Origin of the sequence: Streptomyces sp. NPDC049813 (assembly GCF_044465085.1) — a bacterium.
Taxonomy (GTDB): domain Bacteria; phylum Actinomycetota; class Actinomycetes; order Streptomycetales; family Streptomycetaceae; genus Streptomyces.
In genome coordinates, this window is record NZ_JBITLI010000008.1 from 57672 (window position 1) to 114914 (window position 57243).

Here is a 57243-nt window from a genome sequence, read left to right on the forward strand (position 1 = left end):
AAGCTTCCGGACATGGCGCGCTCGCTGGGCAAGTCCGCCCGCATCCTCAAGAGCGAGGCCAAGGCGATGAAGAACGAGGGCAAGGACTCTTCCGACGCCCCGGCCGACCCGCCCAAGCACGACGAGCAGCCCCCGGCCCAGCGCACCATCCAGGCCGCTCCCGGCGACGTGACCAGCTCGCGCCCCGTGACCGAGCAGACCAACCAGGCGTCCAAGAGCTGAACCGGCGCAGATCAGGGGCCGCCCCCGCCGAGGCGGCCTGTCGCACGAGATGAGGACGTGGGTTGCTCAAGCCTGCTCGCAAACAGGAGAGGGATCCCGAGGGTCGGATGCCCCTCGCGGAACACCTTCGCGAGCTGCGTAACCGGCTCGCGAAGGCGCTGCTGGCCATCGTCGCCGTCACGGTCGTCGCCGCCTTCTTCTACAACGACATCATCAACTTGATCACCCGGCCGATCCTCGACTCGATCGGCTGCGCCCACAGCTTCTCCGAGCTGGCGCAGGTCAAGGACGCGCACTGCGCGCAGATCACGGTCAACGGGCTGCTCACCCCCTTCACGCTGGCGCTGAAGGTGTCGCTGATGGCCGGTGTGGTACTGGCCTCGCCCGTCTGGCTCTACCAGCTGTGGGGCTTCGTCGCGCCCGGCCTGCACAAGCACGAGAAGAAGTACGCCTACGGGTTCGTGGGCACCGGCGTCCCGCTCTTCCTGTGCGGCGCCTACTTCGCCTACTCGGTGCTGCCCACCACGGCGAAGGTGCTCATCGGGTTCACCCCGGACAACACCTCGAACCTGCTCCCCCTAGACGACCTCCTCGACCTCGTCCTGCGCATGGTGCTGGTCTTCGGCCTCTCCTTCGAGCTGCCCCTGCTGCTCGTCTTCCTCAACCTCATCGGGGCGATCACCGGCAAGCGGATGCTCGGCTGGTGGCGCGGGATGATCATGGCGATCACGGTCTTCGCGGCCGTCGCGACGCCGAGCACCGACCCGCTGACCATGCTGGCCCTCGCCGCACCGATCTGGATCCTCTACTTCGGCGCCGTGGCCTTCTCCCTGCTCAACGACGCGCGCAGGCGCCGCCGCGACGCGCTCGCCCCCGCCGACGACGAGGCCTCCGAACTCGACCTGACGCCCGAGGAGCTCGACGAGGTGGAGCCGGTCTCCGCCAGCCGCGCGCTGCCCGAGCAGTCCACCGGCGAGAAGGACCGGATCAACGGTTACGACGATGTGACCTGAGGCAACCCCCGCCCGTGGCCGGACAGTTGTTAGGGTCCGGCCCGTGACCAGCGAGATCACCCTCTTCGTCAATCCCACCGCGGGACGCGGCCGGGGCGCGGGCGCCGCGCAGCCGGCCGCTTCCGCGTTGCGGGCAGCCGGCTTCTCCGTGCGGACCGTCATCGGGGAGGACGCCGCCGACGCCCTGGTACGCGCGCGTGCCGCCGTCCGGGACGGCACCGGCGCGCTGGTGGCCGTCGGCGGGGACGGGCTGGTCAACCTCGCCCTCCAGGCCGTCGCCGGCACCCGCACCCCGCTGGGCGTCGTCGCGGCCGGAACCGGCAACGACTTCGCGCGCTCCCTGGGGCTGCCGGTGCGCGAGCCGGCCGCGGCGGGCGCCCTCGTCGCCCGGGCGCTCAAGGGCGAGCTGGTCCGCGACGTCGACCTGGGGCGGATCGGCGACCACTGGTTCGGCACCGTGCTCGCCTCCGGCTTCGACTCCCGGGTCAACGACCGCGGCAACCGGATGCGGCTGCCGCTCGGCCGCTTCAAGTACGACGTGGCCATCGTGGCGGAGCTGGCCGCGTTCAAGCCCGTGCCCTTCCGCCTGACGCTCGACGACGGCTCCGTACGCGAACTCGCCGCGACCCTCGTCGCCGTCGGCAACGGCACGTCCTACGGGGGCGGCATGCGGATATGCGCCGACGCCGACATGAGCGACGGACTCTTCGACGTCACCGTGGTCGGGGAGTGCTCCCGCAGGACCTTGCTCAAGGTGTTCCCGCGCGTCTACAAGGGCACCCACCTCACCCACCCCGTGGTGAGCACCTACCGGGCCGCGCGGGTCGAGCTGGCCACGGAGGGTGCCGGGGGCGTCACCGGCTACGCGGACGGCGAACCGGTCGGGGCGCTGCCGCTGGTGGCCCGGTGCGTGCCGGGGGCGGTGCGCGTCCTCACCGGATAATGATCGTCCGTTGTCAGTGAGGGCCGGTAGGCTCGAAAGCACGATGACAGAGGACCTCTCACCGGCCGAGCGGTATGCGGCAGCCCGTCGACGGGCCGCAGAGCAGGCCACCGCGCTCGCGTCCTTCCGCGAGATGTACGACTTCGGCCTCGACCCCTTCCAGATCGAGGCCTGCCAGGCGCTCGAGGCGGGCAAGGGCGTCCTGGTCGCCGCGCCCACGGGTTCGGGCAAGACGATCGTCGGCGAGTTCGCCGTGCACCTCGCCCTCCAGCAGGGCAAGAAGTGCTTCTACACGACGCCGATCAAGGCGTTGTCCAACCAGAAGTACCAGGACCTCGCCAAGCGCTACGGCGCCGCCAAGGTCGGCCTGCTGACCGGCGACAACAGCGTGAACAGTGACGCGCCCGTGGTCGTGATGACCACCGAGGTGCTGCGGAACATGCTGTACGCGGGCTCGCAGGCGCTGCGCAACCTCGGTTACGTGGTCATGGACGAGGTCCACTACCTCTCCGACCGGTTCCGGGGCGCCGTCTGGGAAGAGGTGATCATCCACCTCCAGGAGTCCGTCACCCTGGTCTCCCTGTCGGCCACGGTGTCGAACGCGGAGGAGTTCGGCGACTGGCTGGACACCGTGCGCGGCGACACCGAGGTGATCGTCTCCGAGCACCGGCCCGTGCCGCTCTTCCAGCACGTGCTCGCCGGGCGCCGGATGTACGACCTCTTCGAGGAGGGCGAGGGCAGCAAGAAGGCGGTCAACCCGGACCTGACGCGGATGGCCCGCATGGAGGCGAGCCGGCCCTCGTACCAGGACCGGCGGCGCGGACGCGCCATGCGCGAGGCCGACCGCGAGCGGGAGCGCCGCCAGCGCTCCCGGATCTGGACGCCGGGCCGCCCCGAGGTCATCGAGCGGCTGGACGCCGCGGGCCTGCTGCCCGCCATCACCTTCATCTTCAGCCGCGCCGCGTGCGAGGCCGCGGTGCAGCAGTGCCTGTTCGCGGGGTTGCGGCTGAACAGCGAGGACGCGCGGGCCGAGGTCCGCGAGATCGTCGAGGCGCGCACCGCCTCCATCCCCGACGAGGACCTGCACGTCCTCGGCTACTACGAGTGGCTCGAAGGCCTGGAGCGCGGGATCGCCGCCCACCACGCGGGCATGCTGCCGACCTTCAAGGAGGTCGTGGAGGAGCTGTTCGTCCGCGGCCTGGTGAAGGCCGTCTTCGCCACCGAGACCCTGGCGCTCGGCATCAACATGCCCGCCCGCTCGGTGGTCCTGGAGAAGCTCGTCAAGTGGAACGGGGAGCAGCACGCCGACATCACCCCGGGCGAGTACACGCAGCTGACGGGCCGCGCGGGCCGCCGGGGCATCGACGTCGAGGGCCACGCCGTCGTGCTGTGGCAGCGCGGCTTCAGCCCCGAGCACCTCGCGGGCCTCGCGGGCACCCGCACGTATCCGCTCAGGTCCAGCTTCAGGCCCTCGTACAACATGGCGGTGAACCTGGTCGAGCAGTTCGGCCGGCACCGCTCGCGCGAACTGCTCGAGACCTCGTTCGCGCAGTTCCAGGCGGACAAGTCGGTGGTGGGCATCTCCCGGCAGGTCCAGAAGAACGAGGAGGGGCTCGAGGGCTACAAGGAGTCGATGACCTGCCACCTCGGGGACTTCGACGAGTACGCGCGGCTGCGCCGGGAGCTCAAGGACCGCGAGACGGAGCTGGCCAAGCAGGGCGCGTCCCAGCGCCGGGTGCAGGCGGCCGCGGCGCTGGAGAAGCTGAAGCCGGGGGACGTCATCCACGTGCCCACGGGCAAGTTCGCGGGGCTCGCGCTCGTGCTCGACCCCGGGCTCGCGGCCGGACGGACCAACGGGCACCGCGGGTTCGAGCACCACGACGGCCCCCGCCCGCTGGTGCTGACCGCGGAGCGGCAGGTCAAGCGGCTCGGTTCGATCGACTTCCCGGTGCCCGTGGAGGTGCTGGAGCGGATGCGCATCCCGAAGTCGTTCAACTCCCGCTCGCCGCAGTCCCGCCGCGATCTCGCGTCGGCGCTGCGCACCAAGGCCGGGCACATCGTGCCCGACCGGCACAAGAAGGGGCGGGCACCGGCCGCCGACGACCGGGAGATCGCCCGGCTCCGCGCCGAGCTGCGCGCCCACCCCTGCCACGGCTGCTCCGACCGCGAGGACCACGCCCGCTGGGCCGAGCGCTACCACCGGCTGCGCCGCGACACCGCGCAGCTGGAGCGCCGCATCGAGGGCCGCACCAACACCATCGCGCGCACCTTCGACCGCATCGTGAAGCTGCTCACCGAGATGGACTACCTGCGCGGCGACGAGGTCACCGAGCACGGCAAGCGGCTCGCGCGGCTCTACGGCGAGCTGGACCTGCTGGCGAGCGAGTGCCTGCGCGAGGGGGTCTGGGACGACCTGAACCCGGCCGAACTGGCCGCGTGCGTCTCGGCGTTGGTGTTCGAGGCGCGGGCCTCCGACGACGCGCTCGCGCCCAAGGTGCCCTCGGGCAAGGCGAAGGCCGCGCTCGGCGAGATGGTGCGGATCTGGGGCCGGCTCGACGCCCTGGAGGAGGAGTTCCGGATCAACCAGGCGGAGGGGGTCGGCCAGCGCGAGCCCGATCTCGGCTTCGCCTGGGCCGCGTACCAGTGGGCCTCCGGCAAGGGTCTGGACGAGGTGCTGCGGGAGGCGGAGATGCCGGCCGGTGACTTCGTCCGCTGGTGCAAGCAGGTCATCGACGTGCTGGGCCAGATCGCGGCGGCCGCACCGCGCGACGGGTCCTCGACGGTGCCGCGCACCGCGCGCAAGGCCGTGGACGAGCTGCTGCGTGGCGTCGTGGCGTACTCCTCGGTGGGGTGAGCCCCGATACAGCAGTCACACCGAAGGGCCCGGGACGCCACGTCCCGGGCCCTTCGCCCTTGCGGGGTACGGGAGTTCGGGCTCGCGGACGCCCTTACTCCATGTGTGCGATTCGCAGCTGAGCGTGTAAATGGGAGTGAGTGTATGCCTGCCCCCGGGGTGATTTCAGGGGCTTGCTGAATATGACTCGGCGATGATCCGGTCGGACTAAGCTCGCCCGCAGCGCACCGAGTTGAGATGTATTCGGGCGTTTGTTCCCCTGTGCGCTGATGATTCGCATTGATCCCCGGAGCGAAACGCGGCGAACCATCGCAAACCTTCCCCGACCCGACCGTTCAGAGGGCATACATGGTGAGTGTTCAATCGCCTCCCGGTGGCCGAGACATCCCCTACACACGCGTGCTGTTGCTGCCCGCCATGGTCATGGCCGCCGCCACCGGAGCGGCCGTCGCCCTGGTCACCCAGCCGGCTCGCCTCGCCGTCGCCCTGTGCGGCGCGCTCGGCACGCTCCTGGTGGTCGCCGTCGCCGCCGAGGCGGTCCGCCGCGGTCGCCTCGTCAAGGGGCTGCGCGCCCAGTACGCGCGGCACACCGCCGACCTGGAGGCGCGCATCGCCGCCCAGGAGCGCCGCACGATGCGCGTCGCCAAGGAAGTCCTGCCGCACGCCCTGTACCGGATGCGCACCGGCGACAGCCCCCGGGACGCCGTCCGCAACACCTGCGACTCCGACCCGGCCTTCCGCGACACCACCCAGGGCGAACGCGAACTGCTGCGCCTCGCCCTCAAGGAGATCGACCGCGAGGAGGCCATGCGCGACGCCGCGCAGCGCGCCTTCGTCTCCATCGCCCGCCGCGTCCAGGCCATCGTGCACAAACAGGCCCAGGAACTGCGCGAGATGGAGGAGGACCACGGGCGCAACCCCGAGGTCTTCGACGACCTCCTGCGCATCGACCACGGCACCGCCCTGATCGGCCGGCTCGCCGACTCCGTCACCGTCCTCGGCAACGCGCGCCCGGGCCGGCAGTGGCCCAAGCCGGTGCGGCTCTACAGCGTGCTGCGCGGCGCCATGTCCCGCATCCTCGAATACCCGCGCATCGACCTGCACGCGATCTGCGACGTGGCGATCAAGGGCGTCTCGGTGGAGCCGCTCATCCACGCCTGCGCCGAACTCCTCGACAACGCCACCCGCTACTCGCCGCCGCAGACCCGGGTGCACGTCACCGCCGTCGAGGTGCAGACCGGCATCGCCATCGAGATCGAGGACGGCGGCGTCAGCCTGGGCGAGGAACAGCGGGCCAAGGCCGAGCGGATGCTCGACAAGGCCAAGGCCGGCATCGACCTCAACGACCTCGGCGAGAACCCGCGCCTGGGCCTCGCCATCGTCGGTCGGCTCTGCTCGATGTACGACATGCAGATCTCCCTGCGCCAGTCCGCCTACGGCGGCGTGCGGGCCGTCCTCGTCGTGCCGCGCGACATGATGAGCACCGGGCCCGCGCCCGGCCTCGCCCACGGCATCGGCGCCTCCGCCGTCCCCCGCGTCGACCACAACGGCGTACCGATCAAGGAAGAGCCGCGGCTGAAGAAGACGCGCCGCCCCACCACGGGACCGCGCCCGTCCGTCCCGGTCGTCGCCGCGATGGAGGACGACGTCCCCGTGGTCACGGAATGGCGGGCCAACGGGCTGCCGCAGCGCCGCCGCAAGGTCGACACCAAGATCATCGACGACCAGATCATCGTGACCCCCCGCCACCCCGACGTGTCCGTGCCCGGGTCCGTGCCGGAAGCCGGGGCGGGCTCGGGTGCGGGGCCGGGTTCCGGCCCGGCCCACGGACCGGGTTCCGGGTGGGACCCCGCCGACCGCGCGCCCGGCGGCCCCGGCCCGGGCCCGTCCATCGAGCCGGAGCACGACCGGCCCGCGCAGCCCGAACCGGGCCTGTGGGTCGAGGCGTTCATGAACGGCCTCAAACCCGACGAGCCCGGCGCGGCGGCCGCCGCCGACGCGGACGCGGACAAGCCGCATGACGACGCGTACAACCAGCAGGTCGACGAGGGAGACCGCCAGTGATCCAGCAACGCGCCAACTTCGACTGGATGCTCAAGGAGCTCGCCGACGGCGTGCCCAATGTGCGCCAGGTCGTGGTGCTCTCCGCGGACGGTCTGCGCATCGCCCGGTTCGGGGGCCATCCCGACGGCGCCGACCGGATCGCCGCGGCCTGCGCCGGACTCCAGTCGCTCGCCTCCGCCGTCGCCTCCGAGATCCCGGAGAGCAACGGCAAGATGAACATGGTCATCATCGAGGTCGACGGCGGCTTCTTCTACCTGATGGCCGCGGGCAAGGGCGCCTACCTCGCCGTCCTCGCCGATCCGTACGTCGACGCCGGGCTCATCAGCCACCAGATGCGCGACCTCGTCATCCGCATCGGCGCCCACCTGACCAGCCCGCCCCGACGCAACGGGCAGACCGTATGACGCCACGCTCCCTGGAACCCCCGTTCCGTGACGAGGAACCGCCGCCCCAGCGCGAGCGCCGGTCGGTCCAGGGCCCGGGCGCCAAGGACCCCCGGGACCCCGAGCGGCTCTACGTCATCACCGGCGGCACCGAGGGCGCCGAGCGCGCCACCCTCGACCTGGTCACCCTCATCGTGGCCCGCGCCGACCCCCCGCCGGCCGCGCCGCCCGAACAGTCCGCCGTGCTGCGCATGTGCCGGACGCCCCTGTCCACGGCGGAGATCTCGGCCTACCTCAACCTGCCGTTCAGCGTGGTCACCGTGCTGCTCGGCGAACTCCTCGCGGCCGAGCTCGTCCAGTCGCGGGCGCCGGTGATCCGGGGTGCCGTCGCCGACCGTTCCCTCCTCGAAGCGGTGATGCATGGACTACAGAAGCTCTGACACCGCCGGCGCCACGGAGACGACGGCGGGCGGCCTCCGTTTCCCCGGCGACCCCGGCGGCTCCGGTGACTCCGGCAACAGCGGCGTCCCCGGCCCCCGCGCCGAGGACCGGATGCCCGAGACGGTCACCTCCGCCGTGAAGATCGTCATCGTCGGCGGGTTCGGCGTCGGCAAGACCACGATGGTCGGCTCCGTCAGCGAGATCCGCCCGCTCACCACCGAAGAGACCATGACCCAGGCGGGCATCGGCGTCGACGACGACTACGGCTCCGAGACCAAGACGGCCACCACCGTCGCCATGGACTTCGGGCGGATCAGCATCACCGACGAACTCGTCCTCTACCTGTTCGGCACGCCGGGCCAGGAGCGGTTCTGGTTCCTGTGGAACGGCCTGTTCGAGGGCGCGCTCGGCGCCGTCGTGCTCATCGACAGCCGCCGGCTCGAAGTGAGCTTCGACGTGATCGGGCGGCTGGAGGAGCGCGGCGTCCCGTTCGTCATCGCCAACAACGCCTTCCCGGACGGGCCGAGTTACCCCACGGAGGAGCTGCGCCGCGCCCTCGACCTCGACGCGCACGTCCCGATCATCGAGTGCGACGCGCGCCGCCGGGCCTCCAGCCGCGACGTCCTGCTGACCCTCATGCGCTACCTGCACGAGATGGCCGTGCACCGGGTCTGACCCGCCCTCGCCTCGCGGGCGGCGCGACCTCGTCGCCCCGCTGCCATCGATACCCCCGTTGTCCTCACGACCGGAGCGATCACCGTGACGCCTCCCTCCCGGCCCTCCCAGTCCTCCCAGTCGCCCGCCGGGCACGACCCCCTCGGCGACCCCTCGTTCGGCCCGCCGCCGGGCTGCCCCGCCCACGCCCTCGGCCCCGACGGGATCCGCCGGCTCTACGGGCCCGAGGCCGACGCGGACCTCGCGGGCGTCTACGAGAAACTCCGCGTCGAGCACGGGCCCGTCGCCCCCGTGCTCATCCACGACGACGTGCGCATGTGGGCGGTGCTCGGCCACAGCGAGAACCTCCACATGATCCGCTCGACCTCCCAGTTCAACCGCGACGCCCGCAACTGGACCGCGCTGAAGAACGGCACGGTCAAACCCACCCACCCGCTCGCGCCGGTCTTCAGCTGGCAGCCCATCTGCTCCATGACCGAGGGCGCCGAACAGCTGCGGCTGCGGGGCGCGGTCACCCACGCGCTGGAGATCATCGACCACCGCAGCCTGCGCCGGGCCATCAACAAGGCCTGCCAGGAGATCATCAACCGGTTCTCCGAACGCGGCTCGTGCGACGTCGTCAGCGAGTTCGCCGAGCATCTGCCGATGATGGTCATGCTCGACATCTTCGGCGCCTCCGAGGCCTACAGCGAACGCTTCGTGCAGGCGGCCCGCGACATGATCAAGGGCACCGAGACGGCGATCGCCAGCAACGAATACATCATGGGCATCCTGATGGAGCTCACCGCCCGCCGCCGGGCCGCCCCCGACGACGACTTCATCAGCCGGCTCATCGCGGCCCCGGCCGGCCTCACCGACGACGAGGTGGGCCAGCACCTGCGGCTCGTCCTGATCGCCGCCTACGAGGCCACGGCCAACCTCATCGCCAATGTGCTGCGCACCGTGCTGACCGACCCGCGCTTCCGTGCCCAGCTCAACGGCGGGCAGATGACCGTGCCGGAAGCGGTCGAGCAGTCGCTCTGGGACGAGCCGCCGTTCAGCGCGATGGTGGCCTACTTCGCCAAGGTCGACACCGAGCTGGGCGGGCAGCACATCCGGGCCGGCGACGGGCTGATCTTCGGCATCGCGCCGGGCAACGTCGACCCCGCTGTCCGCCCCGACCCCACCGAACACATGCAGGGCAACCGGTCTCACCTCGCCTTCGGCGGCGGCCCCCACGAGTGCCCCGGGCAGGACATCGGGCGCGCCATCGCGGACATCGGCGTCGACGCGTTCCTGATGCGGCTGCCCGACGCGGAACTCTCCGTCGACGAGGCGGAGTTGCGGTGGCGGTCGACCATCCTGTCCCAGCACCTCGTGGCGCTGCCCGTCTCCTTCACGCCCCGGGCCCAGCAGGACGTCATCACCAAGCCCAGCATGGTGCCGCCGCCGCGGGTCGACTGGCAGGTGTCGTCCGGCGGGCCGGTGCCCGCGGCCGCTGCGGCCGCTCCCTCGGACCTTGCGGAGCCGGGCACCGCGGCGGCCCCGCCCGCGGCCGGGGACGCGGCGCCGGAGGCGGCCCCGGTCTCCGCCTGGCAGCGGTTCCTGCGGTGGTGGCGGGGCTACTGAGCCCAGGCCTCGTACGACTCCCAGGCCGCGAGGCGCCGCCTGCTCACGAACGTGTGCTCCTGGCCCGTCACCGGGTCCCGGAACTCCAGCGTGCGGGCGAGCAGTTGCAGCGGCCTGCGGAAGTCGTCGGGGGCGGCCGGCGCGGCGATCCGCGGGTAGAGCGGGTCGCCGAGGATCGGCACGCCCAGGGAGTTCATGTGCACGCGCAGCTGGTGGGTGCGGCCGGTGCGCGGCGTCAGGTGGTACAGGCCCAGCGTGTCCCCGGCGGCCCGGAGCCGGATCTCGCTCTCCGCGTTCGGGACGCCGTCCGGGACCTCGTGCGCGGTCAGCACGCCCCGCTCCTTCTCGATCCTGCTGCGGACCGTGGCCGGCAGCGGCAGCGCGGGGTCGTGGCGGGCCACCGCCTCGTACTCCTTGCGGACCTGCCGGTCGCGGAAGAGCGTCTGGTACGCGCCGCGCTCCTCGGGGCGTACGACGAAGAGCACCAGGCCCGCGGTGAGCCGGTCCAGGCGGTGGGCGGGGCTCAGCGCCGGCGTCCCCGTGGCCTGGCGGAGCCGGGCCAGGGCCGTCTGCCTGACGTGGCTGCCCCGCGGGGTCGTGGCCAGGAAGTGGGGTTTGTCCGCGACCAGGATGTGCTCGTCGCGGTGGACGATGTCGATGCCGAAGGGGACGGGGGGCTCGGGCTCCGGGTCCCGGTGGAACCAGACGTGGCCGCCGGGGGCGTACGGGGTCGTCGCGGTGACGGGCGTGCCGTCCGGGCCGACGATCCGGCCCTCGGCGATCATCGCGTCGACCGTGCCCTCCGCCACGGCCAGCCGGTCCGTGAGGTGGGCCCGCACCGTCTCCCAGGTGTCGTCCGGCGGCATCCGGACGCGGACGGCGTCGATGCCGTCGCGCTGGGGGAGCGGGGAGGGCGGGGTGCGGTTCCTGCGGCGTCTCATCGCAGGTCAGGGTACGGGGTGCGGCCCGGGGCGGGTGGGTCCGTCGACGCCACCGGCGCCGGGGTGAGGGGCCCGGGGCGCCGCCCCGGACCCCGCTCCTCGAACGCCGGAGGGCCGGGAGACGACCACTGGCCGGGCCGGCAGGCGCGGGCCGAAGGCCGGACGAGTCAGATCGGACGGCTCAGGCCGGACGGGTCAGGTCGGACGGGTCGGACCGGACGGGTCAGACCGGACGGGACGGGCCGGGCGGGTCAGGCCGGGGCCGGGGCTTCCTGCTCCGCCTCCACCTGCGCGTTCCAGTCCCGCTTGGAGGCCTGCCAGCCGTCCTCGTTGTGGCCGAGCCGCCAGTAGCCGGAGATCGAGAGGTCCTCGCGCGGGATCCCCCGGTCCACGCGCAGGTGGCGGCGGAGCTCCTTCACGAACCCCGCCTCGCCGTGCACGAACACGTGCGGGCGGCCCGCGGGGAAGTCGAGGCCGGTGACCGCGGCGATCAGCGCCTGGCCCACCGGACGGCCCGCCCGGTGCAGCCACGTGATCTCGACGGGCGTGTCGATCTTCTGCTCCTCCTCGGGCCCCTCGACCTCCAGGAAGGCGTGGGCGCGCGCCCCCTGGGGCAGCGCCTCCAGGGCCGCGGCCACGGCGGGCAGCGCGCTCTCGTCGCCGGCGAGCAGGTGCCAGTCGGCGGACGCGTCGGGGGCGTAGGCGCCGCCCGGGCCCATGAAGTGGATCGTCGCCCCGGGCGCGACGCTCGCCGCCCAGGGGCCCGCCAGGCCCTCGTCGCCGTGGATGACGAAGTCGAGGACGAGCTCCCGCGCCGCCGGGTCCCAGGCACGCACCGTGTACGTCCGGGTCACCGGCCACTGCTCGCGCGGGAGCTCCTCCCGGATGCGCTCCACGTCGAACGGCTCGGCGTACGTCACGCCCGTCGGCGGGAAGAACAACTTCACGTAGTGGTCGGTGTGTTCGAGTTCGGGGAAGTCCGCGAGACCCTCCCCGCCGAGCACCACGCGCTGCATGTGCGCGGTGAGCCGCTCGGTGCGCACGACCTGCGCCGAGCGGGCCTTGCGGGGCTTGCGGGCGGGACGCTCGGCCATGTGCCGTCTCCTTGGTCGCTGCTGAGCTTAGGTAACCCTAAGCTAACACCTCAGGCCGAGAGGGTGGTGAGGAGGCGGTGGAGAGATCCGCCCAGACCCCAGCGGGCCGCCAGCTGATCGAGCAGCTCGGCGTCGTGCGGTGCCCGCGGCAGGGCGGTGGCCAGGTCCGGCAGGGCGACGTCCCGCGCCACCTGCACCACCCGGGGCGCCACCTCCAGGTAGGGCCGTGACGCGTCGAGCCGCTTGCGCTGGGTCGGTGTCAGCTTCGACGCCGGGTCGTCCACCGCGGCCATGATCCCGGCCAGGTCCCCGAATTGCGCGAGCAGCTTCGCGGCCGTCTTCTCGCCGATGCCGGGCACCCCGGGCAGCCCGTCGCTCGGGTCGCCCCGCAGCAGCGCCATGTCCGCGTAACCGGACCCGTCCACCCCGTACTTCTCGCGCAGCAGTGCCTCGTCCGTGATCTGGAGCGTGCCCACGCCCTTGAGCGGGTACAGGACGCGGCGCTCCTTCGCGTCGTCGACCAGCTGGAAGAGGTCCCGGTCGCCGGTGACGATGTCGACCGGGCCCGTCGCCCGCGCGGTGAACGTGCCGATGACGTCGTCCGCCTCGTACCCCGCCACGCCCACGCGCGCGATGCCCACCGCGTCCAGGACCGCCTCGATCACCGGCACCTGCGGGGCGAGGGTGTCGGGGACCTCCTCCTCGTCCGGGGTCCCGGCCGCCGTCTCCTCTGCGACCCGGTGCGCCTTGTAGGACGGGATGAGGTCGACGCGCCACTGAGGGCGCCAGTCCGCGTCCATGCACGCCACCAGATGGGTGGGGTGGTGGTCGTGGACGAGCCGGGTGATGAATTCGAGCAGCCCGCGTACCGCGTTCACCGGAGTGCCGTCGGGGGCCTTGACGGAGTCCGGGACCCCGAAGTAAGCCCGGAAGTACAGGGACGCGGTGTCGAGCAGCATCAGGCGCTGGTTCGTTTCCTGGGTCACGCTCCGCATCATGCCGCACACCACTGACAGTCACCGTTCGTCGCATAAGGCGTGGTGAGGGGTTAACGGAGTGTGAACTGGGCCACTCTTCTGTTTGGTTCGCATAAACCTGGGGAGGTGCCGCCTCGGAGCGGACCCGGTCGCACGTTCAACTATTGAAGGTACGGCCGGTTCAAGCGGGCAGACCCCGCACCGCACCACGGCCCGCCGGCGGGGGAGGCGGGCCGTCTTGGTTCGACCCGAGAGGTGTATGTGTCCAGGCTTGAAGCCGAAGACCTGTACAAGGTGTTCGGCAGACGACCCGATGAGGCGGTGGAGGCACTCCGCCGCGGAGCCGACCGTGAGGAACTGCGCGCCGACGGCACGACCGCCGCGGTGATCGACGCGTCCTTCACCGTCGAGCCCGGGCAGATCTTCGTCGTCATGGGTCTGTCGGGATCCGGCAAGTCCACTCTGCTGCGCATGCTCAACGGACTGCTGGAGCCGACGGCGGGACACGTCCGGTTCGACGGCGACGACCTGACGCAGCTGTCGCCCCGCGAGCTGCGCGAGGTCCGCTCCAAGAAGATCAGCATGGTCTTCCAGCACTTCGCCCTCTTCCCGCACCGCTCCGTCCTGGAGAACGCGGCGTACGGCCTGGAGGTCCAGGGCGTGCCCCGCGCCGAGCGCGAGGCACGGGCCACCGAGGCGCTGCGCCTGGCCGGCCTCGAAGGGTGGGAGAAGTCCTTCCCCGACGAGCTCTCCGGCGGCATGCAGCAGCGCGTGGGCCTGGCCCGCGCCCTGGCGACTGACGCCGACCTGCTCCTCATGGACGAGTCGTTCAGCGCGCTCGACCCGCTGATCCGCCGCGACATGCAGGACCAGCTGCTCGATCTGCAGAAGACCCTGAAGAAGACCATCGTCTTCATCACCCACGACCTGAACGAGGCCATGCGCCTGGGCGACCGCATCGCCGTCATGCGCGACGGCCGCATCGTCCAGATCGGCACCGCCGAGGACATCCTCGTCACCCCGGCCAACGAGTACGTCGCCTCCTTCACCCAGGACGTCGACCGCTCCCGCGTGCTGACCGCGGGCGCGATCATGGCCACGCCCGAGGCCGGGTACTCGGCGGCCGCCGCCCCGGCGACGGTCACCGAGTCCACCCCGATCATCGAGCTGTTCACGCCCTGCTCGACCAGCGACATACCCGTCGCCGTGACCGGTGAGGACGGCGGCGTCGTCGGCGTCGTCCCGCGGGAGCGGCTGCTGGCCGTCCTCGGGGAGCCGATGAAGTCCGTGGAGGGCGACGGCGCCGCCGCCCCCGCCCAGGAAGCGCCGAAGGACGCCGTCCCGACGCCGCGCGGCGAGGGCGACGGACCGGTGGAGAAGGTGAACGCCGGTGCCTAGGATCCCCTTCGGCGACTGGGTCAACGACGTGGTCGAGTGGCTGCTCAACCACATGTCGTGGCTCTTCGACTTCTTCAAGACCGTCTTCGACGGCCTCTACAACGGCATCGCCGACGTGCTGCAGGCCCCCGAGCCGCTGCTGCTCGCCGGCATCTTCGCCGTCATCGCCTTCTGGCTGCGCGGGACGACCGCGGGCGTCCTCGCCTTCGTCGGGTTCTGGTTCATCGACAACCTGGAACTGTGGGACGACGCGATGCTCACGCTGTCGCTCGTCCTCGTGTCGACGATCATCGCGCTCGTCATCTCGGTGCCGCTCGGCATCTGGGCGGCCCGGTCGAACCGGGTCAGCGGCCTGTTCCGGCCGGTCCTGGACCTGATGCAGACGCTGCCCGCGATGGTCTACCTGATCCCGGCCATCCTCTTCTTCGGCTCCGGTGCCCCCGCCGGCATCGTCGCCACGCTGATCTTCGCGCTGCCCCCGGGCGTGCGCATGACCGAGCTGGGCATCCGCCAGGTCGACCAGGAGCTGGTCGAGGCCGCCGACGCGTTCGGCACCAAGCCCGGCAACACCCTGATGCGCGTGCAGCTGCCGCTCGCCCTGCCGACGATCATGGCCGGTGTCAACCAGGTCATCATGCTGGGCCTGTCCATGGCCGCCATCGCGGGCATGGTCGGCACCGGCGGTCTCGGTGGCGCCGTCAACGAGGCCATCGGCCAGCTGAACGTGGGCCTCGGCGCCGAGGCCGGCATCTCCATCGTCATCCTGGCGATCTACCTCGACCGCATGACCAGCTCGCTGGGGCAGCAGGTCTCCCCGCTGGGCCGCCGCGCGCTCGCCAAGGTGCGCGCCGCGCAGGGCCTGAAGATCTGGTCCTACCGGCCCCGCCCGGCCGTCGCCATGGTCGGCGTCGTCGTCCTCGCGCTCGTCGCGGGCGGCATGGGCATGTTCGGCGGCTCCACGTCGTCGACCGCCTCCGGTGACACCGGCAACGTCGGCCAGGGCAAGAAGATCTCCATCGGCTACATCCCCTGGGACGAGGGCGTCGCCTCCACGTTCCTGTGGAAGGAGATCCTGGAGCAGCGCGGTTTCCAGGTCGAGGCCAAGCAGTTCGACGCCGGCCCGCTGTACACCTCGCTCGCCCAGGGCGCCGTCGACTTCGAGACGGACTCCTGGCTGCCGACCACGCACGCCCAGTACTGGAAGAAGTACGGCTCCAAACTGGAGGACCTGGGCTCCTGGTACGGCCCCACGTCGCTGGAGCTGACCGTGCCCTCGTACATGAAGGGCATCGACTCGCTCGCCGACCTCAAGGGCCAGGGCGGGAAGTTCGGCGGCAAGATCACCGGCATCGAGTCGAGCGCCGGCGAGACGGCCCTGCTGAAGAGCAAGATCCTCAAGGCGTACGGCCTCGACAAGGAGTACAAGGTCGTCGACAGCTCCACGCCGGCGATGCTGGCCGAGCTGAAGCGCGCCTACGCCAAGAAGAAGCCGATCGTCGTGCCGCTGTGGTCGCCGCACTGGGCGTACAACGACTACGACCTGAAGAAGCTCAAGGACCCGAAGGGCGCCTGGGGCAAGGGCGACGGCGTGCACTCGCTGGCGCGCAAGGGCTTCGGCTCCGACTTCCCCGAGGTCGACAAGTGGCTCAAGGACTTCAAGCTGAGCGAGAAGCAGCTCACCAGTCTTGAGGCGGAGATCAACAAGACCGGCAAGGGCAAGCAGCAGGACGCGGTGAAGACCTGGCTGAAGCAGAACCCGGGCGTCGTCGACAAGCTCGCCCCGGTGAAGAAGGCGAACGCGGCCGAGACCAAGCGGCCGGTGAACGTGGCCTGGTTCCCCTGGGACGAGGACGTCGCCGTCACCTACCTGTGGAAGAACGTCCTGGAGAAGCGCGGCTACAAGCTGAACCTCAAGCAGATGGACGTGGGCCCGGTCTACACCGGTCTCGGCAGCGGTGACCTCGACGTCAACTTCGACGCCTGGCTGCCGTACGCGCAGAGCAACTACTGGGACAAGAACAAGGCGAACCTGAAGGACCTGGGCAGCTGGTACAGCCCGACCTCGCTGGAGCTCGCCGTCCCGTCCTACGTGAAGGGCGTCAAGTCCCTCGCGGACCTGAAGGGCAAGTCGAAGACCTTCGACGGGAAGATCATCGGCATCGAGCCGGGCACCGGCGAGATGAACCTCCTGAAGAAGGAGGTGCTCCCCGGGTACGGCCTGGACAAGGAGTACGAGGTCGTCGACGGCTCCACGCCGGCGATGCTGGCCGAGCTGAAGCGCGCCTACGCCAAGAAGGAGCCGATCGCGGTCGTGCTCTGGTCGCCGCACTGGGCGTACAGCGAGTACAAGCTCACCAAGCTGGCCGATCCGAAGAAGACCTTCGGTGAGGGCAACACCATCCGGACGATCTCCCACAAGGACTTCCCGACCAAGTACCCGCAGCTCACGAAGTGGTTCAAGAACTTCAAGATGAGCGAGGACGAGTTGGGCAGCCTGGAGGCCGAGATCAAGGACCGTGGTCAGGGCCAGGAGGAGAAGGCCGTCTCCGCGTGGCTGGAGGAGCACCAGGACGTCGAGAAGCGGATGACCGCCTCCTGACGTCAGGCCCCGGGCGCCCCTGACGGCGCCCGTGGACCGGCCCACGCACGAGGGGTGGGTCCCGTCGCGGCGACAGCCGTGGGCGGGGCCCACCCCTCACGCGTGGGCGGGTGCGCGGCCCCGATCGTGACCCACTGCTTACCCCGCTCACATGAAACCGTCGGGCGAACATGCGTAGGGTGCATGGAAACGAGCCGGGCAATGCGGTGGGAGGGAGCGGATGTCATGGACGAGCACAAGGAGACACTGCGCGTGGGTGCGGCCGTCCGGCGCCGGCGCCGGACGCTCGAACTGACGCTCTCCGCCGTCGCCGAGCGCAGCGGCCTGTCCGTACCCTTCCTCAGCCAGGTCGAGAACGAGCGGGCCCGGCCCAGCCACCGCTCCCTGGAGAAGGTCGCCGACGCCCTCGGCACCACCGCGGTCGAGCTGCTCGCCGCCGCCGACCCGGCCCGCACGGTGGACCTGGTGCGGGCCGACGACTCCAGCGTCGAGGACGGCTCCGCGGAGGGCGACGGGGCCTTCGTCGTCCGCTCCCTCGTCCGCGGACACCACCAGATGAACGCGCAGGAGTTCGTCGGCGACCACGATCCGGGCCGCGAGTTCCAGCTGCGCAACGACGTCCTGATGCACGTCACCGAAGGCGCCGTCGAGGTGGAGGCGGAGGGCCGCGCCTACCGGCTGGTGCGCGGCGACACCCTGTACCTGACCGGTGGCGTACGGCACCGGTGGCGGGCGACGGTCGCCGAGGCACGGGTCCTCGTCGTGGCGGTCGCCGAGCACATCGACGCGGTCGACGAGCCCGGCCCGAAGTAGCCGCCGTGCGGGTCGTCTCCCTGGTCCCGTCGCTGACCGAGGCCGTCGCCGTGACCCTGCCCGGCGTCCTGGCCGGTGCGACCGACTGGTGCAGCCACCCCGTGGACCTCGACGTGACCCGGATCGGCGGCACCAAGAACCCCGACGTGCCCGCGATCATGGCGCTGCGCCCCGACCTCGTGATCGCCAACGAGGAGGAGAACCGGGCACCGGACCTCGCGGCCCTGCGCGCCGCCGGGATCGAGGTCCTGCTCACCGAGGTGCGCCGACTGCCGCAGGCGTGGACGGAGCTGGACCGGGTGCTCGCCGCGTGCGGAGCCGGGTCTCGGCCCCGCTGGCTGGACGAGGCAGAGGCCGCCTGGTCCGCGCCCGCCGCACCGGCCGCCTTGGGAGAGCGGCGGCTGCGGGCCGTCGTGCCCGTCTGGCGGCGTCCGTGGATGGTGCTCGGCCGCGCCACCTTCGCCGGGGACCTGCTGGCGCGGCTCGGCGTCGACAACGTGTACGCGGGGCACGCGGAGCGCTATCCGCGGATCGCGGTCGACGGACTCCGCGCCTGCGGGGCGGACCTAGTGGTGCTGCCGGACGAGCCGTACCGCTTCACCGCCGATGACGGGCCGGAGGCGTTCGAGGTTCCCGCGGCGCTGGTCAGCGGGCGCCATCTCACTTGGTACGGGCCGTCGCTGAAGGAGGCGCCGCAGGTGCTGGGGGCCGCGCTGCGGGCCGCCGGTCGTTAGCTCAGAGCGCCGGTGCCGGTTTCGGGGCCGCGAGCAGGCGTCCCGTGAGCAGGCCGTGGGCCGTGCGGGCCACGGCCACCGCCCAGGCCGCGACCAGGACCGCGTAGAGCCCGAGGGCCAGCGCGTCGAAGGCGGCCAGGCCCGTGTGCGCGCCCAGGCCCTCCGCGCCGGTGACACAGGTGCCGACGGGGAACGTGAACGCCCACCAGGTCATCGAGAAACGCATGCCGTCGCGGCGGGCCCGCACCACCAGGGCGGCCGCGAGCGCCAGCCACAGCAGGGCGAAGCCCATCACCGGGACGCCGAACAGGACCGCGAACGCCGGGAAGGCATGCGCGTAGGAAGCGGACAGCACCCCGACGGCCACGTCGGCGAACTTGTTCGCGGCGGTCGTCGACTGGCCCAGCGGGCCCAGCACGAGGAAGAGCGTGGGCGCCAGCGCCACCGGGAGCGGGCCCGCGGTGAGCAGACGGGCCAGGATCAGCGGGAGCAGCACGAGCGTCGCCAGCAGACTCAGGCCGAACATGGCGTAACAGGCGAGGAGCAGCGCCTGCTGCCCCTGGCCCGGCGGCAGGTGCGGGACGAGCAGCGGTCCGACGGCGGCCGACACCATGGGCGCCACCACCGGCAGCAGCCACACCGGCGCGGCCTGGCCCGGCTCGATCCGGTGCCGGACCACCATCAGGTACGGCACGGCGACCGCGGCGGCCAGCCCGGTCAGCGTCCCGGCGGCGAAGAGCACCGTGTCGACGGCGAGCGCCGCCGTGCCCCCGATCCACTCCCGGCCCAGCAGCAGCGCCCCGGCGCCCACGGAGAGCAGCGCCATCGACAGACAGCCGTAGAACGGGGCCACCGCCGGGTCCAGGAGGTGCGCCCGCGCCTGGTCGCGGTGGTGCGCCCAGTGCAGGGCCCGCGCGGCGAGCAGCGCCACCAGCGCCAGCGCCGACACCGCCCACACCGCGGTGCAGGCCGTGCGCAGCGCGGCGGAGGTCGCCGGCAGGGTCGCCCCCGCGTTCGCCACGATCGCGGTGCCCATGACGGCGGCGTACCAGTTCGGGCCGAGGTGGCGGACTGCGGGCGCGCGCCGCGGGGTGGCGCGGGGGGTGCGGAAGGCGGCGGTGGGCTGGGCGGCGGTGACCATGCTCCTACCGTGGCGGCTGCCCCGGGCCCCCACCAGGGACGTTGTCACTATGGGGGCATAAGCTGGGTTTATGAGCGAGGAGTCCAAAGAGGGGGCCGGGCGGGGGATCGGACGGGGGTCCGGCCGGGAGCGGCGGGAGCCGGGCGGAGCCGGTGGGCCCGGGGGAGTCGGTGTATCCGGTGTATCCGGTGGGTCCGGTGGGTCTGTGGGGTCCGGTGGGTCCGCGGGGCCGGGTGGGCCGGGGGAGACGCTGCCCGGGATGCTTGCGCACCGGGTGCCCGAACTCGGCGCGCTCGAACTGCTGCTCGCCGTGGCGCGCCTCGGCAGCCTCGGCGGGGCCGCGCGGGAGCTCGGCATCACCCAGCCCGCCGCGAGCAGCCGGATCCGCTCGATGGAGCGGCAGCTGGGGCTCGCCCTCGTCGACCGGTCGCCCCGCGGCTCCCGGCTCACCGACACGGGCGCCCTCGTCACCGACTGGGCGCGGCGGGTCGTGGAGGCGGCGGAGCAGTTCGACGCCGGGACGCAGGCGCTGCGCGACCGGCGGGACTCGCGGCTGCGGGTGGCGGCGAGCATGACGATCGCCGAGTACCTGCTGCCCCGCTGGCTCATCGCCCTGCGCGCGGAGCGGCCCGACACCGCGGTGTCGCTGCTCGCCGGGAACTCCGCCACGGTCGCCGAGCGGCTGCTCGGCGGCGAGGCGGACCTGGGGTTCGTGGAGGGGGTCGCGGTCCCCGCCGGTCTGGACGCCGCCGTCATCGCCCACGACCACCTGATCGTGGTGACGGCCCCGAGCCACCCGTGGGCCCGCAGGCGCCGGGCGCTCACGGCGACGGAGCTGGCCGACACGCCGCTCATCCTCCGGGAGGAGGGCTCCGGTACCCGGCAGGTGCTCGACGCGGCCCTCGGCGGCCTCGCCCGGCCGCTGATCGAGCTGTCCTCGACGACCGCGGTGAAGGCGGCGGCGGTGAGCGGGGCGGGGCCCTCGGTTCTCAGCGAGCTGGCGGTGGGGGAGGAACTCGCCGCGCGGCGGCTGGTCCGGATTCCGCTGGAAGGGGTGCGGTTGGCGCGGGATTTGCGGGCCGTGTGGCCGACGGGGCATCCGCCGGTCGGGCCCGCCCGGGATCTGCTGGGGTTGACGCGGTCGGCGTGAGAGGTGCGGGGTGCGGCCCTTTGTCCGGCGCGCCCGGTGCTCGTGCCGAGGTCACGGGGCTCCGCCCCGGACCCCGCTCCTCAAGCGCCGGAGGGGCTGGGTCTGGGTCTGGTCCCGGGCCCCGGTCTGGTCCCGGGCCCCGCCTCTTGCGCGGCGGGGGCAATGGCTGGTTCAGAAACCGTGTGGTGCCGCCGCCGCCCGGACCAGGCCCCCGGTGACGCGGGCGTCCTCGCCCATCTCGGGGTGCCACTGCACGCCCATGACCCAGGTCATGCCGGGCAGTTCGACGGCCTCTATGGTGCCGTCCGCCGCGTGGGCCGAGGCCACGAGACCCCGGCCGATCCGGTCGATGGCCTGGTGGTGGTAGGTCGGTACCTCCGTCACCTCCGGCACGAGGTCCCCGTACCGGGTGCCGGGCACCGACGTCACCGCGTGCCGCGCGAAGGAGCCGACCGCGTCCCGGTGGCCGTCCAGGTGCTGGGTGAGGGTCCCGCCGAGCGCGACGTTCAGCAGCTGCATGCCCCGGCAGACGCCGAGCAGCGGCGTACCGGACGTCATCGCGGCCCGGATCAGCGCCAGTTCCCAGGTGTCCCGTTCCGTCGCCGCCGGACCCGTCCGCGGGTCGCGCTCGGCGCCGTACCGGCCGGGGTCCACGTCCGGGCCGCCCGCGACGATCAGCCCGTCGAGCCGCGCCACCACCGAGGGCGCGTGCCGGGCGTCGTCCGGCGGCACCATCGCGGCGAGCCCGCCGGACGCCTGGACGAGCCGCGGGTAACCGGCCGGCAGGAGCGCGGCGGGCAGCTCCCACACGCCCCAGCGGGTCTGCTGCTCCCAATAGGTGCTGATCCCGATCAGCGGCCTGCTCACCATGGTGCCGTGCTCCCGAACCTCGGTCGTGTCCCTGCGGGCGGGCGTCGCCTGTGGCCGCCCCGGGGTGTCCACGGCGACGGCGACAGCAGAGCGTACGAGATCGTTCCCGGCGGGCACAGCGACGTTCAGCATGCGGGCACCGGACCCGGCCCCTGCCCGGCCGTCCCCCGCCACCGGCAATGGAACGGCAGCAAACCTTTAGGGAAAGCGTCGACGGAGCGTGAGTCGACGGGCCGCCGCCCCACACTCGCGCCACTCGCGCCACTCGCGCCACTCGCGCCATTCACGCCACTCGCGCCACTCGCGCGCCATTCACGCCACTCGCGACACTTGCGCGAGAACGGTTCAGGCCAGGAAGCCGCGCAACAGCGCGGCCGTCCCGCCGCAGTGCTCGCGCATCATCTCGCGCGCGCCGTCCGCGTCCCCGTCGAGCACCGCCTCCACCAGCGCGGCGTGCTGGCGCTGGGAGTGTTCGAGGTTGCGGACCAGGAGCGGAATGCAGTCCAGGAGGTCGTTCACCGTCGCCCGCACCGCCGCGTACTGGGCGGCGAGGGAGGGCGAGCCGGAGAGTCCGGCGAGCGTCAGGTGGAGCAGCGTGTCCTTGCGGCGGTAGTCGGCGAGGGGGGCGTCCCGGGTGGCGGCGAGGGCCGCGCGCAGGCGTCCGGCCCGCTCCGTGCCGAGTCCGTGCGCCGCGCACAGCCCGGCCGCCCCGACCTCGAGCACCTCCCGGAAGCGCAGCACGTCCTCGATGTCCACGCCCCTGATCCGCCGCCGCAGCTCGTCCTCGCCGGCCGCCCCCGGGCGCGGCAGCACGAACGTGCCGCCGTAGCGCCCGCGCCGCGACTCCACCAGGCCCTGGTCCTGGAGCACCTTCAGGACCTCCCGCAGGGTGACCCGGCTGATGCCGAGCCGGTCGGCCAACTCCCGCTCCGACGGCAGCCGTTCACCGCCGGGCACCAGGCCGAGCCGGACGACCTGGAGGATCTGCTCCAGCGCCTCCTCGAAACCGTTGCCCGCCCGCACCGGACGCAGTACCGTCCCGAGGCCCCGCTCGGCTCCCGTGTGGGACATCTGGCCCAACCCCCTTCCCAAGCAATGGTTCCCGGCAATACCTTATGGCTCCCGGCCGACCCGAGGGACCCTCCGGGCCCAAGGAGGTTTTCCCGTGGCAGACCGCACACCCCCGCTCTCGGTGGAGGCGCTGCACGCCCTCGTCGCGGGCGGCGAGGTCGACACCGTGGTCCTGGCCTTCCCGGACATGCAGGGGCGGCTCCAGGGGAAGCGGTTCGCCGCCCGCTTCTTCCTCGACGAGGTCCTGGAGCACGGCACGGAGGGCTGCAACTACCTCCTCGCCGTCGACGCCGAGATGAACACCGTCGACGGCTACGCGATGTCTTCCTGGGACCGCGGCTACGGCGACTTCGCGATGCGGCCCGACCCGGCCACCCTGCGCCGCGTCCCCTGGCACGAGGGCACGGCCCTGCTCCTCGCCGACCTCGCCTGGGAGGACGGCTCGCCGGTGGCCGCCGCGCCCCGGCAGATCCTCCGCCGCCAGCTGGAGCGGCTCGCCGAGCGCGGCCTGAGCGCCCAGGTCGGCACCGAGCTGGAGTTCATCGTCTTCAAGGACACCTACGAGCAGGCCTGGGACGCGAACTACCGGGGCCTGACCCCGGCCAACCAGTACAACATCGACTACTCCGTCCTCGGCACCGGCCGCGTCGAGCCCCTGCTGCGCCGCATCCGCAACGACATGGCGGGCGCGGGCCTGAACGTCGAGTCGGCCAAGGGCGAGTGCAACCCCGGCCAGCACGAGATCGTCTTCCGCTACGACGAGGCCCTCGTCACCTGCGACCAGCACGCGCTGTACAAGACGGGCGCCAAGGAGATCGCCGCGCAGGAAGGCGTCTCGCTGACCTTCATGGCGAAGTACGACGCCCGCGAGGGCAACTCCTGCCACATCCACCTCTCGCTGACCGACGCGGACGGCGCGAACGCGATGGCTTCGTCGACCGGCCCCGACGGGATGTCCGCGCTCATGCGCCACTTCCTCGCCGGACAGCTCGCCGCGCTGCGCGACTTCTCCCTCCTGTACGCCCCGCACATCAACTCCTACAAGCGTTTCCAGCGCGGCTCCTTCGCCCCGACCGCCGTCGCCTGGGGCCACGACAACCGCACCTGCGCCCTGCGCGTCGTCGGCCACGGCCGCTCGCTGCGCTTCGAGAACCGCCTCCCCGGCGGCGACGTCAATCCGCACCTGGCCGTCGCGGGCCTCGTCGCCGCGGGCCTGTACGGCGTCGAACAGGAGCTGGAGCTGCCCGAGCCCTGCACGGGCAACGCCTACGACGCCGGCTACCCGCACGTCCCCACCACCCTGCGCGAGGCCGCCGAGCTGTGGGAGCACAGCCCCATCGCGGCGGCCGCCTTCGGGGACGAGGTCGTCGCCCACTACCGCAACATGGCGCGGGTCGAACTCGACGCGTTCGACGCCGCGGTGACCGACTGGGAGCTGCGCCGCTCCTTCGAACGCATGTAAAGGACCCGCCGACCGCATGTAAAGGCCCCGCCGAACGCATGTAAAGGACCCGCCGTTGACCCGGACACCGCTCGACGTGCTGAACCCGGCGACCGAGGAACGCGTCGCCACCGTGCCCGCCGCCACCGCCGAGGACATCGACGCCGCCGTCCGGCGCGCCGCCCGCGCCCAGACTGGCTGGGCCACCGTCGCCCCCGCCGACCGCGCGCGGCTGCTGCGCCGCTTCGCCGACACCGTCGACGCGCACCTCGACGAACTGGCCCGCCTCGAAGTGCGCGAGGCCGGACACCTCATCGGGACCGCGCGCTGGGAGGCGGGCAACGTCCGTGACCTGCTGCTGTACGCCGCCGGTGGCGCCGAACGGCTCAACGGCGCGCAGCTCCCGGCCCCCGGCGGCTTCAGCGTCACCTTCCACGAACCGCTCGGCGTCGTCGGCGTCATCGCTCCCTGGAACTTCCCGATGCCGATCGCCGCATGGGGCACCGCCCCCGCGCTCGCCGCGGGCAACGCCGTCGTCCTCAAGCCGGCCGAGACGACCCCGCTGACCGCGCTCCGGCTCGCCGAACTCGCCCTGGCGGCCGGGCTGCCCGAGGGCCTCTTCCAGGTCGTGCCCGGGCACGGTGGCGTCGCGGGCCGGGCCCTCGTCGACCACCCCGCCGTCGCCAAGGTCGTCTTCACCGGCTCGACGCGCACCGGCCGCGAGATCATGGAGCGGTGCGCCGCCCGCACCACCCCGGTCACCCTCGAACTCGGCGGCAAGAGCCCCAACATCGTCTTCGCCGACGCCGACCTGCCCGGGGCCCTCGACCCGTTCTCCTTCCTCGACAACTCCGGCCAGGACTGCTGCGCCCGTACCCGCATCCTCGTCCAGCGCTCCGTGTACGAGGAGTGCGCGGCGCTGCTCACGGACGCACTCGGCGCCGTCGTCGTCGGCGACCCGCTCGACGAGAAGACACAGATGGGCCCGCTGATCTCGGCCCGGCAGCGGGACCGCGTACGGGCACTCGTGCCGGACACCGCCCCCGGCATCCGGGGCACCGCGCCCACCGGCCCGGGCTTCTGGTTCCCGCCGACCGTGCTCACCGCGGAGGCGGCCGACTCCGCCGCGGCCACCGAGGAGATCTTCGGGCCCGTCGCCGTCCTGCTGCCGTTCACCGACGAGCAGGACGCGATCCGCCTGGCCAACGCCACCGCCTACGGCCTCGCCGGCTCGGTCTGGACCCGCGACCTGGGCCGCGCCCTGCGCGTCGCGGGCGCCGTCCGCGCCGGGAACCTCTCCGTCAACTCGCACGGGGCCGTGCGCTACTGGACCCCGTTCGGCGGATACAAACAGTCCGGCCTCGGCCGGGAACTGGGCCCCGACGCCCTGACCGCCTTCACCGAGACCAAGACCGTCTTCATCAGCACGGAAGGCTCCGCACCGTGACCGAAGAGTCCATCTGCCGCCGCCTCGTCGGCCGCACCGCCGTCATCACCGGAGCCGGCAGCGGCATCGGCCGCGCCACCGCGCTCCGCCTGGCGTCCGAGGGCGCCCACGTCGTCTGCGGCGACATAGACGAGGCGCGGGGCGCCCAGGTGGCCGAGGAGATCGCCGGGACCTTCGTGCAGGTCGACGTCGTCGACGCCGACCAGGTCGAGGCGCTCTTCCGGACCGCGCACGACACGTACGGCTCCGTCGACATCGCCTTCAACAACGCGGGCATCTCACCACCGGACGACGACTCCATCCTGGAGACGGGCCTGGAGGCCTGGAAACGCGTCCAGGACGTCAACCTCACCTCCGTGTACCTGTGCTGCAAGGCGGCGATCCCGTACATGCGGCGCCAGGGCAAGGGCTCCATCATCAACACCGCCTCCTTCGTGGCCCGCATGGGCGCGGCGACCTCGCAGATCTCCTACACCGCCTCCAAGGGCGGCGTCCTCGCCATGTCCCGGGAGCTGGGCGTGCAGTTCGCCAGGGAAGGGATCCGGGTGAACGCGCTGTGTCCCGGACCGGTGAACACCCCGCTGCTCCAGGAGCTCTTCGCCAAGGATCCCGAGCGGGCGGCGCGCCGCCTCGTGCACATCCCGGCCGGCCGGTTCGCCGAGGCCCGCGAGATCGCGGCCGCGGTCGCCTTCCTCGCCAGCGACGACGCCGCGTTCGTCAACGCCACCGACTTCCTGGTGGACGGCGGCATCTCCGGCGCGTACGTGACACCCCTGTAGGAACCCTGTGAGCGGACCCGTCCCGCGTGTACGGTCCACTCACATGCGTAACAGTCATGTTGCCGCGTGGACTTCGGCCGTGGTCACCACCCTGGTGGCCGCGGCTCTCGTCTCTCCTGCGGCCGCCGCCACGTCCGCGTCCACCCCCGCGCCCCGCGCCTGCCCGCAGCTGTCGCACAAGCTGCCCTGGTACGGCGACAACCGCGCCCACCTCCAGCAGATGATCGACGAACGGGGCCGGTGCGCGGGACACCGCGGGCCCCGCCCCGTCGCCGCGTTCGACTGGGACAACACCGTCACCAAGAACGACGTCACCGACGCGACGATCGCCTGGTCGCTGCGGCACGACAAGATCCTGCGCCCCGCGAGCTGGAAGAAGACCAGCAAGTGGCTGACGGACGACGCCGACAAGGCGCTCACCGCGGCCTGCGGCACCCGCGTCCCCGTCGGCGCGCCACTGCCCACCTCCAAGGACACCGACTGCACGGACGAGATCTTCAACATCCGTGAGTCCGGCACCACCATGAGCGGTGCCGCCGCCTTCACCGGCGAGTGGAACCACCGCCGCACCGTCCCCCAGTACGCCTGGGTGCCGCAGCTGTTCGCCGGGCACACCGTCCCCGAACTGGAGTCGTACGCCGCCGCGGCCCGCAAGGAGGTCCTCGCCGCCCCGGTCGGCGCCACCGACAAGCTGGGCACGCACACCGTCCCGGGCTACGTCCGCTACTACGCGCAGCAGCGCGACCTCATCCGCACGCTCCAGCAGGCCGGCTTCGACGTCTACATCGTGTCGGCAGGCTCCGAGCCCGTCACCGAGGTCTGGTCGCGCGGCGTCGGCATCGACCGCGCCCACACCGTCGCGATCCGCTCGGTGCTCGACCGCAAGGGCCGCATCACCACCTACAACGAAGGCTGCGGCGGGGTCCCCCGGAACCAGGGCGAAGCCATCCCGTACATCGACGGCAAACGCTGCTGGATCAACCAGGACATCTTCCACGTCAAGGGGAAGGCCGCCTGGGAGCAGCAGCGTCCGGGCAAGCGGATCGCGCTCGGCGGCGGCGACGCCGACACCGACGTGACGTTCGTCGGCGACGCGACCGGCGCGCACCTCGTGCTCAACCGGAACAAGAACGAGATCATGTGCCGCGCTTACGACGACGCCGACGGACGCTGGGTCGTCAACCCGATGTTCATCGAGCCGCTGCCGCGCAAGGCCGGCACGTACCCGTGCTCGACGGCCGCCTACAACCGTCCCGGGGGAGGATTCGGGCCGGTACTGCGCGGCGACCGTTCGGTCGTGCCCGATCAGACGGACGCGGTGTACTGACCTGCCACGCCCGGCGCACGTGCCACCGCCCGGCTGATCCCCGGGCCGGCGCGTCCCGTCCACCGCCCACGGGTGGACAGGACCGCGCGGACGCGGACCGGCCGCGGCGCCGGGGGAGGGGGCGGCAGTCCCGGCCCGCCTGACCCGTCACGGGGAGAGCAGGCCCGGCCCGCCCTCCCCGTGACGGGTCACAGGAATGTGTAGCCCTCGCCGCGGTAGGTGGGCACGGTCGCGGTCACCGTGTCGCCCGCCACGAGGTGCAACACCTCGAAGCGCTCGCACAGTTCACCGGCCTTCGCGTGCCGGAACCACACCTTGTCGCCGATGAGCAGATCGTCGGCGGCCGACCCGAGCAACGGTGTCTGCACCTCGCCCGGCCCCTCCTGCGGGTCGTAGCGCAGCCCCTCCGGGAGGTACGGCACCGGGAGCCGGTCCTGGCCCGCGGCGCCCGACGCCGGATAGCCGCCGCCCAGCACCGTCACCACGCCCACCCCGGGCCGGCGCACCACCGGCTGCGCGAAGAGCGCGGCCGGACGGCCGGTGAACGACGTGTAGTTGTCGAAGAGCCGCGGCACGTACAGCCCCGACCCGGCGGCGATCTCCGTGACCGCGTCCTCGGCGGCGGTGTGCTGCACGCTGCCGGTGCCGCCGCCGTTCACGAACTCCAGGTCCGGCGCCACCGCCCGCACGGCCCGCACCACTTCGGCACGCCGCACGGCCAGCTCCTTGCGCGCCGCCGCCTGCATCAGCCGGATCGCCCGCGACCGCACCGGCCGCCCCGAAAGCGCGTCCCCGACGCCGGCCACATGACCCTCGTACGCCATGATGCCCACCAGCCGGAACCCCGGCCTGCGCACCACCGCCCGCGCCAGCTCGGCGAGTTGGGCCGGCGTGCGCAGCGGGGAGCGCAGCGCGCCGATCCGTACCCGCCCGCCGAGGACCCGCCACGACGTGTCCAGCTCCAGGCAGACCCGGATCTCCTCGCCGCCCCCGTCCCGGGCCTCGTCGATCAGCCGCAACTGTGCCGGGTCGTCGACCATCACGGTCACGGCGCCCGCCAGCTTGGCGTCGTGCGCCAGCTCGGCGAACCCGGCCCGGTCCGCGGACGGATAGGCGAGCAGCACGTCCTCGAACCCGGAGCGCGCCAGCCACACCGACTCCGCCAGCGTGAACGACATGATCCCGGCGAACCCGTCCCGGGCCAGCACCCGTTCGAGCAGGGCACGGCAGCGTACGGACTTGCTGGCCACCCGGATCGGCTTGCCGCCGGCCCGGCGGACGAGGTCGTCGGCGTTGGCGTCGAAGGCGTCCAGGTCGACCAGGGCGAGCGGGGCGTCGAGAGAGGCGGTGGCCCGGTCGAAACGGGCGCGGTCCGCGGCGCGCGGTGTCATGACCGAAGCCTGCCAGACCCGATTACCGCAGGGTAGAGGGACGTTCCGGGCAGATCGGCCGAGCGCGAGGACTGCCTGGCCCGGACCGCGGACGGGCCCGTTAGAGTGACGCGCACGCAGGCTGAGGAAACGGGGAGGCATGAGCACGGAAGCCCGACGTGTCCCGCCGCGCCCCGCGACCCCGCCGCGCCCGGCCCACGCCCCCGCGCCCCCCATGCCGACGACCCCACCCCCACCCCCCTCTTCCGCCCGCTTCCCGGACACCCCACCCCGCCCAGGGGAAGCGCCGCTCGGGGGCGCGGGGAACGGCGCGAGCAACCACGACGCACCGGCACCCGCGCACAGCCCAAGCCGCACACCCCCTCCCCGCCCAGGGGAAGCGCCGCCCAGGGGCGCGGGGAACGGCGCGAGCAACCACGACGCACCGGCACCCGCCAAACCCACCACACCCCCCCACGGCGCCGAGGCGCACCCCAACGAAACAACCACCCGCCTACGCCCCGTACCCCCAACGCCCCAGGTCCCAGCCCGGGCCCCCGCCCAAACCCAGGCCCAGGCCCAGACCCAGGCCCCCCGCAGACCCATAGGCACGGTGGACCTCACCCCCGTCCCCGCAACGGCCGGCAGGCCCTTCGTACGGTTCGCCCGCCCCGAGCACTACGACGACCGCACCACCCGCCTGCGCCCCGTCGGCGCCCGCCTGCGCCCGCGCGCCGCCGCCGCGGCGGCCTGCCTCGTGCTGGGCCTCGGCCTGATCGGCGGCGCCGCGACCGGCACCCTGCTCACCGACGGCGGCGGCGACGGCACCGTGACCGCGCAGAGCGCCTACCGCGACGCCGCGCAGCTGTGGCACGCCGTCCCGGTCGACCGGCTCTTCCCGCCCACCCTGAACGGCGAGGGCGCGGGCCCCGGCGGCGCCGACCGCACCTGGACCCGGATCGGCGTCGCCCCGGACAGCGGCTGCCGCCAGGCCTTCGACCCGCTCCTGGCCAAGGCGCTGCGCCCGGCCGGCTGCCGGCGCCTGCTGCGCGCCACCTACACCGACGCCACGCAGAGCAACGTCACCACCGTCGGCCTGATGTTCACGAGCGCCGACGCCGAGGCGTCCCAGGCGCTGCGCACCCGCTTCACCGAGGAGGGCCTGGACCGCCGCGCCGACCTCGTGCCCCGCCCCTACGCGGTCCCGGGCACCGCCGCCGCGCACTTCGGCGACGCCCAGCGCGCGTCCTGGTCGCTGCACGTCCTGACCGACGCCCCGGTCGTCGTCTACGCCGTCTCCGGCTTCGCCGACGGCCGCACCGTCGCCGAGCCCGAGCCCGCCGCCGACGCGATGAAGCCGGGCGCCACCACCGCCGTCGCCCAGGCGGGCCTCGGCCACGAGGCCCAGGGCATCGCCGACCGGGTCGAGCGGGGCCTGCGCAAGGCCGCCCAGAAGTCCACGGAGCAGCCGTCATGAACCACCGCGCCCGGCGCACCGCCCTCCCCGCCCTCGCGGCGGCCGCCGCCCTCGCCCTGCTGCCGGCCGCCGCCGCGCGCGCCGACTCGGTCCGCGCCCAGCAGTGGGGCCTGGCGGCGATGCACACCCAGGAGGCCTGGCGCACCACGCAGGGCAAGGGAGTCACGGTCGCCGTCCTGGACACCGGCGTCGACGACCAGCACCCCGACCTCGCGGGCAACGTCTTGGCAGGCAAGGACCTCATAGGGTTCGGCGCCGGACGGGGCGACGACGCCTGGGCCCGCCACGGCACCGCCATAGCGGGCATCATCGCGGGCCACGGGCACGGCACGGCGGGCGGCGACGGCGTCATCGGCATCGCCCCGCAGGCCAAGATCCTCCCCGTCCGCGTGATCCTGGAGGACGGCGACGACTCCCGCGCCAAGGCCCGCGAGACCCGGGGCGACGCGCTGGCCGAGGGCATCCGCTGGGCCGCCGACCACGGCGCCGACGTCATCAACCTCTCCCTCGGCGACGACTCGCCGACCGCCCACGCCGAATCCGGCGAGGACGAGGCCGTCCAGTACGCGCTGAAGAAGGGCGTCTCCGTCGTCGCCTCCGCGGGCAACGGCGGCAAGAAGGGCGACCACATCTCCTACCCGGCCGCCTACCCCGGCGTCATCGCCGCCACCGCCGTCGACCCGGCGGGCAACCGCGCGGACTTCTCCACCCGCCGCTGGTACGCCACCGTCGCCGCCCCGGGCCGGGGCATCGTCACCGCCGACCCCGACCGCAAGTACTACTCGGCCTGGGGCACCAGCGCCGCCTCCGCGTTCGTCTCCGGCGCCGTCGCCCTGGTCCGCGCCGCGCACCCGGGCCTGAACCCGGCGCAGATCAAGCAGCTGATGGAGGACACCGCCCAGGACCCGCCCAGCGGCGGCCGCGACGACTCGCGCGGCTACGGCATGGTCGACCCGGCGGCGGCGATCCAGGCGGGCGGCCGGCTGGAACCGCGCGGCCTCACCTCGGCGGCGTACGGCGAGAAGTACTTCGGCGCGGGCCCGGACGACCCCGACGACGACGGCCCGGCCGGCTGGGTCGCGCCGGTGGCGTACGTCCTGGGCGCCCTGCTCCTCGGCGCCGCCGTACACCTGTGGCGCGGCCACCGCCGCACCCGCCGCCGCTGACAGCCCCACCGCCTCACCCGCCGCCGTGTACCAAGCCACCGCGGCCCCGCCTCACCCGCCGCCGTGCACCACCGCCACCGCCGCCTTCGCCACGGCCTCCACCAGCGCGACCCCACCCTCCTTGGTGGTGCTGCCGTGGGAGAGCACGGCCACCAGATACCGCGCGCCGGCCACCCGCACGCGCCCGATGCTGTTGATGTCCCACAGCTCGGTGGTGCTCCGCCGCAGCCAGCCGTTCTTCAGCTCACAGCCGGCCGGCCCCGCCGCGGAGACGCCCCACGCCTGATCGTCGGCGACGCTGCCCATCAGCTCCCGCACGTACGCCCGCGACGCCGCGCTCAGCACGCCGTCCCCGGCGCCGAACACCTGCCTGAGCAGCACGATCTGGTCGGCGGCCGTGGTCTGGGTGAGCCCCCACAGCGGCCCGTCGCCGCCCGTGGTCCCGGTCAGCCCGAGGCGCGCGTTCGCCGCGTTCAGGCCGTCCGTGCCTCCGAGCGCGTCCCACACGGCCGTCGCCGCCGCGTTGTCGCTCGTCCGGATCATCGCGGTGGCGTGCGTCTTCTCCTGCGCGGTCAGCGCCCGGCCCTCGTCCTGCGCCCGCACCAGCAGCGCGGCCAGAATGTCGACCTTCACGATGCTCGCGGTGTCGTACGTCCCGTCGCCGGAGGCGTACGCGGCACCGGTCCCCGCCGCCTCGTCGAAGATCGCCACGGACACCTCACCGGCGTGCCCGGCGGCCACGGAATGCACCGCGACGGCGAGCGCGGCGTCCCGGTCCACGTCCGAGGAAGGCGATGAGGCGGCCGAGGCGGACGGTGACACGGGGCCCTCCTCGGCAGCGGCGGCGGTGACCTTCGCCACGAGGGCGGCCGCGTCGTGCGGCCGCGCCCCGACGTCGACCGTAAGGCCGGAGGTGGCGGCGAGGAAGACCGCCGAGGGTGCGGCGCGCTCCTGCGGGGACCCCGGAACGCGGCCCAGGGACCGCCGAGAACCCGGCGGGGACCGCTCGGTAGGGTCGGTGGACGTGGCGAACAAGAACATTCCCGACTCCGGCTTCTCCGACGACGACGGCACCGCGGACCCGCGCCTCGTCGAGGCCCTGGCCGCCTGGGACCGGGACCGCACGGCCCACGGCCCGGTCCTGGAAGCCCTGAAGGGGGCCCGTCTGCTGGTCCCCGTGGTCGCCGTGCTGGGAGAGGTGGAGGAGGACGAGAACGGGCTGCGCCGCGAGAAGACCAGCGACATGGCGGTCCCGACGCTCAAGGCGGGCGGCCGCACCGCGCTGCCCGCCTTCACCTCGACGGACTCGCTGGCCCGCTGGGACCCGGCGGCCCGGCCGGTCGCCGTCCCGCTCCACCAGGCGCTCCAGGCCGCCGCCCACGAGAAGGCGGACACCGTCGTCCTCGACCTCGCGGGGCCGGTGCCCTACGAGCTCACGGGCGCCCCGCTGTACGCCGCCGCCGAGGGCCGCACCACGGCCGACCCGCTGGCCGACCCGGCGGTCACCGCCGCGGTCCGGGCCGCGGCCGCCGCCGAGCCCGCGGTGCGCCGCGCGTACCTGGGCCCCGGCCCGGCGGACGGCGTCCTCGCCCTGGTCCTCGCCCCCGGCACGGACCCGGCGACCGTCGCGCGGTCGGTGGCCGGACGCGTCGCCGCCGACGAAACACTGAGGGCCCGCCTGGTGAGCGGTCTCGACCTGGCACTTCTGCCGGCCGAGGCGACGCCACCGGGCGAGCCCCTCTACGTACGGGAGAACTAGCCGTACGGGAGAATCAGTCGTACAGCCGTACGGGAGAACTAGCCGTACACGGCCCCCGTGTACTTCTCGCCCGGGCCCTGGCCCGGCTCGTCCGGCACCAGGGACGCCTCGCGGAATGCCAGCTGCAGCGACTTCAGGCCGTCGCGCAGCGGTGCCGCGTGGAAGGAGCTGATCTCGGTGGCGCTGCCGTCGAGCAGCCCGGCCAGGGCGTGGATCAGCTTGCGGGCCTCGTCGAGGTCCTTGTGGGCGTCGCCCTCCTCGGTGAGGCCCAGCTTCACCGCGGCGGCGCTCATCAGGTTCACCGCGACGGTCACGATGACCTCGACGGCGGGCACCTCGGCGATGTCGCGGGTCAGCGCGTCGTAGTCGGGGCCGGCCGGGGCGGCGGAGGCGGCGGCGGAGGGGGCTTCGGGGGTGGCGTCACTCATGTGCTCCACGATATGCCGCCCGTGCGGCGGCCCCGTCCGCGCACCCGGTTGGGCGTACCCCCCAAGAGCTGTTAACCTTGTGTGACGACCGGCCGGACACCCACGTCCACGACCTGAGTGACCGGCCCACAAGTGGAGGCTCCGATCTCCCACCTGACCGCCCTCACGGGCGGCGGGTCACCGGTCAGACGGTCCCCATCGTTCCGTACGGACGATGGAGCCGTCCGAGTCTGCGCCCCGCGGTCCACCGTGGCGGTGCTCCGGTAGTTCTTTGGAGCCCCGCGTGTGTACCGTCCGGGGCATTTTTCATGTGCCGGCACGGTTGGTGGTCATCAGAAAAGTACGCGGCGGTCCGCCAGGCCGTCGTGTGGTGCTAACCGAGGAGGATCCATCAGCGCCGAGCCCCGCATCAACGACCGGATTCGCGTTCCCGAAGTGCGACTTGTCGGTCCCAGCGGCGAGCAGGTCGGGATTGTTCCGCTTGCCAAGGCCCTTGAGCTCGCTCAGGAGTACGACCTCGACCTCGTCGAGGTGGCGGCGACCGCCCGTCCGCCCGTCTGCAAGCTCATGGACTACGGGAAGTTCAAGTACGAGTCGGCCATGAAGGCCCGTGAGGCGCGCAAGAACCAGGCGCACACGGTCATCAAGGAGATGAAGCTCCGGCCGAAGATCGACCCGCACGACTATGACACCAAGAAGGGTCACGTCGTCCGGTTCCTCAAGCAGGGCGACAAGGTCAAGATCACGATCATGTTCCGTGGTCGCGAGCAGTCCCGGCCGGAGCTCGGCTACCGACTGCTCCAGCGTCTCGCGAACGACGTCGAGGACCTCGGGTTCATCGAGTCGAACCCGAAGCAGGACGGCCGAAACATGATCATGGTTCTCGGCCCGCACAAGAAGAAGACCGAGGCCATGGCCGAGGCCCGCGAGGCGCAGGCCGCCCGCAAGGCCGACGCGAAGGCCAACCCCGGCAAGTCGCAGAACGCCGCCGCGGACCAGTCTTCCGAAGAAGCTGCCCAGGCTCCGGCCGAGGCCACCGCCGAGGCTCCTGCCGAGGCATGATCCGGCGGCGTACAGCCTGTGCGCCCCGGATACCAACTGACACAACTGACGTTCCACCACGGCCGGTTCGAGCCCACGGCACGAACCGGCGGGGGACGCCACTGACGAGGAGAGAACGGCGCTATGCCGAAGAACAAGTCGCACAGCGGTGCCAGCAAGCGCTTCAAGGTCACCGGCTCCGGCAAGGTGCTCCGTGAGCGTGCCGGCAAGCGCCACCTGCTCGAGCACAAGTCGTCGCGGCTGACGCGCCGCCTCACCGGCAACGCCGAGATGGCTCCGGGCGACGCCAAGAAGATCAAGAAGCTTCTCGGCAAGTGACGTACCGGCGCCTCGGCGCCGTGCACGTCGGCTAGACCGGGACCTATTCGAATTCGGGCCGGGTGAGTCCAACCCCGGCCCCGCTACAAGGAGTTAACAAGTGGCACGCGTCAAGCGCGCAGTCAACGCGCACAAGAAGCGTCGGGCGATCCTCGAGCAGGCCAGCGGCTACCGCGGTCAGCGTTCGCGTCTGTACCGCAAGGCCAAGGAGCAGGTCACCCACTCCCTGGTCTACAACTACAACGACCGCAAGAAGCGCAAGGGCGACTTCCGTCAGCTGTGGATCCAGCGCATCAACGCCGCTGCCCGCCAGAACGGCATGACGTACAACCGCCTCATCCAGGGTCTGAAGGCCGCCAACATCGAGGTGGACCGCAAGATCCTCGCGGAGCTCGCCGTCAACGACGCGAACGCCTTCGCGGCGCTCGTCGAGGTCGCCCAGAAGGCGCTTCCCGCGGACGTCAACGCGCCCAAGGCTGCCGCCTGATTTTCGGGTTGACCTGTGCTTCGGACCCGTAGGCCTGTTGGTCTGCGGGTCCGAATCGCGTCTGCCCCCGTCCGTTGTCTGCGGGCCTTCCCGTCGTCGTGGCTGGTCGCGCAGTTCCCCGCGCCCCTGACGGGGCGCTTCTTCCCCAGGTGAGTTCCTATGGTTGCCGCTCCTGAGCTGATCTCCGCCAAGTCCTCCCGGGTCTCCGCCGCCCGGCGGCTGGCCAGGCGGAACTTCCGGGGCAAGGAGCGGCTGTTCCTCGCCGAGGGGCCGCAGGCCGTCCGGGAGGCCGCCGCGCACGGGGCGCTCGTCGAGATGTTCGCCACCGTCGAGGCCGCCGAGCGCTACGCCGACATCGTCGCCGGGGCCCGCGGCGCCGAGGCCCGGGTGCACCTCGCCGACGAGGACGTCATCGCCGACATCTCCACCACCGTGACCCCGCAGGGACTGGTGGGGGTGTGCCGGTTCCTCGACACCCCGTTCGAGGAGATCCTGGCCGCCCGGCCCCGGCTGGTCGCCGTCCTCGCCCACGTACGGGACCCCGGGAACGCCGGCACCGTGCTGCGCTGCGCCGACGCCGCGGGCGCCGAGGCCGTCGTCCTCACCGACGCCTCCGTCGACCTGTACAACCCCAAGGCCGTCCGCGCCTCGGTCGGCTCCCTGTTCCACCTGCCGGTCGCCGTGGGCGTCCCCGTCGAACAGGCCGTCGCCCGCCTCAAGGAGGCCGGCGTGCGCATCCTCGCCGCCGACGGCGCCGGGGACGACGACCTCGACGACGAACTGGACAAGGGCACCATGGGCACCCCGACCGCCTGGGTCTTCGGCAACGAGGCGTGGGGGCTGCCCGAGGAGACCCGCGCGCTCGCCGACGCCGTCGTGCGCGTGCCCATCCACGGCAAGGCCGAGAGCCTCAACCTCGCGACGGCCGCCGCCGTCTGCCTCTACGCCTCCGCGCGCGCCCAGCGCGCCCCCGGCGGATGCCGCCGCTGACGCTCCGGGGCACACGCTCCGGCAGGGTCCGCGGTGACTGGTAGTCGGTCACCCGTGACTAGTAGGGTGGCGCACTCGGGGCCCACTGCGCCGTTTCGAGAGGTGGGGTACGGGGAGATGACGGTCCGCACCAGCAGGACTGAAGGGGTGAGCACCCCCCCTGGGGCGGCCGCGCCCGGTCCCGGCGGATCCGGCCTGCACCCCGACGACCTGCCCGACGGACTCGTCGTCGCCGACGAGAGCGGCCGCGTCGTCAGCTTCAACCGCGCCGCCGAGCGCATCACCGCCGTCCCCGCCGCCCACGCCCTCGGGGCGCCCCTGGAGCGGGCGCTGCCCCTGGAGGACCTCGAAGGCCGGCGCTGGTGGCAGCTGACCGACCCCTACGGCGGGCTCGCCACCCGCCAGGGCCAGCCCGAGCGGAACCTGCTGCTGCCCGGCGGCCGCGAGGTCCTGGTCACCGCGCGCTACGTGCGGACCGGGCCCACCGGGCCCGTGCGCCGCGTCGTCGTCTCGCTCCGCGACACCGAGGCCCGCCGCCGCACCGAGCGCAGCCACGCCGAGCTGATCGCCATCGTCGCCCACGAACTGCGCTCGCCGCTCACCTCCGTCAAGGGGTTCACCGCGACGCTGCTCGCCAAGTGGGAGCGGTTCACCGACGAGCAGAAGCGGCTGATGCTGGAGACCGTCGACGCCGACGCGAACCGGGTGACGCGGCTCATCGCCGAGCTGCTCGACATCTCCCGGATCGACTCCGGCCGGCTCGAACTGCGCCGCCAGCCCGTCGACATCGGCGCCGCCGTCTCCCGGCACATCCAGGCCCACGTCGCCTCCGGCCAGTCGGCCGAGCGGTTCCTGCTCCGCGTCGAGCAGCCGCTGCCCGATCTGTGGGCCGACCCGGACAAGGTCGACCAGGTGCTGAGCAACCTGCTGGAAAACGCGGTGCGCCACGGCGAGGGAACCGTCACCATTGACGTCGAGCCCGCCACGACCGCCAGGGAGTCCACCTCGGTCACCGTCAGCGACGAGGGCCCCGGCATCCCGGAGGAGTCCATGAACCGCGTCTTCACCCGCTTCTGGCGGGGCAGCAAGCGCGGCGGCACCGGCCTCGGCCTCTACATCGTCAAGGGCATCGTCGAGGCCCACGGCGGCACCATCACCGTCGGGCGGGCGCCCGGTGGCGGCGCCCGCTTCCGATTTACGCTGCCCGTGGCGGCGCCGGCGTACCTCAACGCCTGAGCATCAGCCCCCACGGGCGCATTCGCACACGTCACCACCGTTAGACTCGTCCTTTGGCACCTTGCGTCTCCACGTCCGGACGAGTCATGGACGGGGCCATCCGCCAGCCAATCGGAAGTACGGGAAGAGATGTCGGCACCGAACAAGTCGTACGACCCTGTCGAGGTCGAGGCACTGAAACCGGAAGAGATCGAGCGTGTGCGGGACGAGGCGCTCGCCGCCTTCGCCGCCGCGGACTCGCTCGAGGCGCTTCAGGAGGCCAAGGTCGCGCACGCCGGCGGCACGTCGCCGCTGTCGCTCGCCAACCGCGAGATCGGCGCGCTGCCGCCGCAGGCCAAGGCCGCGGCCGGCAAGCTCGTCGGGCAGGCCCGCGCCGCCGTCGGCCGGGGCCTCGCCGCCCGCCAGGCCGAGCTGGAGGCCGAGCGCGACGCGCGCGTCCTGGTCGAGGAGGCCGTGGACGTCACGCTGCCCTACGACCGCACGCCGGCCGGCGCCCGCCACCCGCTCACCACGATGATGGAGCGCGTCGCCGACGTCTTCGTCTCGATGGGGTACGAGATCGCGGAGGGCCCCGAGGCCGAGGCGGAGTGGTTCAACTTCGACGCGCTGAACTTCACGCCGGACCACCCCGCCCGGCAGATGCAGGACACCTTCTTCGTCCAGGGCCCCGAGGGCACCACGGGCGACGAGAGCGGCGTCGTGCTGCGCACCCACACCTCCCCGGTGCAGGCGCGCTCGCTGCTCGACCGGGAGCTGCCCGTCTACACCGTCTGCCCCGGCCGCGTGTACCGCACCGACGAGCTGGACGCCACGCACACCCCCGTCTTCCACCAGATCGAGCTGATCGCCGTGGACGAGGGCCTCACCATGGCCGACCTGAAGGGCACCCTCGACCACATGGTCCAGGCGCTCTTCGGCGACGACATGAAGACCCGGCTGCGGCCCGCGTACTTCCCGTTCACCGAGCCGTCCGCCGAGATGGACATGGTCTGCTACGTCTGCCGCGGCGAGTCCGTCGGGAACCCGGACCGGCCCTGCCGCACCTGCGGCAGCGAGGGCTGGATCGAGCTGGGCGGCTGCGGCATGGTCAACCCGCGCGTGCTCACCGCGTGCGGCGTCGACCCCGAGAAGTACAGCGGCTTCGCCTTCGGGTTCGGCATCGAACGGATGCTGATGTTCCGCCACAACGTCGAAGACATGCGAGACATGGTCGAGGGTGACGTCCGTTTCACCCGGCCGTTCGGGATGGAGATCTGATGCGGGTCCCGCTTTCCTGGCTGCGGGAGTACGTCGACCTCCCCGCCACCGAGACCGGCCGTGACGTGCAGGCCAAGCTGGTCGGCGTCGGCCTGGAGGTCGAGACCGTCGAGCAGCTCGGCGCCGACCTCAAGGGCCCCCTCGTGGTGGGCCAGGTGCTGACCATCGAGGAGCTGGAGGGCTTCAAGAAGCCGATCCGGTTCTGCACCGTCGACGTCGGCACCGCCAACGGCACCGGCGAACCGCAGGAGATCGTCTGCGGCGCGCGGAACTTCCAGGTCGGCGACAAGGTCGTCGTCGTGCTGCCCGGCGCCGAGCTGCCCGGCGGCTTCGCGATCGCCGCGCGCAAGACGTACGGCAAGACCTCGCACGGCATGATCTGCTCCACCGACGAGCTCGGCATGGGCGACGACGGTACGCACGGCATCATCGTGCTGCCGCCCGAGCACGAGGCCGGCACCGACGCGATCGAGCTGCTCCAGCTCGTCGACGAGGTGCTCGACATCGCCGTCACGCCGGACCGCGGCTACTGCCTGTCGATGCGCGGCATCGCCCGCGAGACCGCCACCGCGTACGGCCTGCCGCTGCGCGACCCGGCGCTCCTGGACGTCCCGGCCCCGAACGCGCACGGCTACTCCGTGCAGGTCTCCGACCCGATGGCCTGCGACCGCTTCACCGCGCGCACGGTCACCGGGCTCAGCCCCGAGGCCCGCTCGCCGATCTGGCTCCAGCGCCGGCTGCAGAAGGCCGGGATGCGCCCGATCTCGCTCGCCGTCGACGTCACGAACTACGTGATGCTCGAACTCGGCCAGCCGCTGCACGCCTACGACCGCTCCCTGGTCCGGGGCGCCATCGGGGTGCGCCGCGCCCTGACCGGCGAGAAGCTCACGACCCTCGACGGCACCGAGCGCACGCTCGACGCCGAGGACCTCGTCATCACCGACGAGCGCGGCCCGATCGGCCTCGCCGGTGTGATGGGCGGCGCCGACACGGAGATCGCGGACCACGCCGACGGTTCGGGGACCACCGACGTCGTCATCGAGGCCGCGCACTTCGACGCGCGGACCATCGCCCGCTCCTCGCGCCGCCACAAGCTCTCCTCGGAGGCCTCCAAGCGCTTCGAGCGCGGCACCGACCCGCAGGCCACGGCGGCCGCGGCGCAGCGCGTCGTCGACCTGCTGGTGCTGCTCGCCGGCGGCACCGCCGAGCAGGGCGTCACCGAGGTCATCGCCCCCGGCGCGCCGCGCACCATCACCATCCCGGCCGATCACCCGGACAAGGTCGCGGGCGTGGCGTACGGCCGCGAGAGCGTCGTGCGCCGGCTCCAGGAAGTCGGCTGCGACGTCTACGGCCAGGACACCCTGACGGTCACCGTGCCGTCCTGGCGCCCCGACCTGACCGACCCGAACGACCTGGCCGAAGAGGTCATCCGGCTGGAGGGCTACGAGAACCTGCCCTCCACGCTGCCCAAGCCCCCGGCGGGCCTCGGCCTGACCGAGCGCCAGCGCACGCACCGCCGCGTCGGCCGCGCCCTGGCCGGCGCCGGCTACGTCGAGGCGCTGACCTACCCGTTCATCGGGGAGGGCGTCTTCGACCAGCTGGGCCTGGACAAGGACGACCCGAAGCGCCGCGTCGTCACCCTCGTCAACCCGCTCTCCGACGAGGAACCCGCCCTCCGTACGACGCTGCTGCCGGGCCTGCTCTCGGCGCTGCGCCGCAACGACGGGCGCGGCAGCCACGACCTGGCCCTCTTCGAGACCGGCCTGGTGTTCCTCCCGCACGGCGAGCCGGGCGTCGCCACGCGGCTGCCCGTCGACCGGCGGCCCACCGCCGAGGAGATCGCCTCCCTGACGGCCGTCCTCCCGGACCAGCCCCGGCACGCCGCGGTCGTCCTGGCCGGCGCCCGCGAGCAGAGCGGCTGGTGGGGCAAGGGCACCCCGTCGATCTGGGCCGACGCCGTGGAGGCGGCGCGCGCCGTCGCCCACGAGGCCGGTACCGAACTCACCGTGGAGCAGGGCCAGTACGGTCCCTGGCACCCCGGTCGGTGCGCCGCGCTGTACGTCGTGATCGACGGGGTGCGCACGCTCGTCGGCCACGCCGGTGAGCTGCACCCGCGCGTCGTCAAGGCCTTCCACCTGCCGGCCCGCACCAGCGCCATGGAGCTCGACCTGGACCTCGTCGAGCGGGCGAGCGCCGGTGTGGTGCAGGCGCCGCGGATCTCGACGTTCCCGGTGGCCACCCAGGACGTCGCGCTCGTCGTCGGCCGGGACGTGCCGGCCGCGGCCGTGGAGAGCGCGCTGCGCGCGGGCGCCGGTGAACTCCTGGAGTCCATCCGCCTGTTCGACGTGTACGAGAACGCGGAGCAGCTCGGGGCGGACAAGAAGTCCCTCGCCTACGCGCTGCGCTTCCGGGCCGGCGACCGCACGCTGACCGTCGAGGAGGCCAGCGCCGCCCGCGACACGGCGGTCGCCCGGGCCGCTGAGACCACGGGTGCCGTGCTACGCGGCGCGTAGCGGCGCGGGCAGGACCTGACGAGGCCCCCGAGGGGCGCATCCGGGACACCCGGGTGCGCCCCTCACTCGTTCGGGTGAGGAGTGCTCCTGATCCGGTCCGATCAGGGCATGGGACCGTAAGAATCGATCCGCCGTCGGGTCGGCCGGCGAGCGCGCTGAGCAGGGCCTAGGGGGGCCGTCGGCTTGCTGCGTACCAGGATCAGGAAGCTCGCCCGCCCCGCCCGCACCTCCAGCCTCGCGCGCCGCGCGGGTGTCTTCCGCGCCGCACCGTGGTCGCCGCTCCGCTCGCGCCTGGTCCGCGCCGTGCGGGCCGACCCGCGGCGGGTGCGGCACGTGCTGATGCTCGGCCTGCCCACGGTGTGGGGCGCGATCGCCGTCGCGTACGAGCTGACCTGCCCGCTCGCCCTCCGGAACAGCCTGGGCGCGCGGATCGTCAGCAGCGCGGTCTTCTTCGTGGTGGGAAGCGGGCTGATCCTCCACGTCCGCCAGGTGCTGCTGCGGGAGGTGCGGGAGATCAGGGCCGTGGCGGGCGCCGTCCAGTCCGTGCTGCTGCGGCCGCTGCCGCCGCGGCTCGCGGGGCTCGCCCTCGCCGCCGACCGGCTCTCCGCCGACCGGGCCGCCGGCATCGGCGGCGACCTCTACGACGTGGTCGCCACCGACCACGGCGTCCGCGTCGTCATGGGGGACGTCCGGGGCCACGGGCTCGGCGCGCTCGCCGCGGTCGGCGCCGTCCTCGGCAGCTTCCGGGAGGCCGCCCACGACGAGGACGGACTCGACGCCGTCCTGCGCCGGCTGGAGCGCGCCCACGACCGGCATCTGCGCCGGCGTTCCCGCGACGCCCACCCGTCCGTCGCCGGTGGCGAGCCCGACGGGCACCCCTCGGAGGAGTTCGTGACCGTGCTGCTCCTGGAGATCCGGCAGGACGGCGCGGTGTACGCCCTCAACTGCGGCCACCCGTGGCCGTATCTGCTGCGCCCGGGCACGGCGCACTGCGCGGAGCCGATGACCGGCGGGGACCCGCTGCCGCCGCTCGGCACGTTCCCGCTGCCCGCCGAGGTCGCGCCGGTGCTCTGCGGCCGCGTCCTGCCCGGCGAGGGGCTGCTGCTGCACACCGACGGGGTCGAGGACGCCCGCGACGCCGATGGCCGGTTCTTCCCCCTCCAGGCCGAACTCATCGCGACCGTACGGCGCCGGACGCTCGCCCCGAAGGCCGTCGTCGCCGCCGTGTACCGCAGGCTGCTCGGCCACATAGGCGGACCGCTCAGTGACGACGCCGCGCTGCTCGTCCTGCGCAACGACCGCCGCCGCGTCCCGGTCCAGCACGGTGAACCGGCCGGCTGCTCCGCCCACAAGGTGACCTGAGACCCGGCACGGACCGGGGGCGCGTCGTCCGCCCGCCGCGGAGTCGTGGGCAGGCGAGCGGACGGACGACGCGGGATCGGGCCGCCGTCTGTTCGAGGGGGAGCCGGCGGCCCGGCCGGCCTCTTGCGAGGCAGTTCAGTCAAGCGGGTGGAATCAGGCCACAACAGAGTGCACGGCGCCCGGAGTTGAGCATTCCGATCACACCCCGTGTGAAGCCGGCCGGACTAGGCTGCGAGTACCGAGCCAACGGAGGGCCTCCATGCAGCCCAACACCCTGCTCGACGCGATCCTCGACGAGGCCGGGATCTCCCACGCGGGACTCGCCGCCCACGTCAACCACGCGGGCCGCTCCCGCGGCCTCGCGCTGCGCTACGAACACACCGCGGTCGCCCGCTGGCTCAAGGGCCAGCGGCCCCGCGGCCAGGTGCCCGACCTGATCTGCGAGGTGCTCACGGCCCGCCTCCAGCGGCACATCACCCTGGACGACATCGGCCTCGGCATCCCCGGTGAGCAGGCGGCCCCGCACGGCTCCTCGCTCTCCGGCTTCGTGGAGCGGGCCACCGCGCTGTGGCGCTCCGACGAACAGCAGCGCCGGCACGTCCTGGACGCCCCGGCCGTCACCGGCACCCCCGCCGTGATGCCCGTCTGGGAGTGGGAGAACCCGCCGGAGGACACCGACGTCTCACGCGGCGGCCGGCACCTGGTCAGCTCCGCCGACATCGAGATGATGCGCTCGGCCAGGACCCACTACGAGCAGATGTACCGCAAGGCGGGCGGCGTCGCGACGCGGACCCGCATCGTCGGCTTCCTCAACACCGAGGCGGCGCCGCTGCTGCGCGGCGGCTACACCGACGCCACCGGCCGCCAGCTGCACCGGGCCACCGGCGGCCTCGTCGCCATCGCGGGCATCTGCGCCTACGACTCCGACGCGCACGGACTCGCCCAGCGCTACTTCCACCAGGCCCTGCGGCTGGCCAAGGCGAGCGCGGACCGGGGGCTCGGGGCGTACGTGATAGCGCTCCTGGTGAACCAGTCGCTGCACATGCGCGAGCTCCGCCAGGCCGTCGCCTTCGCCGAGGCCGCGCTGCGCACCGCGGGCCGGCACATCACCCCGGCGCTCGCCTCCGACCTGTACGCGATGCAGGCGAAGGCGTACGCGCACCTCGGCGACGGCACGAGCGCCCTGGAGTGCATCCGGCGTGCCGAGTCCGCCGCGGGGCGCATCCGGCGCGGCCACGAACCGGACGAGACGGGGTACGTGCAGCCGGGGTTCGTCAACGTGCAGGTCGCCGAGGCCCTGCTGCGGCTCGGTGATTACGCGGCCGCCCGGGAGCACGCCACCGAGGCCGTCCACACCCCGGCGCACGACCGCGGCCGGGTACACCGGCTGGCCGTGCTGAGCCAGATCCAGCTCCGGCAGGGCAACGCCGAGCAGGCCGTGGCCACCGCGGTCGAGATGGCCGAGGCCGCGCGGGGCATGGAGTCCCAGCGGCTGCGCGACCGGCTCCGCGCGGTCCGTGAGCACCTGGTGCGCAGCGGCTGCGCCGGCACGGCCGAGGCCGCCGAACTCATCGACGGGGCGCTGCGCGTACCACTCTGAGCCCTGCGCCGGGGCGACTGACTCCGCCACTGCTGCGATATTGCCAGCAAATCGGCGGAAGGTGGCAGAACCGTGCAGTGGACGAAACAGAACGAACAAACTGTGTATGGCAACCAGTGGTTCACCGTCAATCTGGCGGACGTCGAACTACCGGACGGCCGGCACCTCGACCACTTCCTCATCCGGATGCGGCCGGTGGCGGTGGCGACCGTGGTGAACGAGGCGAACGAGGTGCTGCTGCTGTGGCGGCACCGCTTCATCACCGACAGCTGGGGGTGGGAACTGGCGGCAGGCGTCGTCGAGGACGGCGAGGACATCGCGGACGCGGCCGCCCGGGAACTGGAGGAGGAGACCGGCTGGCGGCCGGGACCGCTGCGGCACCTGATGAGCGTCGAGCCGTCCAACGGCCTCACGGACGCCCGGCACCACATCTACTGGACCGACGAAGGAACCTACATCGGCCACCCCCTGGACGACTTCGAATCGGACCGCAGGGAATGGGTCCCGCTCAAACTCGTCCCCGACATGATCGCTCGCGGTGAGGTCCCGGCCGCCAACATGGCGGCCGCACTGCTGCTCCTGCATCACCTCCGGCTCGGCACCGACACGCCGTAGCGTCTCCCGCGCACACCTGTCAGTGCCCGAGCGCCTGCCAGATACCGACGACCAGGGCTCCTACCGCGGTCAGTGCCGCGACCGCGGGAAGGGGCCATCGGTTGTGCTCCAGTGTGCTGATCCGCGTGTTCAGGTCGTCCTGATCCTTGGCGTTCTGGTCGTCGCGGTGGGCGAGCAGGGCCAGTTGGCCGTCGATTCGGGTCAGTCCCACCTCGAAGACGCGGCGTAACTCTGCGAGTTCTTCCGGGACCACGGGATGCTCCGGGTCGGTGGTCACTGGTCAACTCCTTTCCGTGTTCGTCACATCCCTGTTTGCGCGCACCGAAAGTCAACTCGCCTGGTGGACGCGGCGGGAGCGTGTGCGGAAGGCATATGCGTGTCCGGGGCGCACACCCCGTGCGAACGCAGTGGGCCCGGTGCTCCGAAGAGCACCGGGCCCACTCGTGGACACGCAGTGTGATCAGGCGTAGGTGTAGAAGCCCGAGCCGGTCTTGCGGCCGAGCCGGCCCGCGTCGACCATCCGCTGGAGCAGCGGGGGAGCGGCGTACAGCGGCTCCTTGTACTCGGCGTACATCGAGTCCGCGATGGAGGCGATGGTGTCGAGACCGATCAGGTCCGAGAGCTTGAGCGGGCCCATCGGGTGGGCGCAGCCCAGCTCCATGCCGTTGTCGATGTCCTCGCGGCTGGCGATGCCGGACTCGAACATCCGGATGGAGGAGAGCAGGTACGGCACGAGGAGCGCGTTGACCACGAAGCCCGAGCGGTCCTGGGCGCGGATCGCGTGCTTGCCGAGGACCTTCTCCACCAGGGCCTGGGCGCGGCTGATGGTGCCCTCGGAGGTGGTGAGCGCGGGGATCAGCTCGACGAGCTTCTGCACCGGCGCCGGGTTGAAGAAGTGGATGCCGATGACGTGGTCCGGCCGGGACGTCGCCACGGCCAGCTTCACCAGCGGGATGGACGAGGTGTTCGAGGCGAGGATCGCGTCGGCGCGGGTCACGACCTGGTCGAGGACCTGGAAGATCTCCGTCTTGACCTGCTCGTTCTCCACGACGGCCTCGATGACGAGGTCCCGGTCGGCGAACTCGCCCAGGTCGGTGGTGAAGGTGAGCCGCTCCTGCGTCTCCGCCAGCTCCTCCTCGGTGATCTTGCCGCGCTCCGCCGCCTTGCTCAGCGAGTTGAGCAGCCGGGTGCGCCCGATCTCCAGGGCCTCCCCGGTGGTCTCGGCGACCATCACGTCCAGGCCGCTGCGCGCGCAGACCTCCGCGATCCCGGCGCCCATCTGGCCACAGCCCACCACGCCGACGCGTGCGATGTCAGTCAAGGTGTCCGTCACCTCGTGCCTTTCGGTGTTCGTCCGGGACAGCCGGCAGGCGGGTCCCTCCCGGGTCTTTCGGGATCTGCACGGTACCCCGTAGACATAGGAGGGGTGCAGCCCGGGTTAACGCCTGTTCATCCGGCATCACCGTGGCACAGGAATCCGGAAGGGACCATGGGACGTATCTCACGTCGGACCGTCACGATCGGGGCCGCGCTCGCGCTGGCCGCAACCACGGCGGGCGACGCCGTCGCACGGCCCGCGGGCCGCGGACACCCGCGGCAGGCACTGCGCGGGATGTGGCTGGCGACCGTCGCGGGCCGGGACTGGCCCTCCCGCCCCGCGCTCACCGCCGCCGAGCAGCGGGCCGAACTCCTCGCGCACCTGGACACCGCGGTCGCGCGCCGGCTGAACGCGGTCGTCTTCCAGGTGCGGCCCACCGCCGACGCCCTCTGGCCCTCCCCGTACGAGCCCTGGTCTGCGGTGCTCACCGGCACCCAGGGCGCGGACCCGGGCTGGGACCCGCTGGGCACCGCGGTGACGCAGGCACACCGCCGCGGCCTCGAACTGCACGCCTGGTTCAACCCCTACCGGGTCGCCAACCACACCGACCCGGGCCGGCTGGTGCCCACGCATCCGGCGCGGCTGCACCCCGACTGGACCGTGCCCCACGGCGGGAAGCTCTACTACAACCCGGGCCTGCCGCAGGTGCGGCGCTTCGTGCGGGAGGCGATGCTCGACGCCGTGCGCAAGTACGACGTCGACGCGGTCCACTTCGACGACTACTTCTACCCGTATCCGGTCGCGGGCCAGACCTTCGACGACGACGCGGCGTACGCGGCGTACGGCGCGGGCTTCCCGGACCGGGCGGCCTGGCGGCGCCGGAACATCGACCTGCTGGTGCGCGAGACGGCGCGCGGCATCAAGCGGATCAGGCCGCGGACGCAGTTCGGGATCAGCCCCTTCGGCGTCTGGCGAAACCAGGCAACCGACCCGGCCGGCTCGGCCACCACCGCGGGCGTGCAGACCTACGACGACCTGCACGCGGACACCCGCATGTGGGTGCGCGAGGGGTGGATCGACTACATCGCGCCGCAGGTGTACTGGAACATCGGCTTCCCCGCGGCCGACTACGCCGCGCTGGTGCCCTGGTGGGCCGAGACGGTCCGCGGCACCGGCGTGCGCCTCTACATCGGCGAGGCCCTCTACAAGGCGGGCGATCCGGCGCAGCCCGCGGCCTGGCAGGACCCGGCCGAACTCTCCCGGCACCTCGCCCTCGCGGCCCGGTACCCGGCGGTGGGCGGCCACATCTTCTTCTCCGCCAAGGAGGTCGGCCAGGACCGCAACGGCGCCATGGCCCGGGTCGTCGCGGACCACTACGCACGGCAGCGCGGCTGAACCGGGGCGCCGGGGGAGCCGACCGCGCGCGAGTCGCCGTCCTGCCGGTCACCCGGCGGACCGGGGCGGCCGGTCAGCCCCGGGTCCGCTGGGTGACGGCGATGCACACCGTCAGCCCCGGGTCCGCTGGGTGACGGCGATGCACACCGTCAGCCCCGGGTCCGCTGGGTGACGGCGATGCACACCAGCACCGCCACCGCCGTCAGCGGCGCGGCGACCGGCAGCGACTCGCCCAGCAGCAGCACCGACCACACGAGCGTCAGCAGCGGCTGAGCCAGCTGGAGCTGGCTCGCCTTGGGGACCCCGATCAGGCCCATGCCCTTGTACCAGACGACCAGGCCGAGGAACTGGGAGCCCGCCGCCACCCACAGCAGGCCCGCGACCGCGTGCCCGGTCAGCCGCACCCGCTCGTACGACAGGGCCAGGGCCGTGCCCGCCACCGCGACGGGCAGGCAGAGCACCAGGGCCCACGCGATCACCTGCCACCCCGGCATCACCCCGGCGAGCCTGCCGCCCTCGGTGTAGCCGGCCGCGCAGATCAGCAGCGCCCCGAACAGGTACAGGTCGGCCCGGGTGAGGGCGCCGCCGCTCTGCTGCACGGTGAAGGCGATCACCGCCGCGGCGCCCGCGCACGCCGAGAGCCAGAAGGCGCGCGAGGGCCGCGCCCCGGTGCGCAGCGAGGAGAGCACAGCCGTCGTCAGCGGCAGCAGCCCCACCACGACCGCCGAGTGCGCGGTCGTCGCCGTGCGCAGCGCGAGCGTGGTCAGGATCGGGAAGCCCAGGACCACCCCGGCCGCGACGACCGCGAGCCCCGCCCAGTGCGCGCGCCGCGGCACGGGGACGCGCAGGGCGAGCAGACAGGCGCCCGCGATCAGCGCGGCCAGCACGCTGCGCACCCCCACCAGCGACCAGGGCCCGAACCCTTCAAGGCCCCAGGCGGTGGCGGGGAAGGTGAGAGAGAAGGCGAGGACGCCCAGGGCGGCCAGGAGCGTGCCGGGGCCGGCCGGGCGCGGCAGGGGTTTCGCCGGGACCGCCGGGGCGGAACGCTCGGCGACCGCTATCGCCGCCTGCGTGGTAGCGCTATTCTCAGTCCTCATGCAAGAGCGTAGCAGTGTGGGTGAGTTGGCGAAACGGCTGAGAGACGAGCTCGACCGCTACTCGGAAGGTGAGAAGCTGCCGTCCAGCCGGGTGCTCGTCGACCGCCTCCGCGTCAGTCCGGTGACCGTCTCACGGGCGCTCGCCCAGCTCGCCGCGGAAGGCCTCGTGGTGACCCGGCCCGGAGCCGGCGCCTTCAAGGCCGCGCCGCGCGCCGCCGCCCCGGTCGGTGACACGTCCTGGCAGGAGGTCGCGCTGAGCGCGGACTCGGCCGCGGAACCGGTGCCGCGCGCGGTGGACGCCTCCGGCGTGCTGGTGACGCTGGCCGCGTCCCCGCCCGGCGTCATCGAGTTCAACGGCGGCTACCTGCACCAGGGCCTCCAGCCCGTCGGCGCGATGGCCGCCGCGCTCGCCCGCGCGGGCCGGCGCCCCGGCGCCTGGGACCGGCCCCCCGTCGACGGCCTCGCCGACCTGCGCGCGTGGTTCGCCCGCGGGATCGGCGGCGCGGTCACCGGCGCCGAGGTGCTCATCACCTCCGGCGGCCAGTCGGCGCTGACCACCGCGCTGCGGGCGCTCGCCCCGCCCGGCGCCCCGGTCCTCGTCGAGTCGCCCACGTACCCGGGCATGCTGGCCATCGCGCGCTCCGCCGGCCTGCGGCCCGTCCCGGTCCCCGTCGACCGGGACGGCGTCCGCCCCGACCTGCTCGCCCAGGCGTTCCGGGCGACCGGCGCGCGCCTCTTCGTCTGCCAGCCGCTCTTCCAGAACCCGACCGGCGCGGTGCTCAGCGCCGAGCGGCGCCCGCAGGTGCTGCGGATCGCCCGCGAGGCCGGGGCGTTCGTCGTCGAGGACGACTTCGTCCGCCGCCTCGTGCACGACGACGCGGGCCCGCTGCCCCGGCCCCTGGCGAGCGAGGACCCGGACGGCGTCGTCGTCCACGTCTGCTCGCTGACCAAGGCCACCTCGCCGAGCCTGCGCATCGGCTGCCTCGCCGCCCGCGGCCCCGTCCTGGAGCGACTGCGCGCCATCCAGGTCGTCGAGCAGTTCTTCGTGCCGCGGCCCTTGCAGGAGGCCACGCTCGAACTCGTCGGCTCCCCGGCCTGGCCGCGCCATCTGCGGGCCGTGTCGGGGGAGTTGCGGCTGCGCCGGGACGCCCTCGCCGTGGCGCTCGCCGCCCGCCTGCCCGAGCTGTCCGTGCCGTACGTCCCGGTCGGCGGCTACCACCTGTGGGCCCGGCTGCCCGACGGCACGGACGAACGCGCGCTGGCCGCCGCCGCGTTGCGGGCCGGCGTCGCCGTGGCGCCCGGCCGCCCCTACTTCGCGGCCGAGCCGCCCGCCCCGCACCTGCGGCTGAGCTTCGTCGCGGTCGCCGGGACCGCGGAGATCACCGAAGGGGTGCGCCGCCTGGCGACCGCGCTCCGGGCGACGGCGGGCGGCTGAGGACCGGCCTCAGGCGCGGCGGTACTCCGTCGCGAGCACGGCCTCAGGCGCGGTGGTACTCCGTCGCGAGCACCAGGTCCTTCGCCGGGCCCCGCACGCGCCACACCGTCCGCCAGCGGTCGGCGGCGTCCACCGTGAACTCGCCCCGGTACAGATCCGCCGAGCAGGGGTGGTCCGCGACGTGGTGGCCGCCGCGCAGGTCGAGGCCGTGGAAGAAGCGGCCGTCCGCGAAGCGGACCACGGCCGTGCCGGGCGTCGCGTCCGGCAGGAACCGCAGCGTCCGCTCGGCGGGACGCGCCACGCCGCGCCAGGTGAAGACCCCCGACTCGACATGGAGCAGGCCCCCGCCGGCGGCCGCCGTGAACCGCGTGGTGCCGGTGAAGACCCCGGTCAGGTCCTCGGCGCGGTCCCGCACGGTCCGCTCCACGCGCCAGCTCCCGGCCAGGTACGCCAGCACATCGGGAACCGGCCACGCTTCACCCGTCACGCCCATCACTCCCGTACTCCGCCGCGCGTACCACCGCTCCCATTCTGGCCCCGGCGCTCAGCCGGCCACGAACCGCATGCTGCCGTCGTCGTAGCGGGCGCCCGCCACCGTGCCCGCGGGCGCCGCCGCGTCGATCTCCGCGAGGTCCTCGGCGGAGAGCTCCAGCGTGGCCGCCGCGACGTTCTCCTCCAGGTACTTCCGGCGCCGCGTGCCCGGGATCGGCACCACGTCGTCCCCCTGGTGCTGCACCCACGCGAGCGCCAGCTGCCCGGCCGTGACGCCCTTGCGCCCGGCGATCTCCTCCAGGCGGGCGACGATGGCGAGGTTGCGCTCCAGGTTCCCCTCGGCGAACCGCGGCTGGCCGCGCCGCATGTCCCCCTCGGAGAAGCTCCGCGTCGAGGTGTACCGGCCGGTCAGGAAACCGCGGCCCAGCGGCGAGAAGGGCACGAGCCCGATGCCCAGCTCCCGGCAGACCGGCAGCACCTGCGCCTCCACGTCCCGGGTCCACAGCGAGTACTCGCTCTGCAACGCCGCGATCGGGTGGACCGCGCTCGCCCGCCGCAGCGTGTCGGGGCCTGCCTCGGACAGGCCGAGATGGCGGACCTTGCCCTCCTGGACCAGCTCGGCGAGCGCCCCCACCGTCTCCTCCACCGGCACCTCGCGGTCCACCCGGTGCACGTAGTAGAGGTCGATGTGGTCGACGCCGAGCCGCCGCAGCGACGCCTCGCACGCCTGCCGCACGTAGGCCGCGTCGCCGCGGATGTGTATCGGCTCGCCCAGCTCGTTCGTGAAGCCGAACTTGGTGGCCAGCACGGCCTGCTCGCGGCGCCCGGGCGCCGCCAGGGCCCGGCCGATCAGCTCCTCGTTGTGGCCTTTGCCGTAGAAGTCGGAGGTGTCGAGCAGGGTGACGCCCAGGTCGAGCGCCCGGTGCAGCGTGCCGATCGACTCCTGGTCGTCGGAGGGCCCGTACGCGTGGCTCATGCCCATACAGCCGAGCCCCTGCGCGGAGACCGTGAGCGCGCCGAGGCGGCGGGTGGGAAGGTCCGTCATGAGTGCTGCCTCCTGAGGAAGTGGCGGTGCGGAACGCGGTCCCGACGCTATGGCTTCGAGCGCGCTCCAAGCCAAGCCGTCCGCCCATCCCGCTCGACTGATTGCATAACCGTGCATGGCGTCGTATAGTCATGCCATCAAGGAGGAGGGTTTTCCATGGCGGTACGCGCGGCAGTGGCGGGAGCGAGTGGGTACGCGGGCGGTGAAGTGCTGCGCCTGCTGCTCGCCCACCCCGAGGTGGAGATCGGCGCCCTGACGGGCAACGCGAACGCGGGGCAGCGGCTCGGCGCGCTCCAGCCGCACCTGCGCCCGCTCGCCGACCGCACCCTCCAGGAAACCACCCCCGAGGTGCTCGCCGGGCACGACGTCGTCTTCCTGGCCCTGCCGCACGGGCAGTCCGCCGCCGTCGCCGAGCAGCTCGGACCGGACGTCCTCGTCGTCGACATGGGCGCCGACTTCCGGCTGGCGGACCCGGCGGACTGGGAGAGGTTCTACGGCAGCCCGCACGCCGGGACCTGGCCCTACGGCCTGCCCGAGCTGCCGGGCGCCCGCACCGCGCTGGCGGGGACCAAGCGCATCGCCGTCCCCGGCTGCTATCCCACCGCCGTCTCCCTCGCCCTGTTCCCGGCGTACGGAGCGGGGCTCGTGGAGAGCGAGGCCGTCATCGTCGCCGCGTCCGGCACCTCCGGCGCCGGCAAGGCCGCCAAGCCCCACCTCCTCGGCAGCGAGGTGATGGGGAGCATGTCACCGTACGGCGTCGGCGGCGGACACCGGCACACCCCGGAGATGATCCAGAACCTGAGCGCGGCCGCCGGCGAGCGTGTCTCCGTCTCCTTCACGCCGACGCTCGCCCCGATGCCGCGTGGCATCCTCGCCACGTGCAGCGCCAAGGCCAAGGACGGCGTCATCGCCGAGACGCTCCGGGCGGCGTACGAGAAGGCGTTCGCGGACGAACCGTTCGTCGAGCTGCTGCCCGAGGGCCAGTGGCCCGCCACCGCCGCCGTCCACGGGTCGAACGCGGTGCAGGTCCAGGTCGCGTACGACGAGGCCGCCGGCCGCGTCATCGTCATCACCGCCCTCGACAACCTCACCAAGGGCACCGCGGGCGGCGCCCTGCAGTCCATGAACATCGCCCTGGGGCTCGACGAGAGCACCGGGCTGACGACGGTCGGTGTCGCTCCGTGAGCGGCGCGGCCGCCGGGCCGCGAAGGCCACAGAGGTCGCTGAGGCCGCTGAGGACCATGACACCCGCGCCGCGCCGCGCGGGAGCAGAAGCGAACAAGGAGACACAGTGAGTGTGACGGCAGCCAAGGGATTCCAGGCGGCGGGGATCGCCGCCGGGATCAAGGAGAGCGGCAACCCGGACCTGGCCCTCGTGGTCAACCGCGGCCCCCGCCTGGCCGCCGCGGGCGTCTTCACCTCCAACCGCGTCAAGGCCGCCCCGGTCCTCTGGTCCGAGCAGGTCCTCAAGGGCGGCCTCGTCTCCGCCGTCGTCCTCAACTCCGGTGGCGCCAACGCCTGTACGGGCCCCCAGGGCTTCCAGGACACGCACGCCACCGCCGAGAAGGCCGCCGACGTCCTCGACTTGAACGCGGGCGAGATCGCCGTCGCCTCCACCGGCCTCATCGGCGAGCTGCTCCCCATGGACAAGCTGCTCCCGGGCGTGGAGACCGCGGCCGGCCGGCTCTCCGAGCACGGCGGCGAGAAGGCCGCCATCGCCATCAAGACCACCGACACCGTGCACAAGACCGCCGTGTGCGAGGGCGCAGGCTGGACCGTCGGCGGCATGGCCAAGGGCGCGGGCATGCTCGCCCCTGGCCTCGCCACCATGCTCGTCGTCCTCACCACCGACGCCGACCTGGAGAGCGAGGTGCTGGACCAGGCGCTGCGCGCCGCCACCCGCACCACCTTCGACCGGGTCGACTCCGACGGCTGCATGTCGACGAACGACACGGTCCTGCTGCTCGCCTCCGGCGCCTCACGCATCGCCCCGGACCACGCCGAGTTCGCCGAGGCCGTCCGCGCCGTCTGCGACGACCTCGGCCGCCAGCTCATCGGCGACGCCGAGGGCGCCAGCAAGGACATCAAGGTCGAGGTGGTCAACGCGGCGAGCGAGGACGACGCCGTCGAGGTCGGCCGCTCCATCGCCCGCAACAACCTCCTCAAGTGCGCCATCCACGGCGAGGACCCGAACTGGGGCCGGGTCCTCTCGGCGATCGGCACCACCCGGGCCGCGTTCGAGCCGGACCGGCTGAACGTCGCGATCAACGGCGTCTGGGTCTGCAAGAACGGCGGCGTCGGCGAGGACCGCGCCAAGGTCGACATGCGCTTCCGCGAGGTCACCGTCACCGCCGACCTCGCCGCGGGCACCGAGACGGCGACCATCTGGACCAACGACCTGACCGCCGACTACGTCCACGAGAACAGCGCGTACTCGTCATGAGCCAGAGCCAGAGCCAGAGCCAGAGCCAGAACCAGAACCAGCCCACCGCGCGCAAGCACACCGCGCTGCCCAAGGCCCGCACCCTCATCGAGGCGCTGCCCTGGCTGACCCGGCACCACGGCAAGACCGTCGTCATCAAGTTCGGCGGGAACGCGATGGTGGACGAGGAGCTGAAGGCCGCCTTCGCGCAGGACGTCGTCTTCCTGCACCACGCCGGGCTCAAGCCCGTCGTCGTGCACGGCGGTGGCCCCCAGATCAGCAAGGCGCTCGACCGGCACGGCATCGTCAGCGAGTTCAAGGCCGGGCTGCGCGTCACCACCGAGGACGCCATGGACGTCGTACGGATGGTGCTCGCCGGACAGGTCCAGCGCGAACTCGTCGGCCTGCTCAACCAGCACGGCCCGCTCGCCGTCGGCCTCACCGGCGAGGACGCGCACACCATCACCGCCACCAAGCACCAGCCCCGCATCGAGGGCGAGCTGGTCGACATCGGCCGCGTCGGCGAGATCACCGAGATCGACACCGGCGCCATCGAGGCCCTGCTCGCCGACGGCCGCATCCCGGTCGTCTCCTCGATCGCCCGCTCCCAGGACGATCACCATGTCTACAACGTCAATGCTGATACGGCGGCTGCGGCACTCGCTGCTGCGCTGGACGCCGAGACGCTGATGGTCCTGACCGACGTCGAAGGCCTCTACGAGGACTGGCCGCACTCCGACGAGGTCATCAGCCGGCTCACCGCCACCGAACTCGAGAAGCTGCTCCCCGAGCTGGCGAGCGGCATGGTCCCGAAGATGGAGGGGTGCCTGTACGCCGTGCGCAACGGCGTGCACACCGCCCGCGTCATCGACGGCCGCGTCCAGCACTCGATCCTGCTGGAGATCTTCACGGACGAGGGCATCGGCACCATGGTCGTGCCCGACGCAGAGGGGGAAGGCACCGCATGAGCGAGACCACCACGAACACCGAGCTGACGTCCCGCTGGCAGGGCGCCCTCATGAACAACTACGGCACCCCGCGGCTGCCCCTGGTCAAGGGCGCCGGCGCCCGGCTGTGGGACGCCGACGGCACGGAGTACCTGGACTTCGTCGGCGGCATCGCGGTCAACGCGCTGGGCCACGCCCACCCGGCCGTCGTCGAGGCGGTCAGCACCCAGATCGCCGCCCTCGGCCACGTCTCGAACCTCTTCATCGCCGAGCCGCCCGTCGCGCTCGCCGAGCGGCTGCTCCAGCTCGCCGGCCGGGACGGCGCCGTCTTCTTCTGCAACTCGGGCGCCGAGGCCAACGAGGGCGTCTTCAAGATCGGCCGGCTCACCGGGCGGCGCCACATGGTCGCCACCACCGGCGGCTTCCACGGCCGCACCATGGGCGCCCTCGCCCTCACCGGCCAGCCCGGCAAGCAGGACGGCTTCACGCCCCTGCCCGGCGACGTCACGCACGTCCCGTACGGGGACGTGGACGCCCTGCGGGCCGCCGTCACCGAGGAGACGGCGTTCGTCATCATCGAGCCGATCCAGGGCGAGAACGGCGTGGTGGTACCCGGCGACGGCTATCTGAAGGCGGCCCGGGAGATCACCCGCGCCACCGGCACCCTGCTCGTCCTCGACGAGGTGCAGACCGGCGTCGGCCGGACCGGCCACTGGTTCGCCCACCAGGCGCAGGACGGCATCGAGCCCGACATCGTCACCCTCGCCAAGGGCCTCGGCGGCGGCCTGCCGCTCGGCGCCACCCTCGCCTTCGGGGCGGCGGCGAAGCTGCTCCGGCCCGGACAGCACGGCACCACGTTCGGCGGCAACCCCGTCGCCTGCGCGGCCGGACTCGCCGTCCTCGACACCATCGCCGGTGACGAGCTGCTGGTGAACACCAAGCGGGTGAGCGCCCGGCTCACCGCGGGGATCGAAGGGCTCGGCCACCCGCTGGTCAGCCATGTCCGGGGCGCGGGCCTCCTGCTGGGTATCGTGCTCACCGGGCCGCGCGCACCCCAGGTGCAGCAGGCGGCCCAGGACGCGGGCCTCCTGGTGAACGCGCCCGCACCCGACGTCGTCCGGCTCATGCCCCCGCTGAACCTGACCGACGCCGAGGCGGACGCGTTCCTCGCGGCGCTGCCCGCGGTCCTGGACGCAGCCGCGGCCGACGGGGAAGCAGGAGCCTGAGGGATGGGACGACGATGAGCAGCAAGGCCGAGCAAGCCGAGAACGACGCGCGGGCCGCGGTGAACGCGGCACTCGCCCAGGGCCCCGCCGTGCCGCAGACGCGCACCGCACGGCACCGCCGGATCGTGGACATCCTCAACCGGCAGCCGGTGCGCTCGCAGAGCCAGCTGGCGAAGCTGCTCGCCGACGACGGACTGACCGTCACCCAGGCCACGCTCTCCCGGGACCTGGACGAGCTGGG

51 protein-coding genes and 1 pseudogene (2 of these 52 running past the window's edge) are annotated in these 57243 nt (G+C 72.9%); 38 read left to right on the forward strand and 14 right to left on the reverse strand.

Annotation, left to right across the window (positions count from 1 at the left end; genetic code table 11):
• The 9 genes from tatA to ACIBW6_RS18235 all read left to right on the forward strand — a co-directional run.
• Positions 1-222, forward strand: the 3' portion of a protein-coding gene (tatA, locus tag ACIBW6_RS18195) for a Sec-independent protein translocase subunit TatA (protein ID WP_399060661.1). The gene continues 72 nt to the left of window position 1, outside the view; 222 of the gene's 294 nt are visible here — the last part of the coding sequence; its start codon lies off the left edge, out of view; the stop codon is at positions 220-222.
• A gap of 62 nt (positions 223-284) precedes the next feature.
• A complete protein-coding gene (gene tatC / locus ACIBW6_RS18200) occupies positions 285-1235 on the forward strand; it encodes a twin-arginine translocase subunit TatC (protein ID WP_399060663.1) in 951 nt (316 codons plus the stop codon).
• 43 nt (positions 1236-1278) lie between these two features.
• Entirely contained in the window at positions 1279-2178 is a 900-nt protein-coding gene (locus ACIBW6_RS18205) for a diacylglycerol kinase (RefSeq protein WP_399060665.1), read from the forward strand.
• A 43-nt stretch (positions 2179-2221) separates the two neighbouring features.
• Positions 2222-5032: a DEAD/DEAH box helicase gene (locus tag ACIBW6_RS18210; protein WP_399060667.1), complete on the forward strand. Its 2811-nt coding sequence runs from the start codon at positions 2222-2224 to the stop codon at positions 5030-5032.
• Between the two features lie 348 nt (positions 5033-5380).
• The gene (locus ACIBW6_RS18215) at positions 5381-7096 is read left to right on the forward strand and encodes an ATP-binding protein (RefSeq protein ID WP_399060669.1); all 1716 of its coding nucleotides are present in this window, start codon (positions 5381-5383) and stop codon (positions 7094-7096) included.
• A complete protein-coding gene (locus tag ACIBW6_RS18220) occupies positions 7093-7500 on the forward strand; it encodes a roadblock/LC7 domain-containing protein (RefSeq protein ID WP_324771686.1) in 408 nt (135 codons plus the stop codon). The genes ACIBW6_RS18215 and ACIBW6_RS18220 overlap by 4 nt, the downstream gene beginning before the upstream one ends.
• Positions 7497-7919 carry a DUF742 domain-containing protein gene (locus ACIBW6_RS18225; RefSeq protein ID WP_399060671.1) on the forward strand — a complete coding sequence of 141 codons (423 nt, stop codon included), beginning with the start codon at positions 7497-7499 and terminating at the stop codon, positions 7917-7919. The genes ACIBW6_RS18220 and ACIBW6_RS18225 overlap by 4 nt, the downstream gene beginning before the upstream one ends.
• Positions 7920-8031: 112 nt before the next feature.
• A complete protein-coding gene (locus ACIBW6_RS18230) occupies positions 8032-8595 on the forward strand; it encodes a GTP-binding protein (RefSeq protein WP_399061062.1) in 564 nt (187 codons plus the stop codon).
• A gap of 84 nt (positions 8596-8679) precedes the next feature.
• On the forward strand, positions 8680-10203 hold the full coding sequence (locus ACIBW6_RS18235) for a cytochrome P450 (RefSeq protein ID WP_399060673.1): 1524 nt from the start codon (positions 8680-8682) through the stop codon (positions 10201-10203).
• Here ACIBW6_RS18235 and ACIBW6_RS18240 read toward each other — a convergent pair.
• From ACIBW6_RS18240 to ACIBW6_RS18250, 3 genes are all read right to left on the reverse strand, one after another.
• Positions 10197-11144: a pseudouridine synthase gene (locus tag ACIBW6_RS18240; RefSeq protein ID WP_399060675.1), complete on the reverse strand. Its 948-nt coding sequence runs from the start codon at positions 11142-11144 to the stop codon at positions 10197-10199. The two genes, ACIBW6_RS18235 and ACIBW6_RS18240, sit on opposite strands and share 7 nt — an antisense overlap.
• A 251-nt stretch (positions 11145-11395) precedes the next feature.
• Complete coding sequence (locus ACIBW6_RS18245; protein WP_399060677.1) at positions 11396-12238, reverse strand: siderophore-interacting protein; 843 nt, start codon at positions 12236-12238, stop codon at positions 11396-11398.
• A 50-nt stretch (positions 12239-12288) separates the two neighbouring features.
• Positions 12289-13233, reverse strand: coding sequence for a 5'-3' exonuclease H3TH domain-containing protein (locus tag ACIBW6_RS18250; RefSeq protein WP_399061064.1), 945 nt, complete (start codon positions 13231-13233; stop codon positions 12289-12291).
• 243 nt (positions 13234-13476) lie between these two features.
• On the opposite strand from ACIBW6_RS18250, the gene ACIBW6_RS18255 reads away from it, so the two are divergent.
• The 4 genes from ACIBW6_RS18255 to ACIBW6_RS18270 all read left to right on the forward strand — a co-directional run bounded on the left by ACIBW6_RS18255 (position 13477) and on the right by ACIBW6_RS18270 (position 18759).
• The gene (locus ACIBW6_RS18255; RefSeq protein ID WP_399060679.1) at positions 13477-14613 is read left to right on the forward strand and encodes a glycine betaine/L-proline ABC transporter ATP-binding protein; all 1137 of its coding nucleotides are present in this window, start codon (positions 13477-13479) and stop codon (positions 14611-14613) included.
• The gene (locus tag ACIBW6_RS18260; protein WP_399060681.1) at positions 14606-17212 is read left to right on the forward strand and encodes an ABC transporter permease/substrate binding protein; all 2607 of its coding nucleotides are present in this window, start codon (positions 14606-14608) and stop codon (positions 17210-17212) included. The genes ACIBW6_RS18255 and ACIBW6_RS18260 overlap by 8 nt, the downstream gene beginning before the upstream one ends.
• A gap of 225 nt (positions 17213-17437) precedes the next feature.
• A complete protein-coding gene (locus ACIBW6_RS18265) occupies positions 17438-18025 on the forward strand; it encodes a helix-turn-helix domain-containing protein (RefSeq protein WP_399060683.1) in 588 nt (195 codons plus the stop codon).
• A gap of 5 nt (positions 18026-18030) precedes the next feature.
• Positions 18031-18759 (forward strand): helical backbone metal receptor, encoded by a 729-nt coding sequence (locus ACIBW6_RS18270; protein ID WP_399060685.1) that lies wholly within the window; start codon positions 18031-18033, stop codon positions 18757-18759.
• 1 nt (position 18760) lies between these two features.
• Here ACIBW6_RS18270 and ACIBW6_RS18275 read toward each other — a convergent pair whose 3' ends face one another.
• Entirely contained in the window at positions 18761-19900 is a 1140-nt protein-coding gene (locus ACIBW6_RS18275) for a TDT family transporter (RefSeq protein WP_399060686.1), read from the reverse strand.
• 259 nt (positions 19901-20159) lie between these two features.
• Here ACIBW6_RS18275 and ACIBW6_RS18280 point away from each other — a divergent pair, with 259 nt between their 5' ends.
• The gene (locus ACIBW6_RS18280; RefSeq protein ID WP_399060688.1) at positions 20160-21050 is read left to right on the forward strand and encodes a LysR family transcriptional regulator; all 891 of its coding nucleotides are present in this window, start codon (positions 20160-20162) and stop codon (positions 21048-21050) included.
• 171 nt (positions 21051-21221) lie between these two features.
• Here ACIBW6_RS18280 and ACIBW6_RS18285 read toward each other — a convergent pair whose 3' ends face one another.
• Together ACIBW6_RS18285 and ACIBW6_RS18290 are read right to left on the reverse strand one after the other, a co-directional pair.
• Positions 21222-21920, reverse strand: a complete 699-nt coding sequence (locus tag ACIBW6_RS18285; protein WP_399061066.1) for a gamma-glutamyl-gamma-aminobutyrate hydrolase family protein — start codon at positions 21918-21920, stop codon at positions 21222-21224.
• A gap of 345 nt (positions 21921-22265) precedes the next feature.
• Positions 22266-22991: a FadR/GntR family transcriptional regulator gene (locus ACIBW6_RS18290; RefSeq protein ID WP_399060690.1), complete on the reverse strand. Its 726-nt coding sequence runs from the start codon at positions 22989-22991 to the stop codon at positions 22266-22268.
• A 94-nt stretch (positions 22992-23085) separates the two neighbouring features.
• On the opposite strand from ACIBW6_RS18290, the gene ACIBW6_RS18295 reads away from it, so the two are divergent.
• The 4 genes from ACIBW6_RS18295 to ACIBW6_RS18310 are packed head-to-tail and all read left to right on the forward strand — an operon-like array spanning position 23086 to position 27985.
• Positions 23086-24453, forward strand: coding sequence for a glutamine synthetase family protein (locus tag ACIBW6_RS18295; protein WP_399060692.1), 1368 nt, complete (start codon positions 23086-23088; stop codon positions 24451-24453).
• Between the two features lie 55 nt (positions 24454-24508).
• Entirely contained in the window at positions 24509-25879 is a 1371-nt protein-coding gene (locus ACIBW6_RS18300; protein ID WP_399060694.1) for an aldehyde dehydrogenase family protein, read from the forward strand.
• Positions 25876-26658 carry a 3-oxoacyl-ACP reductase gene (locus ACIBW6_RS18305; protein WP_399060696.1) on the forward strand — a complete coding sequence of 261 codons (783 nt, stop codon included), beginning with the start codon at positions 25876-25878 and terminating at the stop codon, positions 26656-26658. Before ACIBW6_RS18300 ends, ACIBW6_RS18305 begins: the two co-directional genes overlap by 4 nt.
• 43 nt (positions 26659-26701) lie before the next feature.
• Positions 26702-27985, forward strand: a complete 1284-nt coding sequence (locus ACIBW6_RS18310; RefSeq protein ID WP_399060698.1) for a haloacid dehalogenase-like hydrolase — start codon at positions 26702-26704, stop codon at positions 27983-27985.
• Positions 27986-28173: 188 nt separating this feature from the next.
• On the opposite strand, the gene ACIBW6_RS18315 is transcribed toward ACIBW6_RS18310, so the two are convergent.
• Positions 28174-29376 (reverse strand): amino acid deaminase/aldolase, encoded by a 1203-nt coding sequence (locus ACIBW6_RS18315; protein WP_399060700.1) that lies wholly within the window; start codon positions 29374-29376, stop codon positions 28174-28176.
• A 592-nt stretch (positions 29377-29968) separates the two neighbouring features.
• Between ACIBW6_RS18315 and ACIBW6_RS18320 the strand changes: the two genes are divergently transcribed.
• A complete protein-coding gene (locus tag ACIBW6_RS18320) occupies positions 29969-30832 on the forward strand; it encodes a hypothetical protein (protein ID WP_399060702.1) in 864 nt (287 codons plus the stop codon).
• A complete protein-coding gene (gene mycP, locus ACIBW6_RS18325) occupies positions 30829-31998 on the forward strand; it encodes a type VII secretion-associated serine protease mycosin (protein ID WP_399060704.1) in 1170 nt (389 codons plus the stop codon). Before ACIBW6_RS18320 ends, mycP begins: the two co-directional genes overlap by 4 nt.
• 51 nt (positions 31999-32049) lie before the next feature.
• On the opposite strand, the gene ACIBW6_RS18330 is transcribed toward mycP, so the two are convergent.
• Positions 32050-33039 carry a serine hydrolase gene (locus ACIBW6_RS18330; protein WP_399060706.1) on the reverse strand — a complete coding sequence of 330 codons (990 nt, stop codon included), beginning with the start codon at positions 33037-33039 and terminating at the stop codon, positions 32050-32052.
• On the opposite strand from ACIBW6_RS18330, the gene ACIBW6_RS18335 reads away from it, so the two are divergent.
• A complete protein-coding gene (locus tag ACIBW6_RS18335) occupies positions 33023-33757 on the forward strand; it encodes an SseB family protein (protein WP_399060708.1) in 735 nt (244 codons plus the stop codon). The two genes, ACIBW6_RS18330 and ACIBW6_RS18335, sit on opposite strands and share 17 nt — an antisense overlap.
• A gap of 38 nt (positions 33758-33795) precedes the next feature.
• On the opposite strand, the gene ACIBW6_RS18340 is transcribed toward ACIBW6_RS18335, so the two are convergent.
• The gene (locus ACIBW6_RS18340; RefSeq protein ID WP_399060710.1) at positions 33796-34185 is read right to left on the reverse strand and encodes a DUF1844 domain-containing protein; all 390 of its coding nucleotides are present in this window, start codon (positions 34183-34185) and stop codon (positions 33796-33798) included.
• Positions 34186-34550: 365 nt separating this feature from the next.
• Between ACIBW6_RS18340 and infC the strand changes: the two are divergent.
• The 10 genes and pseudogenes from infC to ACIBW6_RS18390 all read left to right on the forward strand — a co-directional run bounded on the left by infC (position 34551) and on the right by ACIBW6_RS18390 (position 45625).
• Positions 34551-35247: pseudogene (gene infC / locus ACIBW6_RS18345) on the forward strand (translation initiation factor IF-3).
• Between the two features lie 123 nt (positions 35248-35370).
• Complete coding sequence (rpmI, locus tag ACIBW6_RS18350; protein ID WP_007829094.1) at positions 35371-35565, forward strand: 50S ribosomal protein L35; 195 nt, start codon at positions 35371-35373, stop codon at positions 35563-35565.
• Positions 35566-35665: 100 nt separating this feature from the next.
• Positions 35666-36052, forward strand: a complete 387-nt coding sequence (gene rplT, locus ACIBW6_RS18355; RefSeq protein WP_006350245.1) for a 50S ribosomal protein L20 — start codon at positions 35666-35668, stop codon at positions 36050-36052.
• Between the two features lie 159 nt (positions 36053-36211).
• Positions 36212-37042 (forward strand): TrmH family RNA methyltransferase, encoded by an 831-nt coding sequence (locus ACIBW6_RS18360; protein WP_399060712.1) that lies wholly within the window; start codon positions 36212-36214, stop codon positions 37040-37042.
• Between the two features lie 117 nt (positions 37043-37159).
• Positions 37160-38278, forward strand: a complete 1119-nt coding sequence (locus tag ACIBW6_RS18365) for an ATP-binding protein (protein ID WP_399060714.1) — start codon at positions 37160-37162, stop codon at positions 38276-38278.
• A 129-nt stretch (positions 38279-38407) separates the two neighbouring features.
• A complete protein-coding gene (gene pheS, locus ACIBW6_RS18370) occupies positions 38408-39535 on the forward strand; it encodes a phenylalanine--tRNA ligase subunit alpha (protein WP_399060715.1) in 1128 nt (375 codons plus the stop codon).
• Positions 39535-42048 (forward strand): phenylalanine--tRNA ligase subunit beta, encoded by a 2514-nt coding sequence (gene pheT / locus ACIBW6_RS18375; RefSeq protein ID WP_399060717.1) that lies wholly within the window; start codon positions 39535-39537, stop codon positions 42046-42048. The genes pheS and pheT overlap by 1 nt, the downstream gene beginning before the upstream one ends.
• A 339-nt stretch (positions 42049-42387) precedes the next feature.
• A complete protein-coding gene (locus ACIBW6_RS18380; protein ID WP_399061068.1) occupies positions 42388-43410 on the forward strand; it encodes a PP2C family protein-serine/threonine phosphatase in 1023 nt (340 codons plus the stop codon).
• 259 nt (positions 43411-43669) lie between these two features.
• On the forward strand, positions 43670-45010 hold the full coding sequence (locus ACIBW6_RS18385) for a transcriptional regulator (RefSeq protein ID WP_399060719.1): 1341 nt from the start codon (positions 43670-43672) through the stop codon (positions 45008-45010).
• A gap of 72 nt (positions 45011-45082) precedes the next feature.
• Entirely contained in the window at positions 45083-45625 is a 543-nt protein-coding gene (locus tag ACIBW6_RS18390; protein WP_399060721.1) for an NUDIX hydrolase, read from the forward strand.
• 19 nt (positions 45626-45644) lie between these two features.
• Here the strand turns inward: ACIBW6_RS18390 and ACIBW6_RS18395 are convergent, their stop codons facing one another.
• Both ACIBW6_RS18395 and ACIBW6_RS18400 read right to left on the reverse strand, forming a co-directional pair.
• Entirely contained in the window at positions 45645-45902 is a 258-nt protein-coding gene (locus ACIBW6_RS18395) for a hypothetical protein (protein ID WP_399060723.1), read from the reverse strand.
• A 183-nt stretch (positions 45903-46085) separates the two neighbouring features.
• Positions 46086-46946: a 3-hydroxybutyryl-CoA dehydrogenase gene (locus tag ACIBW6_RS18400; protein ID WP_399060725.1), complete on the reverse strand. Its 861-nt coding sequence runs from the start codon at positions 46944-46946 to the stop codon at positions 46086-46088.
• A 168-nt stretch (positions 46947-47114) separates the two neighbouring features.
• Between ACIBW6_RS18400 and ACIBW6_RS18405 the strand changes: the two genes are divergently transcribed.
• Positions 47115-48338, forward strand: a complete 1224-nt coding sequence (locus tag ACIBW6_RS18405) for a glycoside hydrolase family 10 protein (RefSeq protein ID WP_399060727.1) — start codon at positions 47115-47117, stop codon at positions 48336-48338.
• A 149-nt stretch (positions 48339-48487) separates the two neighbouring features.
• Here the strand turns inward: ACIBW6_RS18405 and ACIBW6_RS18410 are convergent, their stop codons facing one another.
• The gene (locus tag ACIBW6_RS18410) at positions 48488-49435 is read right to left on the reverse strand and encodes a DMT family transporter (RefSeq protein ID WP_399060729.1); all 948 of its coding nucleotides are present in this window, start codon (positions 49433-49435) and stop codon (positions 48488-48490) included.
• On the opposite strand from ACIBW6_RS18410, the gene ACIBW6_RS18415 reads away from it, so the two are divergent.
• Complete coding sequence (locus ACIBW6_RS18415) at positions 49434-50870, forward strand: PLP-dependent aminotransferase family protein (protein ID WP_399060732.1); 1437 nt, start codon at positions 49434-49436, stop codon at positions 50868-50870. The two genes, ACIBW6_RS18410 and ACIBW6_RS18415, sit on opposite strands and share 2 nt — an antisense overlap.
• Before the next feature lie 43 nt (positions 50871-50913).
• Here ACIBW6_RS18415 and ACIBW6_RS18420 read toward each other — a convergent pair whose 3' ends face one another.
• Positions 50914-51357 (reverse strand): DUF6314 family protein, encoded by a 444-nt coding sequence (locus ACIBW6_RS18420; protein ID WP_399060733.1) that lies wholly within the window; start codon positions 51355-51357, stop codon positions 50914-50916.
• Between the two features lie 57 nt (positions 51358-51414).
• A complete protein-coding gene (locus ACIBW6_RS18425) occupies positions 51415-52407 on the reverse strand; it encodes an aldo/keto reductase (protein ID WP_399060735.1) in 993 nt (330 codons plus the stop codon).
• A gap of 156 nt (positions 52408-52563) precedes the next feature.
• Here ACIBW6_RS18425 and argC point away from each other — a divergent pair, with 156 nt between their 5' ends.
• The 5 genes from argC to ACIBW6_RS18450 all read left to right on the forward strand — a co-directional run.
• Positions 52564-53592: an N-acetyl-gamma-glutamyl-phosphate reductase gene (gene argC / locus ACIBW6_RS18430; RefSeq protein WP_399060737.1), complete on the forward strand. Its 1029-nt coding sequence runs from the start codon at positions 52564-52566 to the stop codon at positions 53590-53592.
• 106 nt (positions 53593-53698) lie between these two features.
• On the forward strand, positions 53699-54850 hold the full coding sequence (gene argJ / locus ACIBW6_RS18435; RefSeq protein WP_399060739.1) for a bifunctional glutamate N-acetyltransferase/amino-acid acetyltransferase ArgJ: 1152 nt from the start codon (positions 53699-53701) through the stop codon (positions 54848-54850).
• Positions 54847-55797, forward strand: a complete 951-nt coding sequence (argB, locus tag ACIBW6_RS18440) for an acetylglutamate kinase (RefSeq protein WP_399060740.1) — start codon at positions 54847-54849, stop codon at positions 55795-55797. Before argJ ends, argB begins: the two co-directional genes overlap by 4 nt.
• Positions 55794-57002, forward strand: a complete 1209-nt coding sequence (locus tag ACIBW6_RS18445; protein WP_399060742.1) for an acetylornithine transaminase — start codon at positions 55794-55796, stop codon at positions 57000-57002. Before argB ends, ACIBW6_RS18445 begins: the two co-directional genes overlap by 4 nt.
• A gap of 14 nt (positions 57003-57016) precedes the next feature.
• Positions 57017-57243 carry the start of an arginine repressor gene (locus tag ACIBW6_RS18450; protein ID WP_399060744.1) on the forward strand. It continues 346 nt past the right edge of the window, so only the first 227 of its 573 coding nucleotides appear in the window; the start codon lies at positions 57017-57019; the stop codon falls past the right edge of the window.

Bases quoted from the DNA above. Each gene is read 5' to 3' on its own strand.
- ACIBW6_RS18210 (WP_399060667.1), top strand. From the start codon at position 2,222: ATGACAGAGGACCTCTCACCGGCCGAGCGGTATGCGGCAGCCCGTCGA.
- ACIBW6_RS18215 (WP_399060669.1), top strand. From the start codon at position 5,381: ATGGTGAGTGTTCAATCGCCTCCCGGTGGCCGAGACATCCCCTACACA.
- ACIBW6_RS18225 (WP_399060671.1), top strand. From the start codon at position 7,497: ATGACGCCACGCTCCCTGGAACCCCCGTTCCGTGACGAGGAACCGCCG.
- ACIBW6_RS18230 (WP_399061062.1), top strand. From the start codon at position 8,032: ATGCCCGAGACGGTCACCTCCGCCGTGAAGATCGTCATCGTCGGCGGG.
- ACIBW6_RS18240 (WP_399060675.1), bottom strand. From the start codon at position 11,144: ATGAGACGCCGCAGGAACCGCACCCCGCCCTCCCCGCTCCCCCAGCGC.
- ACIBW6_RS18245 (WP_399060677.1), bottom strand. From the start codon at position 12,238: ATGGCCGAGCGTCCCGCCCGCAAGCCCCGCAAGGCCCGCTCGGCGCAG.
- ACIBW6_RS18250 (WP_399061064.1), bottom strand. From the start codon at position 13,233: ATGCGGAGCGTGACCCAGGAAACGAACCAGCGCCTGATGCTGCTCGAC.
- ACIBW6_RS18265 (WP_399060683.1), top strand. From the start codon at position 17,438: ATGGACGAGCACAAGGAGACACTGCGCGTGGGTGCGGCCGTCCGGCGC.
- ACIBW6_RS18275 (WP_399060686.1), bottom strand. From the start codon at position 19,900: ATGGTCACCGCCGCCCAGCCCACCGCCGCCTTCCGCACCCCCCGCGCC.
- ACIBW6_RS18280 (WP_399060688.1), top strand. From the start codon at position 20,160: ATGCTTGCGCACCGGGTGCCCGAACTCGGCGCGCTCGAACTGCTGCTC.
- ACIBW6_RS18285 (WP_399061066.1), bottom strand. From the start codon at position 21,920: ATGGTGAGCAGGCCGCTGATCGGGATCAGCACCTATTGGGAGCAGCAG.
- ACIBW6_RS18290 (WP_399060690.1), bottom strand. From the start codon at position 22,991: ATGTCCCACACGGGAGCCGAGCGGGGCCTCGGGACGGTACTGCGTCCG.
- ACIBW6_RS18310 (WP_399060698.1), top strand. From the start codon at position 26,702: ATGCGTAACAGTCATGTTGCCGCGTGGACTTCGGCCGTGGTCACCACC.
- ACIBW6_RS18315 (WP_399060700.1), bottom strand. From the start codon at position 29,376: ATGACACCGCGCGCCGCGGACCGCGCCCGTTTCGACCGGGCCACCGCC.
- mycP (WP_399060704.1), top strand. From the start codon at position 30,829: ATGAACCACCGCGCCCGGCGCACCGCCCTCCCCGCCCTCGCGGCGGCC.
- ACIBW6_RS18330 (WP_399060706.1), bottom strand. From the start codon at position 33,039: ATGTTCTTGTTCGCCACGTCCACCGACCCTACCGAGCGGTCCCCGCCG.
- ACIBW6_RS18340 (WP_399060710.1), bottom strand. From the start codon at position 34,185: ATGAGTGACGCCACCCCCGAAGCCCCCTCCGCCGCCGCCTCCGCCGCC.
- rpmI (WP_007829094.1), top strand. From the start codon at position 35,371: ATGCCGAAGAACAAGTCGCACAGCGGTGCCAGCAAGCGCTTCAAGGTC.
- ACIBW6_RS18360 (WP_399060712.1), top strand. From the start codon at position 36,212: ATGGTTGCCGCTCCTGAGCTGATCTCCGCCAAGTCCTCCCGGGTCTCC.
- ACIBW6_RS18365 (WP_399060714.1), top strand. From the start codon at position 37,160: ATGACGGTCCGCACCAGCAGGACTGAAGGGGTGAGCACCCCCCCTGGG.
- pheS (WP_399060715.1), top strand. From the start codon at position 38,408: ATGTCGGCACCGAACAAGTCGTACGACCCTGTCGAGGTCGAGGCACTG.
- pheT (WP_399060717.1), top strand. From the start codon at position 39,535: ATGCGGGTCCCGCTTTCCTGGCTGCGGGAGTACGTCGACCTCCCCGCC.
- ACIBW6_RS18380 (WP_399061068.1), top strand. From the start codon at position 42,388: ATGCTCGGCCTGCCCACGGTGTGGGGCGCGATCGCCGTCGCGTACGAG.
- ACIBW6_RS18385 (WP_399060719.1), top strand. From the start codon at position 43,670: ATGCAGCCCAACACCCTGCTCGACGCGATCCTCGACGAGGCCGGGATC.
- ACIBW6_RS18405 (WP_399060727.1), top strand. From the start codon at position 47,115: ATGGGACGTATCTCACGTCGGACCGTCACGATCGGGGCCGCGCTCGCG.
- ACIBW6_RS18415 (WP_399060732.1), top strand. From the start codon at position 49,434: ATGCAAGAGCGTAGCAGTGTGGGTGAGTTGGCGAAACGGCTGAGAGAC.
- ACIBW6_RS18410 (WP_399060729.1), bottom strand. From the start codon at position 49,435: ATGAGGACTGAGAATAGCGCTACCACGCAGGCGGCGATAGCGGTCGCC.
- ACIBW6_RS18425 (WP_399060735.1), bottom strand. From the start codon at position 52,407: ATGACGGACCTTCCCACCCGCCGCCTCGGCGCGCTCACGGTCTCCGCG.
- argC (WP_399060737.1), top strand. From the start codon at position 52,564: ATGGCGGTACGCGCGGCAGTGGCGGGAGCGAGTGGGTACGCGGGCGGT.
- argB (WP_399060740.1), top strand. From the start codon at position 54,847: ATGAGCCAGAGCCAGAGCCAGAGCCAGAGCCAGAACCAGAACCAGCCC.
- ACIBW6_RS18445 (WP_399060742.1), top strand. From the start codon at position 55,794: ATGAGCGAGACCACCACGAACACCGAGCTGACGTCCCGCTGGCAGGGC.